Below are 41637 nucleotides of genomic sequence, written 5' to 3' on the forward strand. Positions count from 1 at the left end.
CTATACGAGGTTCTTATAAAAATCTTTTGAAGCTTAGTGCCACTGCCAGAGAAATGCTAATAACTGCAGCAGCTGATGTTTGGTCTGTTTCGGCGACGGAATGTTTCGCGCAATCAGGTCACATCATTCATAAACAATCAGGAAAGAGTTTACATTATGGAGAGCTGGCTGAGAAAGCATCTAAACTGCCTACTCCAAAGGATGTAAAACTAAAAAAGCGTTCAGATTATAAACTAATCGGTAAAGGACTTCGTCGCATAGATACGCATTTAAAGACCAATGGAGCTGCTATATTCGGACTTGATAAAAGGATTGAAGGAATGCTTTTTGCTGCAGTAGAACGTAATCCAAGACTAAGAGGAAAGTTAGTCAGTTATGATGATACACAAACTTTAAAGATTGCGGGCGTTAAAAAAGTATTTAAGATACAAATGCAAGTTCATAACACTTTGAGAGATGGGATTGCTGTTGTAGCAGATAACAGCTGGGCTGCTTTACAAGGTAAAAAAGCACTTAGAGTTGTTTGGGATGATAGCGGATTTGAACATTTAAGTTCTCCAGAAATAGCTAAACGAAAGTTAGAATTACTGCAAAAAGAAGAAGGATTGATTTTTAAAAAAGAAGGAGATCCCAATAAAATTATTGGTTCAGCTGTAAAAAAAATAGATGTAGTTTATGAGACGCCTTACCAATCGCATTATGCAATGGAACCGGTAAATTGCATAGCGCATTATCAAGGAAATAAAATTGAAATCTGGGGTCCTTTACAGGCACCAGATTGGATGCAAGAAAGTGTAAGCAAAAGTTTCGGATTGCCTTTAGAGTCAGTAATAGTGAATATGACCTTTTTAGGTGGTGGATTTGGAAGAAAAGCATTTACAGACTTTTGTCATGAAGCCGTTGTAATCTCAAAAGAGATAAATGGGCCAGTGCAGGTAGTTTGGTCAAGAGAGGATGATGCAACGCAGGGACCTTTTAGACCAGGAATTTCTTATAGAGGTGAAGGGGTGATAGAAAATGGTGAAATTGCTGCAATTAAATTCCGAATGGCAGGGCAAAACATCGATCACTGGATGTCTGAAAAAAGAGGAAAACCTAACGGAAGTACTACAGAAGGTTTTTTAGCTCCTTATTTTGAATCGATTAAAAATATAAGTTTTTCTGATATTCCGTTTGAAACACCTATACCAGTACTTTGGTGGAGGTCTGTTTACGCATCTACTAATGGTTTTGCTTATGAGAGTTTTATGGATGAAATGGCTCAAGAAGCAGGAAAAGATCCGTTAGATTTTAGAAGAAAATATTTAAAAGAAGAGCGCCTTCAAAAACTTATTGATAAGTTAGAAGAAGTTTCAGGATGGAAGTCTAGAAAGAAAAATGAAGGTTTTGGAGTAGCCATAACAGAATGTTTTGACAGCACAGTTGGGCAGATTGTAAAAGTTTCTGCAAAGCAAGGCGGCGGTATAAAAATAGATAAGGTATGGGCGGTAATGGATTGTGGTTGGTATGTAAACCCAGATATTATTCAAGCCCAAATAGAAGGTTCCATAATTATGGGACTCGGAGCATCAGTATTTCATGAGATGACCTTTACCGATGGGATGGCAGATAAAAAGAATTTTTACGAATACAAGATGCCACGTATATATGATATGCCTGAAATGGAAGTACATATAATTGAAAATGATGCCGACGCGGGAGGAGTAGGTGAGCCTGCTTTGCCTCCTTTTGCACCAGCACTGACCAATGCAATTTTTGATTTGACAGGAAAAAGAATTAGAAAACTTCCTTTTAATTTGGATGAAGTATAGTTCAATTATTATAAAATATTCTTTACAGAATTGTGTTTTATTATAGGAAATCGGTTTGTACATGAAAGAAATCAAAGATATACTTAGAGCCTATTTTTTAGCTACCAAAGCAGGAAAAAAAACTGCTCTTGCAACTGTAGTAAAGGTTGAAGGCTCTTCATACAGACAACCTGGAGCACGAATGCTTGTAAGTGAAGATGGCGAATTAACGGGTGCTATTAGCGGCGGTTGCCTTGAAGGTGATGCCTTGCGAAAAGCATTACTTGCCATCAATCAGCAACAAAACAAGCTTATTATTTATGATACTAGTAATGAGGATGATATTGAATTTGGTGTGCAACTTGGTTGTAATGGTATAGTGCATATTCTTTTTGAATATATAGATTCTGCTAAAAATAATAACCCCATAAAACTTTTACAGCAGTTAGAAAAAGAAAGAAAAGATGCCGTTATTATAACGCTGTTTTCTCATAATAGAAATTCGCTTCAACCTGGTACCGTTTTGTTTGACAGAGCTAGTGCAATATTAAAGGCAAATAATCCTTACGCGATATTATCATCCTACAGTAAGGAAGTATTAGAAAATAAGACTTCAATAATAAAAAAAGTTGAGTTTAAAAATGCTTCTTATGAAGCATTGATAGATTATATTGCTCCACCAATATCTCTAGTAATATGCGGAGCTGGAAATGATGTAAAACCACTTGTAGAAATGACTTCACTTTTAGGATGGGAAACTATTGTGGTTGACGGTCGTGCAACTCATGCTACAGCTATAAGGTTTCCAAAGGCTACTGCTGTTTCTATTGCAAAACCAGAAGAAGTGTTAAACAACGTATCTGTAGATGATAGAAAATTCTTTGTATTGATAACCCATAACTACAAATATGATTTGGCTATGCTTAAATTTTTAATACTAACAGATTGTGTCTATATAGGAATTCTTGGACCTAAAATAAAGCTTAATCGTATGCTTGACGACTTAAAAGACAATGGTATTGTGTTAACGGAAAAACAACTTAATCGTATTTACGGACCTGTTGGGTTGGATATTGGCGCAGAAACATCTGAAGAAATTGCACTTTCTATAGTATCAGAAATTAAAGCAGTCATAAGTGGTAAAGAAGGGTTATCATTAAAATATAAAAAAGAAAAAATACACCCAGTAACAATGGTGGTTTAAAAGAGTAAATATGCTTCAGGATACCTTTCGTCATGTGCACGATTATTTTCGAATATCGCTTAGTACAGAAAACCAAAGCAAGATAACTATTGGATGATAATATGGAAAAAGTTTTTGGCATAATAATTCTGGCAGCTGGTAATTCTTCGAGATTAGGAAAACCTAAGCAATTATTACAATATAATGATGATACTTTGCTGCGGAAAACACTACTGCAGGCAAAATTGTTACATAATACTTTTGTACTAGTTGTGACAGGTGCTTATAAAATAGTTATAGAGAAAGATCTTGATTTACTTGAGGTTCAAGTTGTTCATAATCCGAATTGGGAAATGGGTATGGCTTCATCAATTTCAATTGGACTAGATAGATTATGTATGCTGAAACCAAATTTAAATTTTTGCATTTTTACCGTATGTGATCAGCCCTATGTCACGGCGGGAGTCTTTGAGGATTTGATTGAGCAGCACAATAAAACAGGAAAGGGTATTGTGGCCTCGGAATATGCAGATACATTAGGTACGCCAGTATTATTTAGCAGTCGCTATTTTGATGAACTTTTAAACCTTAAAGGCAATGAAGGAGCTAAAAAAATGCTTCAGTACTATAAAGAAGATGTTGCATCTGTAATTTTCGAAAAAGGAGCTGTAGATATCGATACTTTAGACGATTATAATAATCTTATTAATCAAATATCATAGCTTTAAATAAGTGTTATTTGGATAATCGAAGCTTTATTTACCAGTAGCTTATGAATAGAAGGCGGAAAAGCAAATCTTATTTTTACAAGACCTAGCTCATTAACAATTATCCTGTCTTAAGATTGCAACAAGTTTTGTTACTTTTTCAATGACAATATTGATTTCTTCCTTTGTGGTAAATTTACCCAAGCTAAAACGTATTGAGCTCAAAGCATCAGTATCAGACAACCCTAGTTCTTTTAAAACGTATGATGGTTTATTTGTTACAGAAGAACAAGCAGAACCGCTCGAAACAGCAATGTTTTGCAAACCAATTATCAGTCTTTCAGAATTTGCTCCAGGAAAACAAATATTGGTTGTGTTATATAATCTATCTTCAATACTTCCATTTACAAAAGTATTTTCAATTTTTAAAAGTTCATTCTCTAGAAGGTTTCTTAAAACAGTAATTTGAATTCTATTGCCGTCCATTTCTAATGATGCTATTTCGCAGGCTTTTCCCAGTCCTACAATTCCTGGGACATTGAGCGTGCCGCTACGCATTTTACGTTCTTGTCCGCCACCGTGTATCTGCGAGTCTAATTTTATTTTGGCTGCTTCCGAAACATACAATGCACCAATTCCTTTTGGGCCATAAAATTTATGCGCAGAAATAGGCATCATATCAATGCCTAATTCAGAAACATTAATAGGTAATTTACCAACTGCCTGTGTTGCGTCAGTCATGAATATTACACCTTTAGACTTAGCAAGTTTACCTATTTTTTTTAATGGTTGTAAGACTCCAGTTTCGTTATTGGCTAGCATAATACAAATTACTAATGTATCAATTCTTATTGCTGCTTCTAGCATATCTAAATTTATGCGGCCATCTTTATTTATATTTAGATAAGTAACATCAAAACCACAACTTTCCATAAAACTGCAGGTTTCTAATACAGCCCTATGCTCGGTTACCACTGTAATTATGTGCTTTTTCTTATGATGTATTAATCCTTTAAAGGCTAAATTTATCGCTTCTGTAGCACCAGAAGTAAAAGTAATTTCTTTCGGTTTTGCATTGATTAAATCTGCAACTTGATCTCTGGAAAAATCAACTACTTCACCTACGGATAAACCGAACAGGTGTTCACTTGAAGCATTAGCATAATTCTCTGTAAAATAAGGCAGCATAGTTTGTAAGACACGATTGTCAAGTTGAGTTGTAGCATTATTATCAAGATATATTATAGATTCTTTCATTGTCATTGTTAGTTAAACTTTTTGTAGTCAAAACGCAGAGGTAAAGTTAAGCTTCATTCTTTTAATTAATTTATTAAATTTAGCAGTAAATGTTTCTATTATTTATAATTTCATTTTGTTATAAATGGAATTATATACTTCAATGATTTTGGAATCTTATAGGAGTAATACAAATGCAGCTAAAGATGAAAAAGGGGAATTATTGACACAGATTAATAATTATGAAAAGAGATTGTCTATTGCCAAGGAACTTCTTGTAACCTCATAGATCGATGCAGACGATTATCAAAAGATGAAAATGGAGTAGGACAAATTTTAAACCGTTTAAAAATCTAGCTAAACAATATCTCAGATGACAAACAAAGTATTGAAGGCCTATTAAATATGGTAATCAAAAGATTAACACAACTTAATTTTGCTTATACAAATACTAATTTATCTGAGGGAAGAGAGATAATTTGTTTAAATTATCCCGAAAATTTCACTTTTCGAAATAACCATTTATAAACCGCTCGAGTCAATGAAATTGCCAGTCATATTTATTTGATTAACATAAATTAAATAGCAAATAAAACGGGACAAAAGAAAATTTTTCTTCCTTGTCCCTTAGAGTGACCACGGTGGGATTTGAACCCACACGCCCTTGCGAGCACCAGCCCCTCAAGCTGGCAAGTCTACCGTTTCTCCACGTGGCCTTAAAAAAGAAAAGGTCAAGTAATAAATTACTCGACCTTTAGTGACCCGACTGGGGCTCGAACCCAGGACCCCATCATTAAAAGTGATGTGCTCTACCAACTGAGCTATCGAGTCAATGCTTCAAGAAAATTATGTGTTGATCACAAATTTGTGACCCGACTGGGGCTCGAACCCAGGACCCCATCATTAAAAGTGATGTGCTCTACCAACTGAGCTATCGAGTCAAATTCTTTCCTTGAATGCGGGTGCAAATATAAGGACTTATTTTGGAGTTTTCCAAGCAATTTTATTATAAATTTGTCTTTTTTTAACAAAATTACTCAACACCTTAATTTGTAAGGTTTTATTCAGATGAAAAAAATTATATTATTAGGTTATATGGGTTGTGGTAAGTCCACAATTGCCAATAAGCTGTCAAAAAATATCGAAATTCCTTTTGTGGATTTGGATAAAAAGATCGAAGAGAAGGTAAATTTGTCAATTAATGACATTTTTGAAAAGTACGGTGAAATTTATTTCAGAAAACTAGAACATGAAGTTTTTATCGAATTATTGAATTCACCCGATAACTTAATTATAGGCTTGGGCGGCGGAACGCCTTGTTATGCAAATAATCATGAGCTGTTAAAAGGGGATAATGTAGTATCTGTTTATCTCAAAGCTTCAATAGAGACTTTATTCAATAGATTGGCTCATAATAAAAGTAAACGTCCTCTTATTGCTGATAAAAGTGATGAAGAGATGAAAGAGTTTATTGCAAAACATCTCTTCGACAGAAGTTTCTATTACAACCATGCGCAGTATAAGGTGATTGTTGATGATAAGACAATCGACCAGACGGTTATGGATATAGTTACTATTCTAGCTTAAATAGGCGTAATTGTCTCCATTTTCATCAAAAACAACTTGTACGTGTTCCAGTAGGGAAGTGGATAATGATATTCCTTTAAAATCGGCTTTTACAGGATACTTCTTGTGGTTTCTGTCTACAAGTACTGCTGTTTTGAACTTTTTTAAAGGAACGTCAATAAAATGCCTCACTGCATAGATTAATGTCGTGCCAGAGTTCAGTACATCATCAACAAGGACTAAGCCTTTATTTGCGTACTGTTCTTTTGATAAGGAGGTGTGAATTGGTAATTCGGGATTTTGCTTGTTGATTTGCACTTCGCAAAGCGAAACTTTAAGGGGAGAAATTGTTTCCAGTGCTAAGGCTATTTTTTTTGCAAAAGTAAAACCGTTAGTCGCAATTCCAGCAATGACAATTTCTTCGTCATCCACAAAGGTTTCGTAGATTTGGTAGGCAATTCTTTTTATTTTATGCTCAATTTCCTGATTTGTTAATATGATATTTTTGCTCATTATTTTATTTTAAAAAGTTAAGGTTTAGATACATACGTTTTAGATTAGAGAACCGTTTTTTAATCTACATTGTCATCATCTTTAATCTCATTTCCAAATTCATCAATATCTCTTCTATCTTTTTTGGTAGGCCTTCCCGTTCCGTTTTTTCGATAATGCTCTTTGGATAATTTCAACAGCTCCAAATGTTGATAGGCTTCTGCCGGGGTGTCATTTCTTCTGTAAATATCGACCAGTTTAGCCCCAACACGATTTTCAGGAATGTCTAAAACGGTGATGATTTGGGTGATTTGATCTTTCCGGAACGTAATTTTATCGGTAGGAAAAACCTCCTTTGATGGCTTGGCAACCTGCCCATTTACTGTAACATGATTTTTTTTACAAGCCTCAGTTACCATGTTTCTCGTTTTATAGTATCGGACGCACCATAAATATTTGTCTATTCTCATAAATTTTCTAAAATCGGAGTTAAATAGTTTACAAAAATAAATCAATATTGTATCTTGCGCACTTAAAAATTAGCTATAATGAACAAATTTAAGTATTATTTTATTTTATTAATTACAACAATCTCTTTATTTTCATGTTCGAAGAATGATACCACTACAGTTGAGCCACTTAGAGATTATGCAGTACAATATGCCGCCGATAATACTGACATTGAAGACTATTTAAAAACAAGTTATATAACCGTTATAGATCATCCTGGATTTGCAGACGATCAAGATGTAACCATTACAACGATACCGACTGGAGGAACTCAAAAATCAATTTGGTCTTATAAAGATCAAGCCACTTTTCCTAAGCTTTTGAGCAGAGATGTAAGTCTTCATAATATAACCTATAAATTGTATTATTTAGTGCTTAGAGAAGGAGTAGGGGCATCACCTTGTAATGTAGATGCAGTGTTAGCGTCATATAAAGGAGAATATTTATCTCGCACAACCGTATCAGGGGTTACAACTCTATCAACAACGCCATTTGAGGAAGTTAAGTATCCTCAATCTTTTTTTAGTTTATTAAGTACTATCACAGGATGGGGAGAAATATTTCCACAATTCAAAACGGGAACCTATAGCGCTAATGCTGACGGAACAGTAACTCATAACGGTTTTGGGGCAGGTGTAATGTTCATTCCTTCGGGATTAGCTTATTATGCTTCAGGAAGCGGAATTATTCCTTCTTATGCTCCTTTAGTATTTAATTTCAAATTGTATGAAATGAATAGATTAGACCAGGATGCAGATGGTATTCCCTCTTACCAAGAGGATTTAAATGGAGATGGCTACATGCGTATATTGGCAACAGGAGTTGATAATCCTGATGATACAGATAAAGATGGGATTCCTAATTTTGTAGATGTAGATGATGATGGCGATAATTATACCACTAAACTAGAAATTAAAAATCCAGCGACTGGATTGTCTTATCCATTTGCAGATATTCCAAGCTGTAGTGGTAACACTACTAATCCTGCAAGAATCAAAAAGCATTTAGATAAAGCGTGTCAATAATAAAACCGACACTAAATGAGAAATCCCATTCGTCAGAATGGGATTTTTTTTATGTTCAGAAATAAAGTAAATTATTTTCTTTTAATAACTCTTTCTACAGCTTCAACAATCGCTTGATTGTTCAATTTGTATTTATCCATTAGTTGCGCTGGTGTTCCAGATTCTCCAAAACTGTCATTCACTGCAACAAACTCTTGTGGAGCTGGACTGTTTAATGCCAATACTCTAGAAACGCTTTCGCCGAGACCACCAAGAATATTATGTTCTTCAGCAGTAACGATACATTTTGTTTTTGCCAATGATTTCAAAATCGCTTCTTCATCCAATGGTTTGATGGTGTGAATATTGATTACTTCAGCCGAAATCCCTTTTGCTTCTAATGCTTCAGCAGCAATAAGAGCTTCCCAAACTAAATGTCCTGTAGCAAGAATAGTCACATCAGAACCTTCGCTTAAAACAATAGCTTTTCCAACTACGAAAGGCTCGTCAGATGGCATGAAGTTAGGAACAACCGGACGACCAAAACGCAAGTAAACTGGGCCATGGTAATCGGCAATTGCTAATGTAGCTGCTTTAGTTTGATTGTAATCACACGTATTGATTACTGTCATTCCGGGTAACATTTTCATTAATCCGATGTCTTCAAGGATTTGGTGTGTTGCACCGTCTTCCCCTAAAGTTAATCCGGCATGTGAAGCACAAATTTTCACGTTTTTCTCAGAATACGCAACGGATTGACGAATTTGATCGTAAACTCTTCCTGTAGAAAAGTTAGCGAAAGTTCCTGTGAAAGGAATTTTTCCTCCAATAGTTAAACCCGCTGCAATTCCAATCATGTTTGCTTCAGCAATTCCAATTTGGAAAAAACGCTCTGGGTGATTTTTCTTGAAATCATCAAATTTTAATGAACCAATTAAATCGGCACAAAGTGCCACAACATTTTCATTGGTTTGACCTAATTCCGTCATTGCCGCTCCAAAACCTGAACGTGTATCCTTACTTCCTGTATTTGTATATTTTTTCATTATTCTTTTTAATTGAAAGATTAAAAAATTGAAAAGATTAAAAAATTCTGCAATCAGAAATTGTTAATCTTCAATCTTAATTCTAGTAGTCAGTTTCGTCTTCTGAATAGTTTTGACCTAAAGCATTTTCCAGTTGTGCATCATTTGGCGCTTTACCATGCCAAGCATGACTGTACATCATAAAATCTACACCATTACCCATTTCAGTATGCAATAATACACAAACTGGTTTTCCTTTTCCAGTTCTTGATTTAGCATCTGTCATTCCTGCTAAAATAGCTTCAATGTCATTTCCTTTTTCAATTTCCAAAACATCCCAATCAAAAGCTTCAAACTTAGCACGGATACTTCCCATACATAAAACTTCATCTGTAGTACCGTCAATTTGTTTTCCGTTAAGGTCGATTGTTGCGATAAGATTGTCTACTTTTTTTGCAGAAGCATACATAATTGCTTCCCAGTTTTGACCTTCTTGTAATTCACCATCACCATGAAGCGTGTAAACAATATGGTTGTCACCATTTAATTTTTTTGCTTGTGCAGCACCAATCGCTACAGATAGTCCTTGTCCAAGAGAACCAGATGCAATACGTACTCCAGGTAAACCGTCATGAGTAGTTGGGTGTCCTTGTAATCTTGAATTGATTAAACGGAAAGTTGCTAGTTCCGATACTGGAAAATAACCGCTTCTCGCTAAAACGCTATAGAATACTGGAGATATATGTCCGTTTGAAAGGAAGAAAAGATCTTCTCCAATTCCGTCCATATCAAATCCTTCTTTGCGTTCCATCAAATTTTGGTAAAGGGTTACAAGAAATTCAGTACAACCTAGAGAACCTCCCGGGTGACCTGAGTTTACAGCGTGAACCATTCGAAGAATATCTCTTCTGACTTGGATAGTTAAATCGTTTAATTGTTGTGTGTTAGGCTTCATTTTGTGTGTAAAAGTTAAACTGCTGCAAATGTAATTTTTATTTAGGGTTACAGCAAACGTTTTTTTGAATATTTAATGTACAATAGATTACGGTTTGTGATAATCTGAATTACTAATTCAGAGGATACTAATCCATAAAAAAAGCCCGCATTTGCAGGCTTTATATTAAATAGAGAAACGGTAAGAAATTACAGTTCTCCAATGAAATTACATTCTAAGTATTTGTAATTGAATCAGCTCTATAAGCTTCTCTATTGATAGCAGATAAAGCAATTACGGTTAAGGCAGCGTCAGTTTTTTTCTCTTCATGAAGATTCATAGCCAATAATTCCGCAGCTTTATTTTCACCTAACGTTTTTGCAAAAGCATGTAAAGTGCCATAGGTTGCAATTTCGTAATGTTTTACTTTTTGATCTGCTGCAATAAGCCCAGCATCACGTACCATACCAATATCGGTTTCTCTGATAAGACCATTGGTCTCTTTTAATATACCTTGCATGGCATCGCATTTTTTTGCTGTTGGTGCAATACCAGTTACTTCAAATATTTTTTCCAGACGTGATACGTGTTCTTGTGTCTCACTTAACTGGTTTTTTAATGAGTTAACTAATTCTGGCGATGAAGCATTTTTTACCATTTTTGGCAACGTTTTGGTCAATACTTTTTCAGCCCAATAAATGTCTTTCAATCCAACTTCAAATAAATCTCTCAATCCATGTGCTGCGTTTGATTTTGCTTGAACAGCTCCTTTAAAAGGTTCGTTTTTACTACTTTCAGGTCTCATAATAGTTGTTTTTTAAAGATTAATTGTTGCAAGTACTATTAAATTTGTTGCCTGTATCTTACAAACTGATTACTTGCTTTTTTAATACTATAAAATTAAACAAACTATCATCGAATCAATTGTTAATTAACTAATTGTAAATACGAATAGTATGATTTTTTCCAAAATTTAACGTACTGTTTCGGCTGGTTCTTTGCTGTTTATGCTTTTAATTTAGTGACTAATTTTATTTTGAAGACTACTCCAACCGCCACCATTGTAGACTTTGGTAAATCCATTTGATTTCAAAATGCTTTTTGCGGAAGCACTTCGCATACCTGACACACAACAAGTGATTATGGGTTGGTTTTTGTCTTTCAATTTAAATAGATTGTTACTTAAAGTATCAACCGGAATATTTAGGGAACCTTTTATGTGTCCCCCTGAATATTCTCCTTTGCTTCGAACATCCAGAATAATAGCTCCTTGTTTTACTAAATCGGAGTAGTTTACTTTTGGACCAAATCCAAATAAATTTTTGAGTGTGTTAATCATTTTATTTAATTTGAGATTGATGATAATTTACATCTAACCAGGAACCGCCATTGTAACATTCGATTCCATGTTCAGTCAGAAAGAGTTGTGCTTGTCCGCTTCGGTTTCCCGATGCACAACAAAGTACTAACGGTCCTTTAAGATTTTGTAATTCTTCTATTCTTGGCGGAATTTCATTCAGTGGAATATTAATGGAATCGGCTACATGGCCACCCATAAATTCAGAAGGGGAACGCACATCTACGATTGTTCCCTGTTTTTCTTTGATTGTTTTTTCTAAGCTCATTTTTATATTTTTTAATTAATAGTCAAATAGCTTTTAACTAAATTGTTGTACAAAAGTAAAGCAACAATAAGTGCTGCACAGTGCCTTTTGTTACGCAAGGGATTCTTTATTTTGTCGGCTTCTGTTTTTAAAATATTTTATGGTTTCAAGAACGATAAGGATAGCAATTGCTCCTAAAATAGAAGGCATAAAATGATTGTAATTCGTTACTTCAAAATTAAAAGTCTGGCGTAACGACGGAATCGAAATAATCAGCAGCAACATTATGATGGCGGTTAAGAGAATGGGGATTGTGACCGGATTTCTTTCGGTAATTACGGAGATAATATTTCTTGTTTTTGAAATATTGGTCAAAATGATAAAAATATTTCCAAGCAGTAGTGCCGAAAAAACAATAGCTCTTATTTCTCCTTCTGGATATTCTTGGAATTTGGAAAATAAATAAACCGAAAAAACCATAGCCAACAATAAAAAGCCTTGCATGACACTCAGTATAATCTTTCTTCCGCCAAAAAACTGTTCGTTTGGATCTCTGGGAGGGCGCTGCATGATTTCTTTTTCTTCTTGCTCTGATTCGAATGCAATGGAACAAACGGGATCATTTATCAATTCCATAAAAACAATATGCAGCGGCATCAATAATAATGGAATTGAAGTATTGAATGCGGGTAAAAGGGTAAGCCCGATTATAGGAATATGAATGGAGAGAACATACGACATTGCTTTTTGCAGATTATCAAAAATCCTTCTTCCGGAACGTATAGCCGAAACGATTGATGCAAAATTATCATCCAATAAAACGAGCGAAGATGCTTCTCTGGCTACATCCGTTCCTTTATTTCCCATCGCAATACCAATATTGGCTGCTTTCAAGGCTGGCGCATCATTCACTCCGTCGCCTGTCATTGCCACGATTTCGTTATTGGCTTTCAAAGCTTGAACAATCCTCAGTTTTTGTTCAGGAATTACGCGTGCAAATACATTAGTTTTAGTTATTCTTAATTTCAGTTCTTCATCACTCATTGCGGTTAACTCCTCTCCAGTAATAATTCCTTTATCGGCATCAAGACCTATGGATAAAGCAATACTTTTTGCAGTAGCGGGAAAATCGCCAGTAATCATAATGACTTGTATACCGGCTTCATGGCATTCTTTTATGGCTTGCGGGACTTCTGGACGAATGGGATCTTCTAAACCAATAAGTCCCAGAAAACTAAAATCAAATTCATGTTGTGAATCTGGAAGTTGTTCCTTATGATGTGCCGCATTTGCAACAGCAATAACTCGATATCCTTGTTCGGCCATTTGTTGTACGGCTGAAAAATGTTTCGTCGTTTCCTCTTCCTTCATTTTGCAAAGCTTGAAAATAGCTTCCGGGGCACCTTTTGCAGAAACGGAGATGGAATTTTCAGTAACATTTTCGGTAACACGAGTCATAGCAAGTAATTCTTTGCTCAATGGATATTCTTTTATGAGTTTATGGTCTGATTTTTTTTGCGAAATTATGGCTTCATGTGTTTTGTAAATTGCTTGTTCCATTGGGTCAATCGCATCTTTTCGAGAGGCATAATGGGCGGCAACAACTAAATTTGAAATCTGATTTTGTTTCTCATGAAAAATGCTCTTTAGTACGATTTCCTGACCATCATAAATAGTGGCAATTTCCATTTTATTTTGGGTAATTGTTCCTGTTTTATCAGTGCATAAAACAGTTGCCGAACCCAATGTTTCAATTGCTGAAGGTTTTCTGGTCAGCACATTTTTTTTAGATAATCGCCAGGCACCCAAAGCAAGAAATACGGTAAGGATAACGGGGAATTCTTCGGGTAAAATGGACATTGCAGCGGCAAGCCCATTCAGTAGTGCTTGAATAAAATTCCCTCTTGTAAAATAAAATATTGCAATGATACCAATACTGATGAAAATAGCAATCAGGAATAGATTCCGAATCAACACTTTCATTTCTTTTTGCAATCGGGTTTCATCTTCCTCAATACTTTGTAAAGAGATTCCAATTTTTCCAAACTGTGTTTTTGTTCCGGTTGCAAAAACCTTTGCAAATCCTTTTCCTTGAACCACAAGTGTTCCGCTGAAAACCAATCCATGTGAATTCGAGGTATCGATTTCTACGCTTTTCGTTACTGCGACTGATTCGCCGGTAAGCAATGATTCATCAACGGTAAGATTTATGGTGTCGAGTACTTTTGCATCAGCAGCAATTCGATCACCTTCATTTAATACAATTATATCATCAGGAACCACTTCGCGTCCGGGAATCCGGATTTCTTTTCCATCCCGAATCACCAAAGCGCGTGGCGAGGAAAGTTTCTTGAGTGCTTCCAGTGCTTTTTCGGTTTTCTGATATTGGTAAAAAGTAATGAAAATAATAACGAAAATGGCAGAAAGTAAAATAATGCCTTCTCTGTAATCGCCTAATAAAATATAAAGTACGCCACAGCTAATCAATAAAATGAACATGGGCTCTTTGACGACTTCCAAAGCAATACGCCAAATAGATTTTGGTTTTGTTGATGGCAATTCATTAAAGCCAAAACGCTTTAATTTTTCCTGAGCTTCTGCTGTTTTTAATCCTTCAATCATAGTTGAATAATTTAGGAATTACTACAAAAAATGAAATTCAAAAGTAGGGTAAGGACAACCAATTATAAAATGTAGTGATGATTGTATCAAATTTGCATTTTCCAAAATAAAGCGTCGAGCATTTGAGATTAAGATACTTTGAGAACGTTCTTTTCTGGTGGTACTGAATCTTTTTGAGGGATTAAAACAGTTTTTATTTTTAGTGATGCTCTTTCAGAATTATTTTAAACTTTCAGCAAGCTTGTCAAAAGATTCGTTCCAGCTGATATTGGTTAAATCGGTGATTTTTCCTGATGGAATCCCTACATGAGTAAGTGTCATTCTAGTTTTGTTGTCATGTTCTTCGAATGAAACTGTTACAAGCAATTCCAACGGGAAACCTTCCATGCCGTAATGAGTCCCCGAAACAACATTTCCTTTCTCATCTGCAAATGAATCCGTGTAAACAATTCGTTCCATAGGGACAATTTCGATGTAAGTTCCAGCGCCCCAAAATTCCTGACCATCAGAAGATCGCATGCAATTAAGATATTTGCCTCCAACTTTAAAATCTATTTCACAGACCGGACAAGTAAAATTTTTGGGCCCCCACCATTTCATGAAACTTTCAGGATCTGTCCAAGCTTTCCAAACAAGCTCTCGGGATGCGTCAAATTCTCTTATAATTAAGAGTTTTTGTTTATTGGGTTCAGGGGTCTTTGTTGACTGATTCTTTGTTTCCATTTTTATACTTTTTTAATTTTTATACTAAAATTAGATACAGCACATAAAATTAAATAAAATTTAAATAATTAGCTGTTAATTAAATGCTTATATGTTTTAATTACATGACGATTCTAAAAAGTTAATATACATCAAGATTATAATCTGATTTTTTATATTGTTCCGTCCTGAAATAACGATAGATTATAATCTCAAAATTTAAAAATAATAGACGCTGGCACTTTTTGTACTATCTTATATTTTGGTTGCTAAAAAAGTTCTACAAAATTTAGAATTGTTGCTAATTACTTAGTTTTTATATTGTGAAGGCTATTCATAAAAGTAATTTTCAATAATCAGCACTATTCTTCTGCTTGTAGACTACAAAATTTCAGATTAATACCCTTTAATTTGACCTAAACAAAAAATATATGTTAGTATAATGTACTGACAGTCAGTATTTTTAATTAAATTTAATGTCTTATTAACTAAAAAACACTTAAACATGAAAAAAAAATTCTCAATTGTATTGTTGATTGCTACTTGCATCACTTTCGCACAAAAAAAAACTAATGGAACTATTTATGTAGAGCATCCTGCAATTAATTTAGTAGAAGCCATGACACAAGCATATGTCAATGGTGATGCTGACAAAGTAGCGAGCTTTTTAGCAGATGATTTTAAATCATATAATGGTACGAGTTCTAATAAAGATGATAAAGGGAGTGATAAAGCTTCTTTTTTGAATGAAGTAAAGTTTTGGAAAGATAATGTTGATTATTTAAGTGTCAAAAGATCTCCAGGCGCATATCCGGATGCTTTAGAATATAAAGAGGATAATAATAAAGATGTAGTCTGGGTTCAAACCTGGGAAGATTTAAAAGGAGTACATAGCAAAACTGGAGTGAAAATAGATATGCCTTTGCATCGGTTGTTTATAGTTGATAAAAACAATAAAATTAAAACAATTATTAAATACGCAAATAACAGCATTTTTGATGAAATTAGCAGTAGTTTTAATGATAGAGAAAATGGAGTCATTTATAATCATCATGAAAATATTAATATTGTCAGAAAAATGATTTATGCTTTTGAAAATAAAGACTTTGACAAAGCCTATAGTTTTTATGATGAAAAAGCAACTTTTATGGACATCAATTCACCGGTAGGGAAAAGCATAACCTTAGCGGAACAAAAAGCAAACGATCAAAAGCTTTTTGATAAATTTGACCTTACGAGTATTGATATGGTTGGGTATCCGGATTATTTGCATTACGAAATGGGAGATGCAATGGCGGTGCAGTCTTGGTGGAATTTTAGATTAACGAGAAAATCTGATAAAAAGAAAATTGTTTTGCCAATATTTTTCATTGATAATTTTAATGATAAAGGTAAAATAACTTCTGAGATGGCGTATTACAGCGAAAAGTTGATGGAGTAATGAAATGAATTTTTAAGTATAACGTCCTAAAATAAGTTGCGTTTTGTGTCAACTTGTTTTAGGACGTTTTCATGTAGGCTATTTTTGTCAAAAATGTGTGTTTTCAGCTTCTTCTTTTTTAAGTCCATACTTTTCGACCGCAATTACGATTGCAATTCCCGCAATATAAGTCAGCAAATCAATCCAAGAAAATGAAGTTCCGATAACAGTTCTGGCAATTTTTGATTTTTCTAAGTGTAGCTTTTCGACAATATTTAAAAATTGAAAAAATTCTATGGTAAAAGAGAAAATCAATACAAATAGCGCAACAGTTAAAACAGGCAATCTGAGAAAAGATTTCAAAAAGCAATAGATTAAAATAACAACCAAAACATCGCCGAGATAGGGCCTGACAAAATTATCATTGACGAAAAGCGCTATCAAAACCTCAATAAAAAAAATTAAAATTGCAAAACCAAAGTAATTTTTGTTGAATGTTAACATAGTGTTGTAGGTTTTGTCTAACGTTCTGGCACTACAGCGGGTTTGGGATTAAAAATGCGTAATCTTTCGGTTATGCCAAAACTTCCAAATACAAAACCAATTTCCCATTAAGCCAAATGCCCAAATCCGTTGTAGTGGCTGTTAGCAGTTCGGTTATTTTCCTTTTAAACATTCCGTTATATCAAAATAAACGGTTGTCATTTCATTTTCAATATTAGCATCCTTTTTTAATATTTCAATATGAATTAAGTTGTAAGTTTTTCTTTTGACTTCGTAGAATTCACTTCCAAATGGCTTCCAACCTACGTTTATTAATCCATATTTATTTTCCAAATATTTATTTTCGGCGTCAATTCCTTCTTCTTTATTTTTAGCATTTTTAATTTTAATAGCACTTTCAAATATTTCGCCATTTCCAACTTCATAGACAATTCCTGGAGCATTGGGAATTGTAACGATAGTTTTTTCCGCTTTCTGTGCGCTACAAACTGATATTGTAAATAATAAAATTGCTAGTATATTTTTCATTTCTGTTTTCATTTTTGGTAACTGACTGCTAACTTGCATATAGTGATGACTGAGTCATCATAATACACCCAAATTTGGGTAGATATGTATGACAAACGTCAGTGTTTATTTAAAATCAAATATATAATAATTATCTTATAAATCATCAAAATGACTTTTAATTAGTTGAATGCTTTTTGTACTCACGTGGGTAAAATTTCAGTGGTTTTGCTGAAAAACACATAGTTTAAAATTTGAAACTAAACCACAAAAAGAGCCTGCACGAGGCAGGCTTTTAGGTTAAACTGAAAACAGTAAATGATTACAGGTTCTTAATCAAAATTATTTTTTAATATTTTATAATTAAATCTGCTCTGAAGCATTAAAATTGATGTTGGATTGAGCGATTTCGTTCAAAGCGGCATCCGCTTTTTTCTGTTCATTCAGTGTCATAGCGAGCAAATTTGCGGCTTTGTTTTCACCAAGATTTTCTGCAAATGAATGTAGGGCATCATAGGTCGCAATTTCATATTTTTTCAACTTTTGTCCTGCGGCAATAATTCCGGCATCACGCATGGCACCCGTTTCGGCTTGTGCTATTATGCCTTTGCTCTCTTCTATTAATCCTTCTATAGCTTCACTTTTTTTTGCAACAGCTTTAATACCCTTTGATTCAAATATTTCCTCCAAACGGGAAACATGTTGTTTCGTTTCATTTAAATGATTTTGTAAGGTGTTGGCTAATTGTGGTGATGAAGCATTTTCCACCATATGCGGTAAGGTTTCAATCAATGCTTTTTCTGCTGAGTAAATGTCGTTCAACCCAACTTCAAATAAGTCTTTTAAATTATATGCTGCTTCTGATTTTGCTCCCTCAGCTTCTGGATTTCTATGTGTAGTTTCCATGACGGTTGTTTTTTTGAGTGGTATAAAATTGCAATCTAATATCTTGCTAAATCAATAATTTATTTTTGTTGTATTTCAAAATTCATACACTCTGGTTTATATATTGTAAATTTAGTTAAAATGGGGTCTAAGTTTATGTTAATTAACTAATTATAAATACGAATAGTATGATTTTTTCTAAAAATTTAGTTTGCAATTATGTAAATATTTTGAGGTTTTTAGTGCAATTTATGCTATCGGGAATCGAGTAAGATTAAGAGGAAGCTGCCAATGAATGCCAGATATTTTATCTGCGTGAGGGATAGCAGTGAAAATCCTCCCGATTTTTCTTCGGGAGATTGCAACGCAAAGCCCGACCTTGTTGCTGTAAAAAATAAGATTTAGAACTGTAGTTCTGCAACACGGTCACGCCCAAATTCTTAATTTTGGAAGGTGGATTTGATTCAAAAAGTGCTTTGGAAAACCTTGCTAAAAGTGAATTCCCAAATCTTAATTAAATTTTTAAATTATGTAATTATCTAATTTTCAAATTAACCTATCTTTGCCCACTGAAAAACGCCTATATGAAGTTTGATTTATTAAAAAAAGATCCGCAGTCCAAAGCCAGAGCGGGAAGTATTACCACTGATCACGGTGTGATTGAAACCCCAATTTTTATGCCTGTAGGGACCGTTGGTTCTGTAAAAGGTGTGCATCAACGCGAATTGAAAGACGATATAAACCCAGATATTATCTTGGGAAATACCTACCATTTGTACTTGCGACCACAAACCGAAATCCTCGAGAAAGCGGGTGGTTTGCATAAATTCATGAACTGGGACCGCAATATTTTGACGGATTCTGGTGGCTACCAAGTGTATTCGCTTTCGGCCAATCGCAAAATTAAGGAAGAAGGGGTGAAGTTCAAATCGCATATTGACGGTTCGTACCACTTTTTTACTCCGGAGAATGTTATGGAAATTCAGCGTACCATAGGAGCCGATATTATCATGGCTTTTGATGAGTGTACGCCGTATCCATGTGATTATAACTACGCAAAACGTTCGATGAAGATGACGCACCGTTGGTTAGACCGTTGCATCAATCATTTAGACACACAGCCTTTTAAATATGGCTATGAACAAACGTTTTTTCCAATTGTTCAAGGAAGTTGTTATAAAGATTTACGCCAACAATCGGCAGAATATATTGCAAATTCCAATCAACAAGGAAATGCAATAGGTGGACTTTCGGTAGGGGAACCTGCTGAGGAAATGTATGCGATGACCGAAATAGTTTGTGAAATCCTGCCCGAAGACAAACCTCGTTACCTGATGGGCGTGGGAACTCCGATAAATATTCTGGAAAATATTGCCCTTGGAATTGACATGTTCGACTGCGTGATGCCTACGCGTAACGCCAGAAATGGAATGTTGTTTACGGCTAACGGTTCGATAAATATCAAAAACAAAAAGTGGGAGGATGACTTTTCGCCTATTGACGAAATGGGGATTACGTATGTGGATACCGAATATACGAAAGCGTATTTACGTCACCTTTTTGCTGCCAATGAATACTTGGGGAAACAAATTGCCACAATCCATAATCTTGGATTTTACATGTGGTTGGTTCGTGAGGCTAGAAAACATATCTTAGCGGGCGATTTCAAGCCTTGGAAAGAAATGATGGTGAAAAACATGGACCAAAGACTTTAAATATATTTAATCGTTTAATCGTTAATTCGGTTAAACGATTAAATAAATAACCCATTAAAATTTACTATGTTAACAATAATTGACAAGTACATCCTAAAAAGATATTTAGCCACTTTTGCGGTTATGTTGTTGATGTTTATACCTATTGGGATTATTATTGATGTTTCGGAGAAGATTAATTTCATGATCGAAAACAAAGTTCCATTTATTGAAATTGCAATCTACTATTATAATTTTACGATTTATTTTGCCAATTCGTTATTTCCAATTTTTTTGTTTTTATCGATTATCTGGTTTACTTCAAAACTAGCCAATAACACCGAGATTATCGCCATTTTGAGTTCGGGGATTTCTTTTACCCGTTTTTTGAGACCCTACATCATTGGCGCTTCCATCGTTTCGGTTTTTGTTTTATTAATGGGGTTTTTTGTTGTCCCAGCTGCCAGTGAAGGGTTTAATAATTTTAGATATACGTATCTAAAAACGGGTGGAAAAGAAGCAATGCGGGGAGATGACACGGATGTGTACCGACAAATTAGCGATACTGAATTCATCTATGTGAATAGCTTTAATACGTTGTCAAAGACTGCTTTTAATTTTTCATTGGAAAAATTCAATGAAGAGAAAATGGTCTATAAAATTTCGGCAAGTAGAATAAAATGGAATCCAAAGTCTAAAACCTACACCATGTTTGATTATACAAAAAGGACGGTAGGGGAAAATGGAGATAAAATTGAAAAAGCACCCCAAAAGGATGCCCGTTTTAGTTTTGATTTAGAGGATTTGGCACCTGTGGTATATATTGCTGAAACATTGAGTTTGAATAAACTGATTAAGTTTATTGACAAGGAGAAAAAGCGGGGTTCGTCTAACATCAATGTATATTTAGTCGTATTATATAAAAAATTCAGTGTTCCGGTTTCAGCATTTATTCTAACGATTATTGCGGTTTCGGTTTCGTCTATGAAACGCAGAGGCGGAATGGGAATTAATTTGGCAATAGGAATTGCTCTGGCGTTTGCCTTTGTCTTCTTTGATAAAATATTTGGGGTATTAGCCGAAAAATCAAGTATTCCTCCTATGTTGGCAGTTTGGTTACCCAATTTTGCTTTTGGGATTTTAGCCGTTTATTTATTACGAAATGCAAAACGATAAATTAAAGTCCTATTTAAACCTGCATCTGATTGTTTTTATCTGGGGTTTTACCGCTATTTTAGGCGCTTTAATCACTATAACTGCTGATGCTTTAGTTTGGTATCGAATGTTTTTTGCCAGTATTTTTTTGTCGTTGTTTATTGTATTCAAAAAGAAATCATTTCGAATTCCTCTGAAATCCTTCGTGAAATTGATTTTTGTGGGGTTATTGATAGCCCTGCATTGGATATTGTTTTTCAAAGCGATTCATGTTTCAAATGTTTCCATTACGCTTTCGGTTTTTTCTCTGGGCGCTTTTTTTGCTTCGGTACTGGAACCTCTTTTTTATGGTAGAAAAGTGCTTTGGTATGAAGTCTTTTTTGGACTTATTATCATCGCAGGACTGGCACTAATCATGAAAGTTGAAGTCCATTATTTAGACGGTATGTTGTATGCTTTGGCTTCAATAATACTAGGCGTTTTGTTTACACTGATGAATGGAAAATTAATAGAAAATCACGATCCTTCGGTAATCTCATTCTATGAGTTTCTGGCGGGAGTATTCTTTATTTCGGTTTACTTTTTATTTCAACAAAAATTCACATTGGATTTCTTTGTTTTAACATTCAATAATTGGGTTTTAATTTTGATTTTAGCGTCTATTTGTACCGCTTATGCGTTTACTGCTTCAGTAAAAGTCATGCAAAAACTCACTCCTTATACCGTAATGCTAACGACCAATTTGGAGCCGGTTTATGGAATTGTATTAGCCTATTTTATCCTTGGAGGAAAAGAAAAAATGAGCTTTGAGTTTTATATTGGAGCCATAATAATTGTAATCACAGTAATCCTAAATGGTGTAATTAAACATTATCAAAAGGATGTTTAAGCGGTTTTCAAGATGTTTGTTTAGTGCTGTCGTTTTTTTACTTTTAATCGTAGGAATTCGTGAAGGTGATTGCAATAAAACGAATCGGTTTATCCATGTTTTAGACATCCATAAACATTTGGAAAAGAGTGTTTCATGGATATTGTCCTCAAAATACTATTGATCTTTACAATATGAAAAGAAATAGAAAATTAATAAGTTTTACTTTACTTGGAATCGTTTTAATCTTTGTTGGGAAATATGTTTATGACATGAATATTAATCATAATTTCGAAACGATAACGGAAGGAAAAGTGTATAAGTCAGGAGTAATTCCGCCAGATGAAATAGAAAGTTACGTTACCAAATACCATATAAAATCTATTGTTGATTTACGTTTTCCGGGTACTACGGATTTGAAGAATAATCCAGAAATCCCTACTGAACTTACTGCCGAACAAGAAGCCGTAGCAAAAATAAAAGGAGTGAATTATTTCAATAATGGCTCGGATCAGGTTCCAAAACAAGAAAATTTAGACCTTTTTTTCAAGATAATGGATGACAAAGACAATTATCCGGTGTTGATTCATTGTTATCACGGAATTGGTCGTGCCGAAATGTATTCCGCATTATATAGAATTGAATATGAAAATTTCAACAATGAAGAAGCACGTCAAGGTGTAAGAGCATTAATAAAATATAGCTCTTTTGATGATGGAACTCCAAAAGGAGAATATTTGAAAGCCTATAAATCTAGAAAAGAATTAGCAACAGAAATGAAGTAACGAAAGAGTTTAAAAATCAAATCGTCTGATTTGATTTTATCCAAATTCTATCTCAAAAATTAATTAGAATTAATTTGTAAGTACTTGATTTTCATTTTAAAAAAAAAAGTTAAAGCTAGTTTTGTCTTCTTTTACAGACTAATTTTCATACTTTAGAATATACAGTTTAAGACATAAATATAAAATTTATCTTTTACAACGATTTAAAATTTTATATTTGCGGTTCGAATTAAAAACAAAAACGCAGAAATCCTATGGAATATTTAGATTTTGAGCTTCCTATAAAAGAACTAGAAGAACAGTTAGATAAATGTGTTATCATTGGTCAGGAATCAGATGTTGATGTAACGAATACTTGCAAACAAATCAACAAAAAACTAGAAGAAACTAAAAGGCATATTTATAAAAACTTGACTGCTTGGCAACGGGTACAATTGTCAAGACATCCAAGTCGCCCTTATACAATGGATCATGTACGTGCTTTGTGTGGCGAAACCTTCCTGGAGCTTTTTGGCGATAGAGGTTTTAAAGACGATAAAGCCATGATTGGTGGTTTAGGAAAAATTGATGGACAATCTTTTATGATTGTTGGTCAACAAAAAGGATTCAATACAAAGACACGTCAGTTTCGTAATTTTGGGATGCCAAATCCTGAGGGATATAGAAAAGCGTTGCGATTGATGAAAATGGCGGAGAAATTTGGTATTCCGGTATTGACTTTAATTGATACTCCGGGAGCTTATCCGGGACTTGAAGCCGAAGAACGTGGACAAGGAGAGGCTATAGCCAGAAATATATTCGAAATGATTCGTTTAAAAGTGCCCATTATCACTGTTATTGTTGGTGAAGGAGCATCTGGTGGAGCATTAGGAATAGGAGTGGGGAACAAGGTCTATATGATGGAAAACACTTGGTATTCTGTTATTTCTCCGGAATCATGCTCTTCTATTCTATGGAAAAGCTGGGAATATAAAGAACAAGCAGCCGAAGCATTGAAGTTGACTTCTGCCGACATGAAAAAACAAAAATTAGTTGATGATATTATCCCTGAACCATTAGGAGGAGCTCACTATGACAGAGAGACTGCTTTCAAAACGGTGGAACAATATATCATGAAAGGATTCAATGAATTGAAAGACTTATCAACAGAAGAATTAGTTGCTCAAAGAATGGAAAAATACAGTAAAATGGGCGAATACAAAGAGTAAAATGATATAATTTGATATTTAATCCGAAGCCTTACAGTTTCGGATTTTTTTATGGTTATAAACAAAAAATAGTTACTTATGAACAATTATTTGTAATAACTCAATGACAATGTTTTTTTAATTTTTGTTACTTTCGCATTATGGAAAATTTCAAAAATATTAAACCTGTGAAGGTTGATAAAACCACTATAATAAGCCTTGAAAAAGGAAAATTGCAACCGCAGGTTCTCGATTTAGAAGAGGCTGTGCTTGGTGCCATGATGATTGATAAAAAAGGGGTGGATGATGTAATTGACATTTTACAGCCTGATGCTTTTTATAAAGAGGCACACAAACATATTTTTGAGGCTATCGTTCAGCTGTTTACAGAAACACAGCCTATTGACTTATTAACAGTTTCTGCCCAACTCAAGAAAAATGCGAAATTAGAATTGGCAGGAGGGGATTTTTACTTAATTCAGCTTACGCAAAAGATATCGTCTTCTGCACACATTGAATTTCATTCCAGAATTATTCTTCAAAAATTCATTCAACGCAGTTTGATTCGCATATCTACTGAAATTATTGAAGATTCTTACGATGAAACAACGGATGTTTTTGATTTATTAGATCGAGCCGAATCCAAATTATACGAAATAACTCAAGGAAATATAAAGCGGAGTTCTGAAACCGCCCAGAGTTTAGTTTTACAAGCCAAAAAAAGAATAGAAGAAATAGCCGGTCAAGAAGGATTGAGTGGTGTAGCGACTGGTTTTGATAAATTAGATAAGATTACTTCGGGTTGGCAACCAAGTGATTTAATTATTATTGCAGCGAGACCAGCAATGGGTAAGACCGCATTTGTATTATCCATGGCAAGAAATATGGCCATTGACTTCGGAATGCCTGTTGCCTTATTTTCTCTGGAGATGGCATCGGTTCAGTTGATCACCCGTTTGATTTCTTCCGAAACAGGTTTGTCTTCGGAGAAATTGCGTACCGGAAAACTGGAAAAACACGAATGGGAGCAATTGAGTACCAAAGTTAAAAATTTAGAAAAAGCCCCATTGTATATTGATGACACACCTTCATTATCTATTTTTGACTTAAGAGCAAAAGCGAGACGTTTGGTTTCTCAACATGGTATTCGAATTATAATTGTTGATTATTTGCAATTGATGACGGCCGGTGGAAACGGTAAAGGAGGAGGAAACAGAGAGCAGGAGATTTCCACGATTTCCCGAAACTTAAAAGCATTGGCGAAGGAATTAAATGTTCCTGTAATTGCACTTTCTCAATTGTCGCGTGCGGTTGAAACGCGTGGTTCCAGTAAAAGACCTTTGCTTTCTGACCTTCGGGAATCGGGTGCGATTGAGCAAGATGCTGATATTGTATCGTTTCTATACCGACCTGAATATTACAAAATTGACGAGTGGGATGATGATGAAGCTTCACCAACTGCAGGTCAGGCGGAAATAATGATAGCAAAACACCGTAATGGTAGTATTGAAAACGTTCGTTTGAAGTTTATTGGGCATCTGGGTAAATTTGATAATCTGGAAGATTACAGTGGAGGGTATGATGACTTACCATCGAGTATGAATCAAGATGACAATCCTTTTATTACTAAAAACCTGCCATCGGCTAATGAAGCTTTTGGAAGTAACTTGAATGACCCGGACGATGACAGTGATGTACCGTTCTAAAATGTAAATTAAAATCCGCTATAGCGGATTTTAATTTATGATTTTCATCGCCTAAAAACTGTTATCTTTGAAATAAAAACGGTAATGTCTTTCAAGAAGTCACTCTATATATTTTTAATTTTTATTTCCTTTTCGGCGAAGGCTTCTTTTATTTTGTTGCCAATGGATGAAACCACACAACAAAATCATTTGAAGGCTTATGGAATTACCTATTGGTGTTTGGATAAAAATTACAAGGCAAGTTGGTTGCTCAATTATCGTGGAGGTTCTTTTTTACTGCCAGATGCCGAAGAAATACGTAAAGAATGTAAGATTCGGGGGGTGAGTTTTGAAATCCTTTCGGATAGTGAAGAAGGTAGAATATTAGATGAAATTTCGAGTCCTTCACAAAATATGGAAACGGTAATATTAGAAAAAGCACCAAAAGTGGCGGTTTACACACCCAAAGGAAAACAACCTTGGGATGATGCGGTCACACTCGTTTTGACTTATGCCGAAATTCCTTTTACACCTATTTATGATGAAGAAGTTTTAAGTGATCAATTATTACTTTATGATTGGTTACACTTGCATCATGAAGATTTTACGGGGCAATACGGTAAATTTTATGGAGCCTACAAAAATGCGCCTTGGTACATCGAACAAAAGAAAGATGCCGAAGTATTGGCAACTAAATTAGGCTATTCCAAAGTGTCACAGGAAAAGGGAGCTGTAGCCAAAAAAATCAGGGACTTTGTGATTGGCGGCGGATTTATGTTTGCGATGTGTTCCGCAACGGATAGTTTTGATATTGCTTTGGCAGCAGATGGTGTGGATATTTGTGAAGCTATGTTTGACGGTGACGCCAGCGAAGCCAATTATCAATCGAAGATGAATTATAATAATTCGTTTGTTTTCAAAGATTTTATTTTAGAAAGAAGACCGGAGCAATATGAATTTTCGGATATTGATATGACTTCGAAAAGAAGGATTCTAATGGATAAAGATTATTTTACCTTAATGGAATTTTCGGCAAAATGGGATCCAATTCCAAGTATGTTGTGTCAAAATCATACGCAATTGGTCAAAGGATTCATGGGACAGACGACTTCTTTTGATGCATCGCTTATAAAATCCAATATTTTGGTGATGGGAACTTGTGAGCAGAACGGGGAAGCAAGGTACATTCATGGTGAAAAAGGAAAAGGAATGTTTACTTTTTATGGCGGTCACGATCCCGAAGATTTTCAGCATCAGGTGGGAGATGCTCCCACAGTTCTTGATTTACATCCTAATTCTCCGGGCTATCGCTTGATTTTGAATAATGTGTTGTTTCCTGCAGCCAAGAAGAAAAAACAAAAGACTTAATAAAAAACAGAAAGCCAATCGATACCGATTGGCTTTCTGTTTTTTAGCCCTGATGGGAGTGGCATCCTTTCCTTGCCTTCTTTAGGCAAGGAAAGATATAAGGGACAGCAGGAATTAGCTCCTAAAAAAATTAAACGCTTCCGTGTTCGTTTTCTTTATCTAAATATTCCTGTACAATATCGATAGCATTAGTAACCACATCACTTAATGCGGTAATAAAGCTTCCTTCTTCGGCGCAATTGATGGCGTGTTTTATTGCTTCGGTTTCTTTAGGAATAATTTCATAAGTAACTATTTTGCCGGAATTTTTAATTCCTTCGAGTATTAAATCAATAATTTCCTCTTCGGTTCTTCCTCTCAGGTATTTTTCTTGTCGAATGATAATGTGGTCGAACATTCGGGCTGCTATAAAAGCACATTCTTTAATATCTTCATCGCGACGGTCTCCGACCCCTGCAATAATTCCAATTTTCTTGGTCGCATCGACACTTTGCAAATATTCTTCCACACCCTTGTAACCGGATGGATTATGAGCAAAATCAATCAATACTTTGAATTTTTTGAATTCAAAAATATTCATACGTCCCGGAGTTTGTGCCGCACTTGGAATAAAAGTCTGCAAGGACAAACTAATATCTTCGGTTTTAAAGCCCCACAAATAACTCGCTAAAGTTGCCGCTAGCACATTGGCAATCATGAATTTTGCTTTTCCGCCCAACGTTAAAGGAACGTGAGTGGCGCGTTCGATTCGAATTTTCCATTCGCCTTTTTTGATGGTTATAAACCCGTTTTCATATACGGCAACCGTTTTTCCTTCGGCGCAAAGTTTTTTAATGAAATCACCGTCTTCACTCAAACTGAAATAAGCTACATTACAATTAAGATCCTGCCCTATTTTTATACAATGTTCATCGTCTCCATTCAAAACGGCCCAACCGTCTTTCTTGATGCTTTTCACAACTGTTGCTTTAACTCGGGCTAAATCCTCAAGAGAATGGATATCACTTAAACCCAAATGGTCTTCCTGGATATTGGTAATAATTCCAATATCGCAACGGCTGAAACCTAAACCGGATCGAAGGATTCCTCCTCGAGCCGTTTCTAAAACTGCAAATTCCACCGTTGGATCTCTCAAAACATATTCGGCACTTAGCGGTCCGGTAGTATCGCCTTTTTCCATCATGTGATTTTGAATATAAATCCCATCCGATGTGGTGAATCCTACTTTGAAACCATTATTTTTTACAATATGTGCCAAAAGTCGGGTAGTTGTGGTTTTACCATTGGTTCCCGTAACCGCAATTATAGGAATGCGAAAGGATTTTCCTGGGGGATATAACATGTCGATAACCGGAGAAGCTACGTTTCTAGGCAATCCTTCAGAAGGAGCAAGATGCATTCTAAAACCGGGAGCCGCATTGACTTCCAAGATTACACCACCATTTTCTTTTAAAGGTTGCGTTAAATTCTCCGCCATAATATCTACACCACAAACGTCGAGTCCAATTACTCTTGAAATTCTTTCGGCAAGAAAGATGTTTTCTGGGTGCATCATATCGGTAACATCTACAGAAGTTCCGCCGGTGCTTAAATTGGCTGTGGATTTTAGAAATACGATTTCACCAATTCTCGGAATGGTTTCTAAAGTATACCCTAATTTTTCTAATAAATCTTCGGTATCTCTGTCGACATCAATTTGGGTTAAAACATTTTCATGGCCATACCCTCTTCTAGGATCTTGATTAGTAGTGTCAATTAATTGTTGAATGGTGTCTTTTCCATTTCCTATTACGTGAGCAGGAACACGTTTTGCGGCAGCAACTAATTTATTGTCTATTACTAATATTCTAAAGTCGAAACCGGTAATGAACTTTTCTACAATAACACGTTTGCCATATTCTTGTGCGAATACTAAACCTGAAACCGCATCTTCCCAATTGGTAACATTAATGGAAGCCCCTTTTCCATGATTTCCATCTAAAGGTTTTAATACGATAGGGTAACCAATTTTTTTAATGGTTTCAGCTAAACTTTCTTCGTCAGTACAAATGCTTCCGTTCGCAACTGGAATCGAAGCCATGTCCAACATTTTTTTAGTAAGCTCTTTGTTACACGCTATATCTACAGCAATACTGCTGGTTTTACAGGTAATTGTTGCTTGAAAACGCATTTGATTAATTCCGTACCCTAGTTGAACTAAGGAATTTGTTCCCAGTCTTATCCAGGGAATATTTCTGGAAACAGCTTCTTCTACAATACTTCCTGTACTTGGCCCTAATCGAACGCGCTCGCGGATTTCACGCATTTTTTGTAAGTCGGCATTCAAATCGTAATCCGTTCCGGCGATTAACGCTTCGGCAATTGCAACAGAAGATTCTGCGGCAAAAAGACCAACATTTTCTTCGGTATAACTAAAGACTACATTATAAGTTCCTGGAGTTTTTGTTTCTCTGGTTCTTCCAAAACCGGTTTCCATTCCTGCCAAAGATTGGATTTCAAGTGCGATATGTTCAATTACATGTCCCATCCAAGTGCCGCGTTCCACTCTGGAAAAAAAACCGCCACGACAACCTTCAGAACAGCGGTGTTCAATCATTGTAGGAAACATAGCTTCAATGCGTTCTCGAAATCCTTCAATTTTATTAGTTGGAAATTGTTCCATTTCCTCCAAATCCAATCGCATTTGGATTAATTTTTTTCTTTGGATACTCCAAATATTAGGTCCACGAAGGGCTTGTACTTTAATTATTTTCATAAAACGGAAATGTTATTTTTTGAACTGAAAAATGGATGTGTAATGAGTTGATTTTAAATTTGATAGATTCTAACTTTAAAAAAAAGGCAGGTATTGTGATAGTGTTTTTTTAGAAAAAGTACAGAATGCAACTAAATTAGCTTTTTTAAAATAGGAATCAAAATTTATTTCTTTAAAAATAAACAATAATTATTCCGTTTGTTATAATTTAAAAAAAAGTGATAGTTCACTGGCTTTTTTTATCTTTTTGGCTATTTTTACAAAATGAATATACTAGGAAAACTAATAATAATAGGAGGTGCGGTCGATAAAGGAAGTTTTACTGAAACCGATTTAGATAAAAATGCAACTAGCAATTTAAACTTTTTTGAAACTGGGATTTTAAAAAGGATATTAGACGAATCAAAACACAAAGAAAATTCCCGAATAGAAGTTATTACAACTGCCTCCGTAATTCCAAAAGAAATTGGTCCAGAATATGTTAAAGCATTTGAGTATTTGAATGCCAAAAATGTGGATATACTTACTATAGAAAGACGGGAACAAGCTGCTGATGAAACCGTTTTAGCTCGATTAAAAGCTGCCGATATCGTTATGTTTACCGGAGGTGATCAATTGCGATTGACTTCCATTCTTGGTGGAACACCGTTTCATGACATATTATTGGATAAATACCATAATGAAGAATTTATTTATGCTGGAACTTCTGCAGGAGCTGCGGCAGCTTCTAATAATATGATTTATCAAGGGAGTAGCTCTGAAGCTTTATTGAAAGGGGAAGTGAAAATTTCTAGCGGATTGGGTTTAATAGACGGTGTTATAATCGATACGCATTTTGTACAACGTGGCAGAATTGGAAGGCTTTTTCAAGCGGTTGTTGGTAATCCTAGAGTACTGGGAATAGGACTTGGTGAAGATACGGGGTTGTTGATTACAAATAATGTCCAAATGGAAGCCATTGGATCCGGATTGGTTATTTTAGTTGATGGTCGGGAAATAAAAGACACCAATTTGACGAAAGTAGAATTAGGACAGCCGATATCAATTTCACATTTAGTGACACATGTCATGAGTAAATTTGACACCTATAATCTAGAAACGCATTTGATGCATATAGAATCTTCACATTACTTATAATTCAAATTTTGGGTATTGGTTTTAGGCTTTAGTCCAAATATGCAATATCCAATACCAAACACCCATAATATGAAATTAATCATACACGGCGGTTTTTTCTCGGAATCATCTACCAATCACGAAACAAAAGTTGCCAAGCAAAACGCGCTGGAACGAATTGTAAAAGATTCCTATTCATTTTTAAAAACACATTCAGCATTAGAAACAGTGGTTTATGCCGTGTCTCTTTTGGAAGATGATGAATTGTTTAATGCAGGGATTGGTTCCCAAATACAAAGTGACGGAAAAATCAGAATGAGCGCTGCAATTATGGATGGTGAAACCCAGAAAATGAGTGGTGTTATCAATATCGAAGAAGTGAAAAATCCTGTTGAGGTTGCCCAAATGTTGATGCAATATGATGACAGAGTCCTTGGAGGAAGTGGAGCAATTAATTTTGCGCGACAACACGGTTTTGAATCTTTTTCAACCGAAATTCCACAGCGAAGGGCTGAATATGAAGCGAAACTGAAAGCATTTGGAACCGGAACGGTGGGTTGTGTGGCTTTGGATCAAAACCGGAAAATTGCAGTAGCTACTTCAACAGGTGGTAAAGGTTTTGAAATTCCGGGACGTATTTCTGATTCGGCAACTGTAGCAGGAAATTATGCCAATGCATTTTGTGGTGTGAGTTTGACTGGAGTAGGTGAGGATATTGTAAGTAATGCAACTGCTGCTAAAATTGTCACTCGGGTTACTGACGGCTTTACATTACAAGAAGCCTTTGCTAAAACGTTCAACGAATTAAAACCTTATGATGGTTTTGCCGGTGCAATTGCAATTGATAAGGAAGGAAATGTTTTTCATCAGGATTCTCATCCCAGTATGGTTTTTGCTAGTTTTGACGGAGATAATTTCGAAGTTTTCGATTAATATCAATTCAAAGAAAATTCAAACCAAATTGGAATATGATCGGATATTACACGGGCTTGTTTTAGTGAATTAAAATTTTTGTAAAAAGGAATAACTCCCGAATCTATAGTATTGATTTTCGAAGTTTTGAAATACATATTGTCAAATTCTGATGCGAGGCATTTATCATTTTTACATTCTTGTTTCAGCGACGTTTTTTGGTCAACCAAAATAGACTGATACCCCATTTTCTTCAAAGGATTAAAAACCGTGTGCGATTGCGGACAATTAAAATCCCCTGCAAAAATCAAATTCAGCGTAGGATATTCCTCAGGTAAAAATTTGAAATATTTAATCTCGGTTTCCGGTTGTTTATTTTTGGTTATGGCATGATAATTAGCCACTGTAAACTGTTTGTTCTCATATTGAAACGTGCAGAAATACGGTTCCCTGTCGATTTCTAAATGGTATTTTTTCTCAAGCCAGGCTTTACCTATTTTCTTTAACTTGGCAGTTTTCCAAATAAAAGCATAGCGTTCGGTTTTATGGGCACTCCCGCTGGTAGGATCGCTAATGACATAATCCCATTTCATTCCTTTTCTATTAAGTTCATCCGCTAATCTTGCCACTGCTTGCGCTCCTCCAAAACCCGCGACAACTTCTTGAATGGCAATGATGTCATACTCTTTTAGTGATTTTGCAAGATAATTGATGGTTTGTTCCGATTTTGATTTACCGAAATTTTCCATATTCCAGGAAAGGAGTTTGGTTTGGGAAAAAGCAATGGAGGAAATAAGGAAAAATAGTAGAAAAAATAAAGGTTTCATCAGGAGAAAAATATATGGAATGTAAAATATTGGTGTTAGCCAAAATAGTGTTTTTATTTAAAATCTAGTGATTTAAAGCTTGATAAATTTAAGAAGTATATATCTCAATCAGAAATTAATTTTGTCAGCCAATGATTTGAGTTAATCAATTATTTAAGGGTTTTCACATTCTTATTATACAAATTCTACAGACTTAATAAATGATATAAAGAGCTCTAATAAATAGAATTGTGAATTGTGCTGAAAAGAATAAATTAAAATTATAAAAAAATAAAGGTTTCATAAGTTTGGATTTTTATTTGGTCTCCAAATTTATCTTTATTAAAAATAGTTTCTTTGTGGCAAAACTTATTTTAGATAAAAAAATAGTGTTTTAAAGCTTATGCTTGAAAAGATAGATAGTATAACAAAAAAGATTACCCTAATAAAATTTCAAATTCGTATTATTATTCGATAGAAATGCTATGAGATAATTTGCTTTATTTTATAGCTTTTCTATTGATGATTTCATCGTCATATTTATAATTATAAGTATTGTAGTAAATTCGTTGTTGTTGTTTTTCTTTTTTTGGAGAACATGGTAAGAGCGTAATGAGAATGATAAGTCCTATTAGATAAATTTTTTTCATTTGGGGTTTAATATTGGATATTTTGGTGCAACAAGTATTTACTAGTTTCATCTGAATTTTCATTACTTTTTCTATTTCCTGATTTGTCAATAACTTCTTTTTTTAGTTAAATTACCCTTGACTAATTTTTATAATGTGTGATATATTCGTTAGTGTAATTTGAATAATCATCAACTCGTTTGGTCCATCTATTATGATTGAATTCTCCTTTTTTGATATTTCATTTAATATAGTATCTGTTTTTATCATGACTTGATGGTTTTTGATGAAATAGGAATTTACTTTTATTAAACAAAATTAGCCGATATGAATATTACATACTTACGCAAAACCGTAAAGCAGTAATAAATATAAATGAAGATTTAAACTTAATCTGAATTAATTTTTCTAAATCGATTCATAGAAACTAACGACAATTATATCTTAATCCAGTTACTCGCAATCCAGTCTAATAATTCTTCTCGGGAAACTTGATCTTCTAAAATAGAGTGTTGTAAAAAAACTTCTACTTTTTGAAAGCTTGCTTTTGTTTGAGGAACTTTATATTTTGCTAAAAACTGATTGCAGAAATGAACAACTTCGAATTCTGCTGTTTTATCTATATAAACTACATTGTAATTTTCAGGATTATTCAGATCAATCATTTGTGAATATCCTGTAAATGCTAAATCGTTACTGGTAAAATTGGCCATTTTTATAGTTTTAAAGTTGAACAAGGTAAACTTAATCCTAATAAAAATTTATTCTTTACGGGAAATCGTAAAAGGGGCAATTATTTTGAAAAAATTAAAAATATTCAACTACAATGATTCGTAATTAACAATTGAATCAAATTAAAGGGAGTAATAATTGAATTTTAAAACTATGTAATTTTTTCTAGTTCCTTAAAGAGTACTGTGCAGAAGATTATACCAAACCTAAATCTTTGGTTATGGAAATAAGATGCACATTGTTACTGGCCTTGAAGTATAATTTGAGTCTATTAATTCGCTTCTCTATGCTACTGCTGCCATTTGGAGTAACTCCGGTTTTTTTGAATTCTAATGCTATTTCATCTAAAATTAATCCTTTAGATAAAAATTTCAAAAGAGAAATGTCATAGGCTTCAATTTCCAAGATTGATTTGTCTTTTAATAGATGGGATATTTCAGGAGAAATGATTTTCTCATCACTGTAAAATATGTTTTTAATAGCATTTTTAAGTTGAGGAATACTATTACGTCCCTTAGAGACGTAGGCATTGATTCCAGAATTATTAAAAAGGGATTTTATTCTAAAAGATTTGTCTTCAATAGAAAATACTATTGTTTTAATATTGGGCTGTACTTTTTTTACAGCGTCAATTAATTCCTCGCCTGTAGAGAACCTATTTTTTCGATGGTCAGGTTTAAATGATAAATCGCTTATCAATAAATCAAAAGGTACCTCGTCATGAAGTGCTTTTTTTATTTTCAAAAAAGCATCATCACAGTATTTTGCATGGTGAATTTCTACAACAAAAAGTTCCTCAAGTATTTGAACAACTGTCAGACTTATACTGTCTAAATCTTCGGCAACTAAAACTTTATGGAACATAAGAGTATGATTAAATTGGAAAAATAATATTTACTTTGAATCCTTTATTAATTTAGTTTCAAAAGTAGTTGTTGCTTTTATAGATTGAATACGGTTTTCCACATTCAAGAGTCCATTTCTTGAATTTTTTTCGTTTAATGTAGCTCCAATGCCATTATCAGTGTAATCTATTTGTAATTTATTTTCATTTTTTTAAATGTTAATTTTACTAAACTACAGAGAATTTGCTTTTTCATTTTGACAAGTTAAGACTATAACTATGTTGGAAGCATAAAACTTACTTTGAATCCTCTGTTGGATTTAGTATCAAATATAATTATTCCTTTTAAAGCTTGGATACGATTAACTACATTATGTAATCCATTTTTTAATTTTTTTTCTTCAAATGCCGCTCCAATACCATTATCAGTATAGTAGATTTTTAATTTATTATCATTTTTTTTGAAAGTTATTACCACTAAAGTGCTTTGACTGTGCTTTTTCATGTTGACGAGTAATTCTTGAAGTACGCGATAAACGGTGATTTTTTTATTGTCTTCTAACGAAGTCCAATTAATTGTATCTATTCCATTAGTCAATATATTCACTTCATTGTTATTAAAACTTGACATCATTTCTTTTATGCGGGGTAGAAAGAGTGGTCCTACTTCTACAATACTATTTTCTTTGGAAATATTCCGAGTTCTGGAATAAATTGTATCTAGATTGGTAAGTAATATTTCTTTATTCTGTGCAGTGGATAAATCTTGTGTTTCAGCAAAAGCCATGGTATGGTATACATCATTAGCCAACTCATCATGAAGTTTTTTTGCAATTCGAATCTCGGTAGTATAGGAAGCTTTTATTTTTTCTCTTTTGTTGTTAGCAATAAGAAAATTAGATATTAAAATACTTGTCAAAATAATAATTCCAATACCTAGATATAAGTAGAAATTTCTGTTTTGTTGTTGTTCTAGTTGAAGTACTTTTTGGGCTTTTAGTTTTATATTTTCGTCTTTTTCTTTGCTAGAATCGTATTTTATTTTAGCAAATTGATTCTTAGACTTTAGCCTTACTTTGTTAATGCTGTCATTTATTTTAAAATATAGCAAGGAATATTTTTTAGATTTATTTCCTCTAGTATTTTTTATTATTGATTTTAAACATTGCAGACGGTCATCAACAGCGTTTAATTTAGTTGCTTTTTTGTATCCAATTAGAGCATATTTATTAGATAAAGTGGAATTTCTCGTTCTGTAATATTCTGATAAATTGTAATAACTTGAGATTAAACCCCAGTTATCTTTTATTTGCGTTCTTATTTTTAACCCTTTATTTAAATAGAATAATGCTTTTGAACTTCCAGATTTTTCATAGGTGCGTCCCAGATTATCATTTATTCGGGCAAATGTTTTAGCATTATCTATGATCTCTTTTTTTAAGATCAAAGGTAAGAGAGTTTGTATTGCTTTTTGATAATCACCTTTTTCAGTGTAAGCGATACTAATGTTATTCTTAATGTCAGCTTTTATGACTTCATCTGTTTTAGAATTTATTGCTTTTTTGTAATAATATATTGCATTGTCATTATCAAAAATGTTTAAAAAATTGTTTCCCAAACCCATGTATATATTGGTTTCTCCATATAGGTATTTTGAATTTTCTATAAGTGGGAAAGCCTCAATGCTGGTACTTTCACTACCGGAATAATCTCCTAGATTACGCTGTATTTGAGCTAACCAACTTAAGGAGTGAATGATTCTCGAAGTATCTTTTTTTAATTCAGAGGCGAATTTGGCTTTGTTGTAATAGTAGTAAGAACTATCAAATTCTTCGTTTTCATAGTGTTTGTGACCAATTGCTAAGAAACTATTAATCTCCGTAACATCGGTTTTTTTTTTGTAATTTTTTTGATTTTTTTTCTCACAAGATTGTGTAAAAAAAAGTGTAGTCAAGAATATAATATAAATCGGAAAATATAACTTTTTGAGTGTCATTAAACGAAATTACTAAAATTAATTTTAAAACAGAAGTTATCTGATTAGTATAATTTTAATTTTTAGAAGTATTTTAAACATGATTTAACAACAAAAAACCCCAATCTTTATTGAGGTTCTATATAAGTAAGTAATCTAAATTGAGTTGATAAAACGTTTATTTTACTTTATTAAGTACTGCTTTGAAAGCTTCAGGGTGATTCATCGCTAAATCTGCAAGAACTTTACGGTTCAATTCGATTCCGTTAGCTTTTACTTTACCCATGAATTGAGAATAAGACATTCCTTCCAATCTAGCTCCAGCGTTGATACGTTGAATCCATAATGCACGGAAATTTCTTTTGTTCACTTTTCTGTCACGGTAAGCGTAGCACATTGCTTTCTCTACCGCGTTCTTAGCAACTGTCCAAACGTTTTTACGTCTACCAAAGAAACCTTTGGCTTGCTTCATTATTTTTTTTCTTCTTGCTCTTTTAGCAACTGAATTTACCGCTCTTGGCATAATTTTATTGTTTTTTTGTAGCAGGCGTCCCGAATTAAATCAAGAGAACTTAAAAGCCATACTCCAAGGTTATTTTAAATTGTTTTAACCTAAAGAATTATATAATTCTTAATTGTTGTTTGATGCTTTTCATATCTGTTTTGTGAACTAGCGCAGAGTGTGTCAATGCTAATTTACGTTTTTTAGATTTTTTAGTCAAGATGTGACTTTTAAAAGCATGCTTTCTTTTAATCTTTCCAGAACCAGTAACTTTAAAACGTTTCTTGGCGCTAGATTTGGTTTTCATTTTAGGCATTTTTTCCTAGTGTTTTAATTTATTCTTACTTACTTATCTTCTCCTCCCCAGCCCTCCCCGAAAGGGAGGGAGCCGAGAAGTTATATGTATTTATCCCTTTTACAATTTACCTTATTTGGTTTTGCTCCCCTCCTTCGGAGGGGTTGAGGAGGATTTTATTTTTTCTTCTTAGGAGCAATGAACATAATCATTCTCTTTCCCTCCAGAACTGGCATCGCTTCCACTTTACCAAACTCTTCAAGATCTGTCGCTAATCTTAACAATAAGATTTGACCTTGGTCTTTATAGATTATCGAACGTCCTTTAAAGAAAACGAAAGCTTTCAATTTCGCTCCTTCTTTCAAGAATTTTTCCGCGTTCTTTCTCTTAAACTCATAGTCATGTTCATCAGTCTGTGGACCAAAACGGATTTCTTTCACAACAACTTGTGTAGATTTCGCTTTTAAGACTTTATCACGTTTCTTTTGTTCGTAAACAAATTTCTTGTAATCCATGATTTTGCAAACCGGTGGTTCTGCATTAGGAGAAATCTCAACCAAATCCAATTCAAATTGGTCGGCTAATCGTAGAGCTTCAGAAAGTTTAAAAACTCCTGGCTCAATGTTCTCTCCTACAAGTCTTACTTCTTGTACACCACGAATAAGACTGTTTATTCTGTGTGCATCTTTTTTTTCTACGCGAGGTTGGTAACCTCTGTTGCTTCTTATTGCTATGACTTTATAATTTAAGTTAAACTGTAAATACTTTTAATGTTTTATTGATCTCTTCGTTTACAATAGCAACAAATTCTTCTATTGTAACGCTGATATTTCCTTTTCCTTCCTGTCCATGACGACGAATAGAAATGGTGCCATTTTTCTCTTCTTCCTCGCCTACAATCAACATAAACGGGGTTTTTTGCATTTCGGCATCTCTAATTTTCTTGCCAATTGTCTCGTTTCTATTATCAACGAGGGCGCGAATTTCGTGATTTTCTAGCAAATCTAAAACTTTTTTCGCATATATTTCATATTTCTCACTCAAAGACAATATAATAGCTTGTTCTGGCATTAACCAAAGAGGGAAATTTCCTGCAGTATGTTCCAGTAAGATAGCGATAAATCGTTCCATTGATCCAAAAGGAGCTCTGTGAATCATCACCGGTCTGTGTAATTCGTTATCCGATCCTTTATAGGTCAAGTCAAAACGTTCCGGTAGGTTGTAATCCACCTGAATCGTCCCTAATTGCCATTGTCTTCCCAAAGCATCTTTTACCATGAAATCCAATTTTGGACCATAGAAAGCAGCTTCGCCATATTCTACTACAGTGTCTAGATTTTTGTCTTTAGCGGCATTGATAATCGCATTTTCCGCTTTTTCCCAATTTTCATCACTACCTATATATTTATCTCTATTCTCTTTATCTCTCAAAGAAATCTGAGCCGTAAAGTTTTCAAATCCTAATGAACCAAATACATACAGTACCAAGTCAATTACTTTTTTAAACTCTTCATCCAGTTGCTCGGGAGTACAAAAAATATGGGCATCATCTTGAGTAAATCCTCTTACGCGAGTCAGGCCATGCAATTCTCCACTTTGTTCGTATCTGTAAACGGTACCAAATTCAGCATAACGCTTCGGTAAATCTTTGTATGACCAAGGGCGTACATTATAAATTTCACAGTGATGAGGACAGTTCATAGGTTTCAATAAAAACTCTTCCCCTTCAGCAGGAGTGCTTATAGGTTGAAAGCTGTCAGCACCATACTTAGCATAATGCCCTGAAGTTACATACAGTTCTTTCTGACCAATATGTGGCGTAATCACTTGTTCGTATCCGCCTTTTTTCTGTGCTTTTTTCAAAAACTGTTCTAAACGGTCTCTCAAAGCAGCACCTTTCGGTAACCACAATGGTAAACCTGCACCTACTTTTTGTGAAAAAGCAAACAGCTCAAGTTCTTTACCCAGTTTTCTGTGGTCACGGCGTTTTGCTTCTTCCAGTAATTCTAGGTATTCAGTTAAATCCTTCTGTTTAGGAAATGAAGTTCCGTAAACACGAGTCAACTGTTTGTTTTTTTCGTCACCACGCCAGTAGGCCCCAGCAACACTCATAATCTTCATCGCTTTAATGATTCCAGTATTTGGAATATGACCACCGCGACATAAATCAGTAAACGTATCATGATCGCAAAACGTAATCGTTCCGTCCTCAAGATTGGTAATCAATTCTGTTTTGTAAACGTTGTCTTTGTATAATTCTAAAGCTTCAGCTTTAGTCACCGGACGTAATTTGAATTCATGCTTTCCTCTTGATATTTCAAGAACACGATCCTCAATTTTTTTAAAGTCAGCATCTGTAATTTTCTGATCTTCAAAATCTACATCATAATAAAACCCATTAGATATTGCTGGTCCAAGAGTTAATTTGATCCCTGGGTACAATTCCTCAAGAACCTGCGCCATCACGTGTGAAGTCGAATGCCAAAAAGCTTTCTTTCCATCCGCGTCATTCCAGGTGTATAATATAAGACTGCCGTCGGTCGTCAAAGGAGTTGTGGTTTCCACAGTTGTTCCGTCAAAAGAAGCCGAAATCACATTTCTGGCAAATCCTTCACTAATGCTTTTAGCAACATCCATAGGTGTTACCCCTGGAGCAAACTCTTTAACTGACCCGTCGGGCAAAGTAATCTTAATCATTGTTTATTATTTTAAGAATGCAAATATAGACGATTACAAAAATACATACAATATATATGTAAGGTTTGTTAGTATATAGCTGTAAAAACAAAATCGCACTCCTTATATATAGGTATAGGGGGAATGTTTTGTTTAGGAGCTATTTCCCGCTATCCGCTATATCTTTGTGTTTTTAAAGAAAAAACACAAAGGATGCCGCTTTTATCGGGGCTATAGTATCATGTTTTATCGACTTTGTCATTTCGACAAAGGATAAATCTCATTCATTGGTATTCATTTGTTATCCTATATATAGTACTGTAGCTTTCATATATATGCAGTAGTCACTACCTAAATATATAATGATTGTCACTAATCCTGTCTATTTAGTCACCCTTTCCTTTGGAGAGTCCCGAAGCATCGGGAGGGGAGAGGAAAACAGTTTCTTTTCAAGGTGCATGTTTCCAGTGATTTAAAGATTAAGTTAAGGAAACGTCAAAAAAAAGGTTTAAAAAAGCTTGTTAAAGCGAATAAAGGGACTACTTTTGCACCCGCAACAACGCATACGTTCTTTTACAAACTGGCAAGTAGTACGAATCAAACGGGAAAATTTATTTTCTAAAAAAGATTCAGAAAAGCTTGTGAGATTAGAAAACGGATGTTACATTTGCACCCCGCAAAACAAGCAAAGTTCCTTGATAGACTGATAAGAAAAAGAGAAGAAAACGGAGATAAAAAATTTCCAAAAAAAACTTCAAAATTTTCTTGCCGGTTAAGAAAAGAAGTTGCACTTTTGCACCCGCTTTGAGAAGCACTTTAAGGAGTGCGAACCAAGCGAAAAGAGGCTGAAATAAAATTCAGTTTAAATAAGCAGAACACGTTCCTAGACATATTGAATTGACAGCCGTTTTGAAAGAGATTTCAAAACAAAAGAATGAGAGTAATAGAATCGAAAGATTTGA

38 protein-coding genes and 3 tRNA genes (1 of these 41 cut by a window edge) are annotated in these 41637 nt (G+C 34.4%); 15 read left to right on the forward strand and 26 right to left on the reverse strand.

Annotated elements, in window-relative coordinates:
- The 3 genes from ACM55M_RS11260 to ACM55M_RS11270 form a co-directional block, all read left to right on the forward strand.
- On the forward strand, window positions 1–1811 hold the 3' portion of the coding sequence (locus ACM55M_RS11260; RefSeq protein WP_416857736.1) for a xanthine dehydrogenase family protein molybdopterin-binding subunit. It extends 325 nt beyond the left edge of the window; the window shows 1811 of its 2136 coding nt (coding positions 326–2136); its start codon lies off the left edge, out of view; the stop codon is at window positions 1809–1811.
- Between the two features lie 61 nt (window positions 1812–1872).
- The gene (locus ACM55M_RS11265; RefSeq protein ID WP_416857737.1) at window positions 1873–2994 is read left to right on the forward strand and encodes an XdhC family protein; all 1122 of its coding nucleotides are present in this window, start codon (window positions 1873–1875) and stop codon (window positions 2992–2994) included.
- A 101-nt stretch (window positions 2995–3095) separates the two neighbouring features.
- On the forward strand, window positions 3096–3695 hold the full coding sequence (locus tag ACM55M_RS11270) for a nucleotidyltransferase family protein (protein ID WP_416857738.1): 600 nt from the start codon (window positions 3096–3098) through the stop codon (window positions 3693–3695).
- 99 nt (window positions 3696–3794) lie between these two features.
- Here ACM55M_RS11270 and ACM55M_RS11275 read toward each other — a convergent pair whose 3' ends face one another.
- The 4 genes from ACM55M_RS11275 to ACM55M_RS11290 all read right to left on the reverse strand — a co-directional run bounded on the left by ACM55M_RS11275 (window position 3795) and on the right by ACM55M_RS11290 (window position 5857).
- Window positions 3795–4937, reverse strand: a complete 1143-nt coding sequence (locus ACM55M_RS11275; protein ID WP_416857739.1) for a cysteine desulfurase family protein — start codon at window positions 4935–4937, stop codon at window positions 3795–3797.
- 612 nt (window positions 4938–5549) lie between these two features.
- A tRNA-Leu gene (locus tag ACM55M_RS11280) sits at window positions 5550–5632 on the reverse strand.
- Window positions 5633–5674: 42 nt separating this feature from the next.
- Window positions 5675–5747, reverse strand: a tRNA-Lys gene (locus ACM55M_RS11285).
- Between the two features lie 37 nt (window positions 5748–5784).
- Window positions 5785–5857: transfer RNA gene (locus ACM55M_RS11290), tRNA-Lys, on the reverse strand.
- 127 nt (window positions 5858–5984) lie between these two features.
- Here ACM55M_RS11290 and ACM55M_RS11295 point away from each other — a divergent pair.
- Window positions 5985–6503 (forward strand): shikimate kinase, encoded by a 519-nt coding sequence (locus ACM55M_RS11295; protein ID WP_416857740.1) that lies wholly within the window; start codon window positions 5985–5987, stop codon window positions 6501–6503.
- On the opposite strand, the gene ACM55M_RS11300 is transcribed toward ACM55M_RS11295, so the two are convergent.
- Entirely contained in the window at window positions 6495–6995 is a 501-nt protein-coding gene (locus tag ACM55M_RS11300; protein WP_416857741.1) for a phosphoribosyltransferase family protein, read from the reverse strand. The two genes, ACM55M_RS11295 and ACM55M_RS11300, sit on opposite strands and share 9 nt — an antisense overlap.
- Before the next feature lie 59 nt (window positions 6996–7054).
- Window positions 7055–7444, reverse strand: a complete 390-nt coding sequence (locus ACM55M_RS11305; protein ID WP_416849975.1) for an RNA-binding S4 domain-containing protein — start codon at window positions 7442–7444, stop codon at window positions 7055–7057.
- 78 nt (window positions 7445–7522) lie between these two features.
- On the opposite strand from ACM55M_RS11305, the gene ACM55M_RS11310 reads away from it, so the two are divergent.
- Entirely contained in the window at window positions 7523–8509 is a 987-nt protein-coding gene (locus tag ACM55M_RS11310) for an FKBP-type peptidyl-prolyl cis-trans isomerase (protein WP_416857742.1), read from the forward strand.
- A 71-nt stretch (window positions 8510–8580) separates the two neighbouring features.
- Here the strand turns inward: ACM55M_RS11310 and ACM55M_RS11315 are convergent, their stop codons facing one another.
- The 7 genes from ACM55M_RS11315 to ACM55M_RS11345 all read right to left on the reverse strand — a co-directional run bounded on the left by ACM55M_RS11315 (window position 8581) and on the right by ACM55M_RS11345 (window position 15396).
- Complete coding sequence (locus tag ACM55M_RS11315; protein WP_416857743.1) at window positions 8581–9534, reverse strand: transketolase family protein; 954 nt, start codon at window positions 9532–9534, stop codon at window positions 8581–8583.
- An 82-nt stretch (window positions 9535–9616) separates the two neighbouring features.
- Window positions 9617–10468, reverse strand: a complete 852-nt coding sequence (locus tag ACM55M_RS11320; RefSeq protein WP_416849972.1) for a transketolase — start codon at window positions 10466–10468, stop codon at window positions 9617–9619.
- A gap of 214 nt (window positions 10469–10682) precedes the next feature.
- A complete protein-coding gene (locus tag ACM55M_RS11325; RefSeq protein ID WP_416857744.1) occupies window positions 10683–11252 on the reverse strand; it encodes a YciE/YciF ferroxidase family protein in 570 nt (189 codons plus the stop codon).
- Between the two features lie 213 nt (window positions 11253–11465).
- Window positions 11466–11786 (reverse strand): rhodanese-like domain-containing protein, encoded by a 321-nt coding sequence (locus ACM55M_RS11330; protein WP_416857745.1) that lies wholly within the window; start codon window positions 11784–11786, stop codon window positions 11466–11468.
- 1 nt (window position 11787) lies between these two features.
- The gene (locus tag ACM55M_RS11335) at window positions 11788–12072 is read right to left on the reverse strand and encodes a rhodanese-like domain-containing protein (RefSeq protein ID WP_416857747.1); all 285 of its coding nucleotides are present in this window, start codon (window positions 12070–12072) and stop codon (window positions 11788–11790) included.
- A 90-nt stretch (window positions 12073–12162) separates the two neighbouring features.
- A complete protein-coding gene (locus ACM55M_RS11340) occupies window positions 12163–14673 on the reverse strand; it encodes a cation-translocating P-type ATPase (protein ID WP_416857749.1) in 2511 nt (836 codons plus the stop codon).
- Window positions 14674–14892: 219 nt separating this feature from the next.
- Window positions 14893–15396: an SRPBCC family protein gene (locus ACM55M_RS11345; protein WP_416857750.1), complete on the reverse strand. Its 504-nt coding sequence runs from the start codon at window positions 15394–15396 to the stop codon at window positions 14893–14895.
- A gap of 484 nt (window positions 15397–15880) precedes the next feature.
- On the opposite strand from ACM55M_RS11345, the gene ACM55M_RS11350 reads away from it, so the two are divergent.
- Window positions 15881–16816 (forward strand): nuclear transport factor 2-like protein, encoded by a 936-nt coding sequence (locus ACM55M_RS11350; RefSeq protein WP_416857751.1) that lies wholly within the window; start codon window positions 15881–15883, stop codon window positions 16814–16816.
- A gap of 87 nt (window positions 16817–16903) precedes the next feature.
- Here ACM55M_RS11350 and ACM55M_RS11355 read toward each other — a convergent pair whose 3' ends face one another.
- The 3 genes from ACM55M_RS11355 to ACM55M_RS11365 form a co-directional block, all read right to left on the reverse strand.
- The gene (locus ACM55M_RS11355; protein ID WP_416857752.1) at window positions 16904–17299 is read right to left on the reverse strand and encodes a ribosomal maturation YjgA family protein; all 396 of its coding nucleotides are present in this window, start codon (window positions 17297–17299) and stop codon (window positions 16904–16906) included.
- A gap of 153 nt (window positions 17300–17452) precedes the next feature.
- Complete coding sequence (locus tag ACM55M_RS11360; protein ID WP_341694920.1) at window positions 17453–17827, reverse strand: hypothetical protein; 375 nt, start codon at window positions 17825–17827, stop codon at window positions 17453–17455.
- 342 nt (window positions 17828–18169) lie between these two features.
- Complete coding sequence (locus tag ACM55M_RS11365; protein ID WP_416857754.1) at window positions 18170–18712, reverse strand: YciE/YciF ferroxidase family protein; 543 nt, start codon at window positions 18710–18712, stop codon at window positions 18170–18172.
- 563 nt (window positions 18713–19275) lie between these two features.
- Here ACM55M_RS11365 and tgt point away from each other — a divergent pair.
- The 7 genes from tgt to ACM55M_RS11400 all read left to right on the forward strand — a co-directional run bounded on the left by tgt (window position 19276) and on the right by ACM55M_RS11400 (window position 27433).
- Window positions 19276–20406 (forward strand): tRNA guanosine(34) transglycosylase Tgt, encoded by a 1131-nt coding sequence (gene tgt, locus ACM55M_RS11370; protein ID WP_416857756.1) that lies wholly within the window; start codon window positions 19276–19278, stop codon window positions 20404–20406.
- A 66-nt stretch (window positions 20407–20472) separates the two neighbouring features.
- A complete protein-coding gene (locus ACM55M_RS11375) occupies window positions 20473–21561 on the forward strand; it encodes an LptF/LptG family permease (RefSeq protein ID WP_416857757.1) in 1089 nt (362 codons plus the stop codon).
- Window positions 21548–22429, forward strand: coding sequence for a DMT family transporter (locus ACM55M_RS11380; protein WP_416857758.1), 882 nt, complete (start codon window positions 21548–21550; stop codon window positions 22427–22429). The genes ACM55M_RS11375 and ACM55M_RS11380 overlap by 14 nt, the downstream gene beginning before the upstream one ends.
- 173 nt (window positions 22430–22602) lie before the next feature.
- The gene (locus ACM55M_RS11385; RefSeq protein WP_416857759.1) at window positions 22603–23193 is read left to right on the forward strand and encodes a dual specificity protein phosphatase family protein; all 591 of its coding nucleotides are present in this window, start codon (window positions 22603–22605) and stop codon (window positions 23191–23193) included.
- 254 nt (window positions 23194–23447) lie between these two features.
- A complete protein-coding gene (locus ACM55M_RS11390) occupies window positions 23448–24401 on the forward strand; it encodes an acetyl-CoA carboxylase carboxyltransferase subunit alpha (protein WP_416857760.1) in 954 nt (317 codons plus the stop codon).
- Window positions 24402–24541: 140 nt separating this feature from the next.
- Entirely contained in the window at window positions 24542–26086 is a 1545-nt protein-coding gene (dnaB, locus tag ACM55M_RS11395) for a replicative DNA helicase (protein WP_416857761.1), read from the forward strand.
- A gap of 162 nt (window positions 26087–26248) precedes the next feature.
- Window positions 26249–27433 carry an asparagine synthetase B gene (locus tag ACM55M_RS11400; RefSeq protein WP_416857762.1) on the forward strand — a complete coding sequence of 395 codons (1185 nt, stop codon included), beginning with the start codon at window positions 26249–26251 and terminating at the stop codon, window positions 27431–27433.
- A 130-nt stretch (window positions 27434–27563) separates the two neighbouring features.
- Here the strand turns inward: ACM55M_RS11400 and cphA are convergent, their stop codons facing one another.
- Window positions 27564–30188 (reverse strand): cyanophycin synthetase, encoded by a 2625-nt coding sequence (gene cphA / locus ACM55M_RS11405; RefSeq protein ID WP_416857764.1) that lies wholly within the window; start codon window positions 30186–30188, stop codon window positions 27564–27566.
- Between the two features lie 264 nt (window positions 30189–30452).
- On the opposite strand from cphA, the gene ACM55M_RS11410 reads away from it, so the two are divergent.
- A complete protein-coding gene (locus ACM55M_RS11410; protein WP_416843183.1) occupies window positions 30453–31325 on the forward strand; it encodes a cyanophycinase in 873 nt (290 codons plus the stop codon).
- Window positions 31326–31394: 69 nt separating this feature from the next.
- Window positions 31395–32237 carry an isoaspartyl peptidase/L-asparaginase gene (locus ACM55M_RS11415; protein WP_416857765.1) on the forward strand — a complete coding sequence of 281 codons (843 nt, stop codon included), beginning with the start codon at window positions 31395–31397 and terminating at the stop codon, window positions 32235–32237.
- 2 nt (window positions 32238–32239) lie between these two features.
- Here ACM55M_RS11415 and ACM55M_RS11420 read toward each other — a convergent pair whose 3' ends face one another.
- The 9 genes from ACM55M_RS11420 to thrS all read right to left on the reverse strand — a co-directional run bounded on the left by ACM55M_RS11420 (window position 32240) and on the right by thrS (window position 40696).
- A complete protein-coding gene (locus ACM55M_RS11420) occupies window positions 32240–33043 on the reverse strand; it encodes an endonuclease/exonuclease/phosphatase family protein (protein ID WP_416857766.1) in 804 nt (267 codons plus the stop codon).
- 479 nt (window positions 33044–33522) lie between these two features.
- A complete protein-coding gene (locus ACM55M_RS11425) occupies window positions 33523–33762 on the reverse strand; it encodes a hypothetical protein (RefSeq protein WP_416857767.1) in 240 nt (79 codons plus the stop codon).
- A gap of 326 nt (window positions 33763–34088) precedes the next feature.
- Window positions 34089–34364 (reverse strand): hypothetical protein, encoded by a 276-nt coding sequence (locus ACM55M_RS11430; protein WP_416857768.1) that lies wholly within the window; start codon window positions 34362–34364, stop codon window positions 34089–34091.
- A gap of 214 nt (window positions 34365–34578) precedes the next feature.
- Entirely contained in the window at window positions 34579–35247 is a 669-nt protein-coding gene (locus ACM55M_RS11435) for a DNA-binding transcriptional response regulator (RefSeq protein WP_416857769.1), read from the reverse strand.
- A 257-nt stretch (window positions 35248–35504) separates the two neighbouring features.
- Window positions 35505–37181 carry a tetratricopeptide repeat-containing sensor histidine kinase gene (locus ACM55M_RS11440; RefSeq protein ID WP_416857771.1) on the reverse strand — a complete coding sequence of 559 codons (1677 nt, stop codon included), beginning with the start codon at window positions 37179–37181 and terminating at the stop codon, window positions 35505–35507.
- 199 nt (window positions 37182–37380) lie between these two features.
- The gene (gene rplT, locus ACM55M_RS11445; RefSeq protein ID WP_091205336.1) at window positions 37381–37725 is read right to left on the reverse strand and encodes a 50S ribosomal protein L20; all 345 of its coding nucleotides are present in this window, start codon (window positions 37723–37725) and stop codon (window positions 37381–37383) included.
- 97 nt (window positions 37726–37822) lie between these two features.
- A complete protein-coding gene (gene rpmI / locus ACM55M_RS11450) occupies window positions 37823–38020 on the reverse strand; it encodes a 50S ribosomal protein L35 (RefSeq protein ID WP_022827375.1) in 198 nt (65 codons plus the stop codon).
- Between the two features lie 155 nt (window positions 38021–38175).
- Complete coding sequence (infC, locus tag ACM55M_RS11455; protein ID WP_416843209.1) at window positions 38176–38733, reverse strand: translation initiation factor IF-3; 558 nt, start codon at window positions 38731–38733, stop codon at window positions 38176–38178.
- A 16-nt stretch (window positions 38734–38749) separates the two neighbouring features.
- Complete coding sequence (gene thrS, locus ACM55M_RS11460; RefSeq protein ID WP_416857772.1) at window positions 38750–40696, reverse strand: threonine--tRNA ligase; 1947 nt, start codon at window positions 40694–40696, stop codon at window positions 38750–38752.
- Between the last annotated feature and the right edge of the window lie 941 nt (window positions 40697–41637).

The sequence above is a fragment of the Flavobacterium galactosi genome, from assembly GCF_048158585.1.
GTDB lineage: Bacteria > Bacteroidota > Bacteroidia > Flavobacteriales > Flavobacteriaceae > Flavobacterium > Flavobacterium galactosi.

Bases quoted from the DNA above. Each gene is read 5' to 3' on its own strand.
- ACM55M_RS11265 (WP_416857737.1), top strand. From the start codon at position 1,873: ATGAAAGAAATCAAAGATATACTTAGAGCCTATTTTTTAGCTACCAAA.
- ACM55M_RS11270 (WP_416857738.1), top strand. From the start codon at position 3,096: ATGGAAAAAGTTTTTGGCATAATAATTCTGGCAGCTGGTAATTCTTCG.
- ACM55M_RS11275 (WP_416857739.1), bottom strand. From the start codon at position 4,937: ATGAAAGAATCTATAATATATCTTGATAATAATGCTACAACTCAACTT.
- ACM55M_RS11295 (WP_416857740.1), top strand. From the start codon at position 5,985: ATGAAAAAAATTATATTATTAGGTTATATGGGTTGTGGTAAGTCCACA.
- ACM55M_RS11300 (WP_416857741.1), bottom strand. From the start codon at position 6,995: ATGAGCAAAAATATCATATTAACAAATCAGGAAATTGAGCATAAAATA.
- ACM55M_RS11305 (WP_416849975.1), bottom strand. From the start codon at position 7,444: ATGAGAATAGACAAATATTTATGGTGCGTCCGATACTATAAAACGAGA.
- ACM55M_RS11310 (WP_416857742.1), top strand. From the start codon at position 7,523: ATGAACAAATTTAAGTATTATTTTATTTTATTAATTACAACAATCTCT.
- ACM55M_RS11315 (WP_416857743.1), bottom strand. From the start codon at position 9,534: ATGAAAAAATATACAAATACAGGAAGTAAGGATACACGTTCAGGTTTT.
- ACM55M_RS11320 (WP_416849972.1), bottom strand. From the start codon at position 10,468: ATGAAGCCTAACACACAACAATTAAACGATTTAACTATCCAAGTCAGA.
- ACM55M_RS11325 (WP_416857744.1), bottom strand. From the start codon at position 11,252: ATGAGACCTGAAAGTAGTAAAAACGAACCTTTTAAAGGAGCTGTTCAA.
- ACM55M_RS11330 (WP_416857745.1), bottom strand. From the start codon at position 11,786: ATGATTAACACACTCAAAAATTTATTTGGATTTGGTCCAAAAGTAAAC.
- ACM55M_RS11335 (WP_416857747.1), bottom strand. From the start codon at position 12,072: ATGAGCTTAGAAAAAACAATCAAAGAAAAACAGGGAACAATCGTAGAT.
- ACM55M_RS11340 (WP_416857749.1), bottom strand. From the start codon at position 14,673: ATGATTGAAGGATTAAAAACAGCAGAAGCTCAGGAAAAATTAAAGCGT.
- ACM55M_RS11345 (WP_416857750.1), bottom strand. From the start codon at position 15,396: ATGGAAACAAAGAATCAGTCAACAAAGACCCCTGAACCCAATAAACAA.
- ACM55M_RS11350 (WP_416857751.1), top strand. From the start codon at position 15,881: ATGAAAAAAAAATTCTCAATTGTATTGTTGATTGCTACTTGCATCACT.
- ACM55M_RS11355 (WP_416857752.1), bottom strand. From the start codon at position 17,299: ATGTTAACATTCAACAAAAATTACTTTGGTTTTGCAATTTTAATTTTT.
- ACM55M_RS11360 (WP_341694920.1), bottom strand. From the start codon at position 17,827: ATGAAAAATATACTAGCAATTTTATTATTTACAATATCAGTTTGTAGC.
- ACM55M_RS11365 (WP_416857754.1), bottom strand. From the start codon at position 18,712: ATGGAAACTACACATAGAAATCCAGAAGCTGAGGGAGCAAAATCAGAA.
- tgt (WP_416857756.1), top strand. From the start codon at position 19,276: ATGAAGTTTGATTTATTAAAAAAAGATCCGCAGTCCAAAGCCAGAGCG.
- ACM55M_RS11375 (WP_416857757.1), top strand. From the start codon at position 20,473: ATGTTAACAATAATTGACAAGTACATCCTAAAAAGATATTTAGCCACT.
- ACM55M_RS11380 (WP_416857758.1), top strand. From the start codon at position 21,548: ATGCAAAACGATAAATTAAAGTCCTATTTAAACCTGCATCTGATTGTT.
- ACM55M_RS11385 (WP_416857759.1), top strand. From the start codon at position 22,603: ATGAAAAGAAATAGAAAATTAATAAGTTTTACTTTACTTGGAATCGTT.
- ACM55M_RS11390 (WP_416857760.1), top strand. From the start codon at position 23,448: ATGGAATATTTAGATTTTGAGCTTCCTATAAAAGAACTAGAAGAACAG.
- dnaB (WP_416857761.1), top strand. From the start codon at position 24,542: ATGGAAAATTTCAAAAATATTAAACCTGTGAAGGTTGATAAAACCACT.
- ACM55M_RS11400 (WP_416857762.1), top strand. From the start codon at position 26,249: ATGGATGAAACCACACAACAAAATCATTTGAAGGCTTATGGAATTACC.
- cphA (WP_416857764.1), bottom strand. From the start codon at position 30,188: ATGAAAATAATTAAAGTACAAGCCCTTCGTGGACCTAATATTTGGAGT.
- ACM55M_RS11410 (WP_416843183.1), top strand. From the start codon at position 30,453: ATGAATATACTAGGAAAACTAATAATAATAGGAGGTGCGGTCGATAAA.
- ACM55M_RS11415 (WP_416857765.1), top strand. From the start codon at position 31,395: ATGAAATTAATCATACACGGCGGTTTTTTCTCGGAATCATCTACCAAT.
- ACM55M_RS11420 (WP_416857766.1), bottom strand. From the start codon at position 33,043: ATGAAACCTTTATTTTTTCTACTATTTTTCCTTATTTCCTCCATTGCT.
- ACM55M_RS11430 (WP_416857768.1), bottom strand. From the start codon at position 34,364: ATGGCCAATTTTACCAGTAACGATTTAGCATTTACAGGATATTCACAA.
- ACM55M_RS11435 (WP_416857769.1), bottom strand. From the start codon at position 35,247: ATGTTCCATAAAGTTTTAGTTGCCGAAGATTTAGACAGTATAAGTCTG.
- rplT (WP_091205336.1), bottom strand. From the start codon at position 37,725: ATGCCAAGAGCGGTAAATTCAGTTGCTAAAAGAGCAAGAAGAAAAAAA.
- rpmI (WP_022827375.1), bottom strand. From the start codon at position 38,020: ATGCCTAAAATGAAAACCAAATCTAGCGCCAAGAAACGTTTTAAAGTT.
- thrS (WP_416857772.1), bottom strand. From the start codon at position 40,696: ATGATTAAGATTACTTTGCCCGACGGGTCAGTTAAAGAGTTTGCTCCA.